The sequence below is a fragment of the Streptomyces sp. BI87 genome (assembly GCF_025957665.1).
GTDB lineage: Bacteria > Actinomycetota > Actinomycetes > Streptomycetales > Streptomycetaceae > Streptomyces > Streptomyces albidoflavus.
Genome location: NZ_CP110079.1, coordinates 6,100,526 through 6,155,037, shown reverse-complemented (window position 1 = coordinate 6,155,037; position 54,512 = coordinate 6,100,526). Strand labels below are relative to the sequence as shown.

Annotated in this window: 55 protein-coding genes and 1 pseudogene (2 of these 56 running past the window's edge); 25 read left to right on the top strand and 31 right to left on the bottom strand. The window is 75.0% G+C overall.

What is annotated here, in order from left to right; all coding sequences use genetic code 11:
• The 3 genes from OIM89_RS27550 to OIM89_RS27540 form a co-directional block, all read right to left on the bottom strand.
• Positions 1 to 2,005, bottom strand: partial view of an AAA family ATPase gene (locus OIM89_RS27550; RefSeq protein WP_264491696.1) — the 5' portion only. 998 nt of this gene lie to the left of the window's left edge; 2,005 of the gene's 3,003 nt are visible here — the first part of the coding sequence; the start codon lies at positions 2,003 to 2,005; its stop codon lies beyond the left edge, outside the window.
• Positions 2,002 to 3,168: an exonuclease SbcCD subunit D gene (locus OIM89_RS27545; RefSeq protein WP_264491695.1), complete on the bottom strand. Its 1,167-nt coding sequence runs from the start codon at positions 3,166 to 3,168 to the stop codon at positions 2,002 to 2,004. The genes OIM89_RS27550 and OIM89_RS27545 overlap by 4 nt, the downstream gene beginning before the upstream one ends.
• 172 nt (positions 3,169 to 3,340) lie before the next feature.
• Positions 3,341 to 4,150, bottom strand: a complete 810-nt coding sequence (locus tag OIM89_RS27540) for a TSUP family transporter (RefSeq protein WP_175458213.1) — start codon at positions 4,148 to 4,150, stop codon at positions 3,341 to 3,343.
• Positions 4,151 to 4,244: 94 nt separating this feature from the next.
• On the opposite strand from OIM89_RS27540, the gene OIM89_RS27535 reads away from it, so the two are divergent.
• The 5 genes from OIM89_RS27535 to OIM89_RS27515 all read left to right on the top strand — a co-directional run bounded on the left by OIM89_RS27535 (position 4,245) and on the right by OIM89_RS27515 (position 7,909).
• Positions 4,245 to 5,018 (top strand): AraC family transcriptional regulator, encoded by a 774-nt coding sequence (locus tag OIM89_RS27535; RefSeq protein WP_047467752.1) that lies wholly within the window; start codon positions 4,245 to 4,247, stop codon positions 5,016 to 5,018.
• Between the two features lie 76 nt (positions 5,019 to 5,094).
• Positions 5,095 to 5,622, top strand: coding sequence for a SigE family RNA polymerase sigma factor (locus OIM89_RS27530; RefSeq protein WP_175458212.1), 528 nt, complete (start codon positions 5,095 to 5,097; stop codon positions 5,620 to 5,622).
• Positions 5,615 to 6,022, top strand: coding sequence for a hypothetical protein (locus OIM89_RS27525; protein WP_264491694.1), 408 nt, complete (start codon positions 5,615 to 5,617; stop codon positions 6,020 to 6,022). Before OIM89_RS27530 ends, OIM89_RS27525 begins: the two co-directional genes overlap by 8 nt.
• Entirely contained in the window at positions 6,022 to 7,257 is a 1,236-nt protein-coding gene (locus OIM89_RS27520) for a mannosyltransferase family protein (RefSeq protein ID WP_030695233.1), read from the top strand. The genes OIM89_RS27525 and OIM89_RS27520 overlap by 1 nt, the downstream gene beginning before the upstream one ends.
• A 70-nt stretch (positions 7,258 to 7,327) precedes the next feature.
• The gene (locus OIM89_RS27515; protein WP_030695232.1) at positions 7,328 to 7,909 is read left to right on the top strand and encodes a DsbA family protein; all 582 of its coding nucleotides are present in this window, start codon (positions 7,328 to 7,330) and stop codon (positions 7,907 to 7,909) included.
• Positions 7,910 to 7,922: 13 nt separating this feature from the next.
• Here the strand turns inward: OIM89_RS27515 and OIM89_RS27510 are convergent, their stop codons facing one another.
• Positions 7,923 to 8,549, bottom strand: a complete 627-nt coding sequence (locus OIM89_RS27510) for a YigZ family protein (protein ID WP_030695231.1) — start codon at positions 8,547 to 8,549, stop codon at positions 7,923 to 7,925.
• 118 nt (positions 8,550 to 8,667) lie between these two features.
• On the opposite strand from OIM89_RS27510, the gene OIM89_RS27505 reads away from it, so the two are divergent.
• On the top strand, positions 8,668 to 9,084 hold the full coding sequence (locus tag OIM89_RS27505) for a CoA-binding protein (protein ID WP_151170144.1): 417 nt from the start codon (positions 8,668 to 8,670) through the stop codon (positions 9,082 to 9,084).
• A gap of 3 nt (positions 9,085 to 9,087) precedes the next feature.
• Here OIM89_RS27505 and OIM89_RS27500 read toward each other — a convergent pair whose 3' ends face one another.
• The 5 genes from OIM89_RS27500 to OIM89_RS27480 form a co-directional block, all read right to left on the bottom strand.
• The gene (locus tag OIM89_RS27500) at positions 9,088 to 9,660 is read right to left on the bottom strand and encodes a helix-turn-helix domain-containing protein (RefSeq protein ID WP_030695229.1); all 573 of its coding nucleotides are present in this window, start codon (positions 9,658 to 9,660) and stop codon (positions 9,088 to 9,090) included.
• An 89-nt stretch (positions 9,661 to 9,749) separates the two neighbouring features.
• Positions 9,750 to 10,502: an acyltransferase gene (locus OIM89_RS27495; RefSeq protein ID WP_047467757.1), complete on the bottom strand. Its 753-nt coding sequence runs from the start codon at positions 10,500 to 10,502 to the stop codon at positions 9,750 to 9,752.
• A gap of 91 nt (positions 10,503 to 10,593) precedes the next feature.
• Positions 10,594 to 11,127 (bottom strand): gamma carbonic anhydrase family protein, encoded by a 534-nt coding sequence (locus OIM89_RS27490; protein ID WP_047141905.1) that lies wholly within the window; start codon positions 11,125 to 11,127, stop codon positions 10,594 to 10,596.
• A gap of 67 nt (positions 11,128 to 11,194) precedes the next feature.
• Positions 11,195 to 11,836 (bottom strand): DedA family protein, encoded by a 642-nt coding sequence (locus OIM89_RS27485; protein ID WP_175458809.1) that lies wholly within the window; start codon positions 11,834 to 11,836, stop codon positions 11,195 to 11,197.
• Positions 11,837 to 12,007: 171 nt separating this feature from the next.
• Positions 12,008 to 12,445: a DUF4442 domain-containing protein gene (locus OIM89_RS27480; RefSeq protein ID WP_030695225.1), complete on the bottom strand. Its 438-nt coding sequence runs from the start codon at positions 12,443 to 12,445 to the stop codon at positions 12,008 to 12,010.
• A gap of 135 nt (positions 12,446 to 12,580) precedes the next feature.
• On the opposite strand from OIM89_RS27480, the gene OIM89_RS27475 reads away from it, so the two are divergent.
• Entirely contained in the window at positions 12,581 to 13,690 is a 1,110-nt protein-coding gene (locus OIM89_RS27475) for a hypothetical protein (RefSeq protein WP_175458810.1), read from the top strand.
• A gap of 103 nt (positions 13,691 to 13,793) precedes the next feature.
• Positions 13,794 to 15,236, top strand: coding sequence for an MFS transporter (locus OIM89_RS27470; RefSeq protein ID WP_264491693.1), 1,443 nt, complete (start codon positions 13,794 to 13,796; stop codon positions 15,234 to 15,236).
• On the opposite strand, the gene OIM89_RS27465 is transcribed toward OIM89_RS27470, so the two are convergent.
• Together OIM89_RS27465 and OIM89_RS27460 are read right to left on the bottom strand one after the other, a co-directional pair.
• On the bottom strand, positions 15,192 to 16,040 hold the full coding sequence (locus OIM89_RS27465; RefSeq protein ID WP_030695222.1) for a spermidine synthase: 849 nt from the start codon (positions 16,038 to 16,040) through the stop codon (positions 15,192 to 15,194). The genes OIM89_RS27470 and OIM89_RS27465 overlap by 45 nt on opposite strands.
• 143 nt (positions 16,041 to 16,183) lie before the next feature.
• Positions 16,184 to 17,095 (bottom strand): LysR family transcriptional regulator ArgP, encoded by a 912-nt coding sequence (locus OIM89_RS27460; protein ID WP_078858130.1) that lies wholly within the window; start codon positions 17,093 to 17,095, stop codon positions 16,184 to 16,186.
• An 88-nt stretch (positions 17,096 to 17,183) separates the two neighbouring features.
• Between OIM89_RS27460 and OIM89_RS27455 the strand changes: the two genes are divergently transcribed.
• The gene (locus OIM89_RS27455; protein ID WP_247861106.1) at positions 17,184 to 17,810 is read left to right on the top strand and encodes a LysE/ArgO family amino acid transporter; all 627 of its coding nucleotides are present in this window, start codon (positions 17,184 to 17,186) and stop codon (positions 17,808 to 17,810) included.
• Positions 17,811 to 17,850: 40 nt separating this feature from the next.
• Here the strand turns inward: OIM89_RS27455 and OIM89_RS27450 are convergent, their stop codons facing one another.
• From OIM89_RS27450 to tuf, 3 genes are all read right to left on the bottom strand, one after another.
• The gene (locus OIM89_RS27450; RefSeq protein WP_264491816.1) at positions 17,851 to 19,077 is read right to left on the bottom strand and encodes an MFS transporter; all 1,227 of its coding nucleotides are present in this window, start codon (positions 19,075 to 19,077) and stop codon (positions 17,851 to 17,853) included.
• Between the two features lie 11 nt (positions 19,078 to 19,088).
• Positions 19,089 to 19,727, bottom strand: a complete 639-nt coding sequence (locus OIM89_RS27445) for a helix-turn-helix domain-containing protein (RefSeq protein WP_264491692.1) — start codon at positions 19,725 to 19,727, stop codon at positions 19,089 to 19,091.
• 180 nt (positions 19,728 to 19,907) lie between these two features.
• Positions 19,908 to 21,080, bottom strand: a complete 1,173-nt coding sequence (gene tuf / locus OIM89_RS27440; protein ID WP_264491691.1) for an elongation factor Tu — start codon at positions 21,078 to 21,080, stop codon at positions 19,908 to 19,910.
• Between the two features lie 332 nt (positions 21,081 to 21,412).
• Between tuf and OIM89_RS27435 the strand changes: the two genes are divergently transcribed.
• From OIM89_RS27435 to OIM89_RS27415, 5 genes are all read left to right on the top strand, one after another.
• Positions 21,413 to 22,135, top strand: coding sequence for a TVP38/TMEM64 family protein (locus OIM89_RS27435; protein WP_264491690.1), 723 nt, complete (start codon positions 21,413 to 21,415; stop codon positions 22,133 to 22,135).
• 75 nt (positions 22,136 to 22,210) lie between these two features.
• Positions 22,211 to 23,104 carry a class I SAM-dependent methyltransferase gene (locus tag OIM89_RS27430; RefSeq protein WP_030695215.1) on the top strand — a complete coding sequence of 298 codons (894 nt, stop codon included), beginning with the start codon at positions 22,211 to 22,213 and terminating at the stop codon, positions 23,102 to 23,104.
• Between the two features lie 82 nt (positions 23,105 to 23,186).
• Entirely contained in the window at positions 23,187 to 23,939 is a 753-nt protein-coding gene (locus OIM89_RS27425) for a DUF4230 domain-containing protein (protein WP_030695214.1), read from the top strand.
• A gap of 279 nt (positions 23,940 to 24,218) precedes the next feature.
• Complete coding sequence (locus tag OIM89_RS27420) at positions 24,219 to 25,106, top strand: undecaprenyl-diphosphate phosphatase (protein WP_030695213.1); 888 nt, start codon at positions 24,219 to 24,221, stop codon at positions 25,104 to 25,106.
• Between the two features lie 189 nt (positions 25,107 to 25,295).
• Positions 25,296 to 26,090 carry a VOC family protein gene (locus tag OIM89_RS27415; RefSeq protein ID WP_047467768.1) on the top strand — a complete coding sequence of 265 codons (795 nt, stop codon included), beginning with the start codon at positions 25,296 to 25,298 and terminating at the stop codon, positions 26,088 to 26,090.
• Between the two features lie 10 nt (positions 26,091 to 26,100).
• Here the strand turns inward: OIM89_RS27415 and OIM89_RS27410 are convergent, their stop codons facing one another.
• The gene (locus OIM89_RS27410) at positions 26,101 to 27,564 is read right to left on the bottom strand and encodes an aminotransferase class I/II-fold pyridoxal phosphate-dependent enzyme (RefSeq protein WP_151170131.1); all 1,464 of its coding nucleotides are present in this window, start codon (positions 27,562 to 27,564) and stop codon (positions 26,101 to 26,103) included.
• Positions 27,565 to 27,762: 198 nt separating this feature from the next.
• On the opposite strand from OIM89_RS27410, the gene OIM89_RS27405 reads away from it, so the two are divergent.
• Positions 27,763 to 28,947 carry an alcohol dehydrogenase catalytic domain-containing protein gene (locus tag OIM89_RS27405; RefSeq protein WP_030695210.1) on the top strand — a complete coding sequence of 395 codons (1,185 nt, stop codon included), beginning with the start codon at positions 27,763 to 27,765 and terminating at the stop codon, positions 28,945 to 28,947.
• A gap of 87 nt (positions 28,948 to 29,034) precedes the next feature.
• Here the strand turns inward: OIM89_RS27405 and OIM89_RS27400 are convergent, their stop codons facing one another.
• On the bottom strand, positions 29,035 to 29,235 hold the full coding sequence (locus tag OIM89_RS27400) for a hypothetical protein (RefSeq protein ID WP_264491689.1): 201 nt from the start codon (positions 29,233 to 29,235) through the stop codon (positions 29,035 to 29,037).
• Positions 29,236 to 29,437: 202 nt separating this feature from the next.
• Between OIM89_RS27400 and OIM89_RS27395 the strand changes: the two genes are divergently transcribed.
• Together OIM89_RS27395 and lnt are read left to right on the top strand one after the other, a co-directional pair.
• Positions 29,438 to 29,893 carry a nuclear transport factor 2 family protein gene (locus tag OIM89_RS27395; RefSeq protein ID WP_030695208.1) on the top strand — a complete coding sequence of 152 codons (456 nt, stop codon included), beginning with the start codon at positions 29,438 to 29,440 and terminating at the stop codon, positions 29,891 to 29,893.
• Positions 29,894 to 30,022: 129 nt separating this feature from the next.
• A pseudogene (lnt, locus tag OIM89_RS27390) lies at positions 30,023 to 31,471 on the top strand (apolipoprotein N-acyltransferase); the annotation flags it as partial.
• Positions 31,472 to 31,490: 19 nt separating this feature from the next.
• On the opposite strand, the gene OIM89_RS27385 reads toward lnt, so the two are convergent.
• Positions 31,491 to 32,393 (bottom strand): Gfo/Idh/MocA family protein, encoded by a 903-nt coding sequence (locus tag OIM89_RS27385; protein WP_047467777.1) that lies wholly within the window; start codon positions 32,391 to 32,393, stop codon positions 31,491 to 31,493.
• Entirely contained in the window at positions 32,390 to 33,685 is a 1,296-nt protein-coding gene (locus tag OIM89_RS27380) for an FAD-dependent oxidoreductase (RefSeq protein ID WP_151170129.1), read from the bottom strand. Before OIM89_RS27380 ends, OIM89_RS27385 begins: the two co-directional genes overlap by 4 nt.
• Positions 33,686 to 33,781: 96 nt before the next feature.
• On the opposite strand from OIM89_RS27380, the gene OIM89_RS27375 reads away from it, so the two are divergent.
• Both OIM89_RS27375 and OIM89_RS27370 read left to right on the top strand, forming a co-directional pair.
• Complete coding sequence (locus OIM89_RS27375; protein WP_195731278.1) at positions 33,782 to 34,450, top strand: TetR/AcrR family transcriptional regulator; 669 nt, start codon at positions 33,782 to 33,784, stop codon at positions 34,448 to 34,450.
• A 219-nt stretch (positions 34,451 to 34,669) separates the two neighbouring features.
• A complete protein-coding gene (locus OIM89_RS27370) occupies positions 34,670 to 35,125 on the top strand; it encodes a hypothetical protein (RefSeq protein ID WP_226965001.1) in 456 nt (151 codons plus the stop codon).
• Between the two features lie 13 nt (positions 35,126 to 35,138).
• Here the strand turns inward: OIM89_RS27370 and OIM89_RS27365 are convergent, their stop codons facing one another.
• From OIM89_RS27365 to OIM89_RS27335, 7 genes are all read right to left on the bottom strand, one after another.
• Positions 35,139 to 35,684 (bottom strand): tetratricopeptide repeat protein, encoded by a 546-nt coding sequence (locus OIM89_RS27365; protein WP_030695204.1) that lies wholly within the window; start codon positions 35,682 to 35,684, stop codon positions 35,139 to 35,141.
• A 157-nt stretch (positions 35,685 to 35,841) separates the two neighbouring features.
• Positions 35,842 to 36,531, bottom strand: a complete 690-nt coding sequence (gene ung / locus OIM89_RS27360; protein WP_003946891.1) for a uracil-DNA glycosylase — start codon at positions 36,529 to 36,531, stop codon at positions 35,842 to 35,844.
• Positions 36,532 to 36,647: 116 nt separating this feature from the next.
• The gene (locus OIM89_RS27355; protein WP_030695203.1) at positions 36,648 to 38,228 is read right to left on the bottom strand and encodes an ABC transporter substrate-binding protein; all 1,581 of its coding nucleotides are present in this window, start codon (positions 38,226 to 38,228) and stop codon (positions 36,648 to 36,650) included.
• A 125-nt stretch (positions 38,229 to 38,353) separates the two neighbouring features.
• Positions 38,354 to 39,109, bottom strand: a complete 756-nt coding sequence (locus OIM89_RS27350) for an SDR family oxidoreductase (protein ID WP_003946893.1) — start codon at positions 39,107 to 39,109, stop codon at positions 38,354 to 38,356.
• A gap of 31 nt (positions 39,110 to 39,140) precedes the next feature.
• The gene (fabG, locus tag OIM89_RS27345; RefSeq protein WP_003946894.1) at positions 39,141 to 39,902 is read right to left on the bottom strand and encodes a 3-oxoacyl-ACP reductase FabG; all 762 of its coding nucleotides are present in this window, start codon (positions 39,900 to 39,902) and stop codon (positions 39,141 to 39,143) included.
• Positions 39,903 to 40,070: 168 nt separating this feature from the next.
• Complete coding sequence (locus OIM89_RS27340; RefSeq protein WP_030695202.1) at positions 40,071 to 40,457, bottom strand: DUF3037 domain-containing protein; 387 nt, start codon at positions 40,455 to 40,457, stop codon at positions 40,071 to 40,073.
• Complete coding sequence (locus tag OIM89_RS27335; protein ID WP_175457760.1) at positions 40,454 to 41,290, bottom strand: HipA family kinase; 837 nt, start codon at positions 41,288 to 41,290, stop codon at positions 40,454 to 40,456. The genes OIM89_RS27340 and OIM89_RS27335 overlap by 4 nt, the downstream gene beginning before the upstream one ends.
• Positions 41,291 to 41,441: 151 nt before the next feature.
• Here OIM89_RS27335 and OIM89_RS27330 point away from each other — a divergent pair, with 151 nt between their 5' ends.
• Both OIM89_RS27330 and OIM89_RS27325 read left to right on the top strand, forming a co-directional pair.
• Positions 41,442 to 41,864, top strand: a complete 423-nt coding sequence (locus OIM89_RS27330; protein ID WP_195731276.1) for a Rieske (2Fe-2S) protein — start codon at positions 41,442 to 41,444, stop codon at positions 41,862 to 41,864.
• Positions 41,865 to 41,948: 84 nt separating this feature from the next.
• The gene (locus OIM89_RS27325; RefSeq protein ID WP_264491688.1) at positions 41,949 to 43,280 is read left to right on the top strand and encodes a flavin monoamine oxidase family protein; all 1,332 of its coding nucleotides are present in this window, start codon (positions 41,949 to 41,951) and stop codon (positions 43,278 to 43,280) included.
• Between the two features lie 21 nt (positions 43,281 to 43,301).
• On the opposite strand, the gene OIM89_RS27320 is transcribed toward OIM89_RS27325, so the two are convergent.
• On the bottom strand, positions 43,302 to 44,780 hold the full coding sequence (locus tag OIM89_RS27320) for an amidase (protein WP_030695198.1): 1,479 nt from the start codon (positions 44,778 to 44,780) through the stop codon (positions 43,302 to 43,304).
• Positions 44,781 to 44,892: 112 nt separating this feature from the next.
• Here OIM89_RS27320 and OIM89_RS27315 point away from each other — a divergent pair, with 112 nt between their 5' ends.
• Positions 44,893 to 45,522: a TetR/AcrR family transcriptional regulator gene (locus tag OIM89_RS27315; RefSeq protein ID WP_264491687.1), complete on the top strand. Its 630-nt coding sequence runs from the start codon at positions 44,893 to 44,895 to the stop codon at positions 45,520 to 45,522.
• A gap of 56 nt (positions 45,523 to 45,578) precedes the next feature.
• Positions 45,579 to 47,915, top strand: a complete 2,337-nt coding sequence (locus tag OIM89_RS27310; RefSeq protein WP_030695196.1) for an ATP-binding protein — start codon at positions 45,579 to 45,581, stop codon at positions 47,913 to 47,915.
• Here the strand turns inward: OIM89_RS27310 and OIM89_RS27305 are convergent.
• From OIM89_RS27305 to OIM89_RS27295, 3 genes are all read right to left on the bottom strand, one after another.
• Positions 47,876 to 48,349 (bottom strand): response regulator, encoded by a 474-nt coding sequence (locus tag OIM89_RS27305; protein ID WP_030695195.1) that lies wholly within the window; start codon positions 48,347 to 48,349, stop codon positions 47,876 to 47,878. The two genes, OIM89_RS27310 and OIM89_RS27305, sit on opposite strands and share 40 nt — an antisense overlap.
• Positions 48,346 to 50,127: a PP2C family protein-serine/threonine phosphatase gene (locus OIM89_RS27300; RefSeq protein WP_217466361.1), complete on the bottom strand. Its 1,782-nt coding sequence runs from the start codon at positions 50,125 to 50,127 to the stop codon at positions 48,346 to 48,348. The genes OIM89_RS27305 and OIM89_RS27300 overlap by 4 nt, the downstream gene beginning before the upstream one ends.
• A 136-nt stretch (positions 50,128 to 50,263) precedes the next feature.
• Positions 50,264 to 51,169 (bottom strand): LysR family transcriptional regulator, encoded by a 906-nt coding sequence (locus OIM89_RS27295; RefSeq protein ID WP_030695193.1) that lies wholly within the window; start codon positions 51,167 to 51,169, stop codon positions 50,264 to 50,266.
• Between the two features lie 73 nt (positions 51,170 to 51,242).
• Here OIM89_RS27295 and OIM89_RS27290 point away from each other — a divergent pair, with 73 nt between their 5' ends.
• Positions 51,243 to 52,247, top strand: coding sequence for a DMT family transporter (locus OIM89_RS27290; protein ID WP_030695192.1), 1,005 nt, complete (start codon positions 51,243 to 51,245; stop codon positions 52,245 to 52,247).
• Here the strand turns inward: OIM89_RS27290 and OIM89_RS27285 are convergent.
• Complete coding sequence (locus tag OIM89_RS27285) at positions 52,238 to 53,569, bottom strand: aminotransferase class I/II-fold pyridoxal phosphate-dependent enzyme (RefSeq protein WP_175457756.1); 1,332 nt, start codon at positions 53,567 to 53,569, stop codon at positions 52,238 to 52,240. The genes OIM89_RS27290 and OIM89_RS27285 overlap by 10 nt on opposite strands.
• A 36-nt stretch (positions 53,570 to 53,605) precedes the next feature.
• Here OIM89_RS27285 and OIM89_RS27280 point away from each other — a divergent pair, with 36 nt between their 5' ends.
• On the top strand, positions 53,606 to 54,286 hold the full coding sequence (locus OIM89_RS27280; protein WP_030695190.1) for a pyridoxamine 5'-phosphate oxidase family protein: 681 nt from the start codon (positions 53,606 to 53,608) through the stop codon (positions 54,284 to 54,286).
• Positions 54,287 to 54,331: 45 nt separating this feature from the next.
• Here OIM89_RS27280 and OIM89_RS27275 read toward each other — a convergent pair whose 3' ends face one another.
• Positions 54,332 to 54,512, bottom strand: the 3' portion of a protein-coding gene (locus OIM89_RS27275) for a DMT family transporter (RefSeq protein ID WP_030695189.1). It continues 782 nt past the right edge of the window; 181 of the gene's 963 nt are visible here — the last part of the coding sequence; its start codon lies off the right edge, out of view — the gene reads right to left on this strand; it ends in the stop codon at positions 54,332 to 54,334.

The following is a 54,512-nucleotide window of genomic DNA, read 5'->3' as shown; positions in this document are numbered from 1 at the left end:
CGCGTTCGGCCACTCCGGCGGCGCCACCACGGGCCTGCGCCAACTCCTCTTCCAGGACGCCCTGTTCCCGTACCAGGCTGTCGCGGAGGGTGGCGCGGGCGGCGGCCCGGCGCTCGGCCGCGTGGCGCTCGGCGAGGCGGCGCTCGTGCTCCCGCCCGGCGGCGTCGAGCCGGTGCCGGACGGCGTGCAGCCCTTCGGCGGCCGCCCTCGCCCGCTCGTACTCCTCGGCGAGCTGCCTCGCCTCGGCCGCCAGCCCGGCGACCTCGGCGGTGGTGGCGGCGGCCGTCGCGGCGGCCAGCTCCTCCCGTACGACGCCCAGGGCGCGTTCGGCCTCGGCCCGTCCGGCGTCGCTCCGGCGGTAGGCGGCGTGCGCCGCGTCCTCGGCCCGCTGGTCGACATGGCCGGCGGCGCGGGTGGCCGGGCGCGGGTGGACGGTGGCGCCGCAGACCTCGCAGGGCTCGCCGTCGGTGAGGCGGTCGGCGAGTTCGGCGGCGATGTGGGCGAGCCGGGTCTCCTTCAGCTCCAGCCAGTGCCGTTGCGCGGCGGCCGCCTCCTCGCGGGCGGTGAGCGCGGCGGCGCGGGCCCGGTCGGCGTCGGCGGCCAGGGTGTCCCGGCGGCGGGCGGCGGCGAGCCGTTCGCGGGCGGGACCGAGGAGGGCGGCGAGCCGGTCGGCGTGGGCGGCGGCGTCGCGCGCCTCGGTCTCCTCGCGCTGGAGCGCGACGCGGGCGGTGTCCCAGCGCTCCAGCCAGTCGGCGGTCTCGGCCAGCAGCGTCTCGTCGGCCTGCTCCTCGCGGTCGACGCGGGCCAGTTCCCCGGTCAGCTCGGCGTGGCGCCGCTCGGCCCGGCGGGCGGAGGCGAGCGCGCCCAGCTCCTCGACGGCGGTGCGGGCGAGCGCGGCCAGCCGGGTGGCGGGGGCGGCGTGTTCGGCCGGGAGCGCGGCACGGGCCACCTCCTCGGCGCGGCGGGCCCGGGCGTGGGCCTGTTCGGCGGCGTTCCTGAGGTCGAGCGCTCCCTGCACGGCGGCGGCCTTGCGGGCGCGGGCGAGGCGGGTGAGTCGTTCCTCGTGGGCGTCGGCGGTGGCGGCCAGCCGCTCGCGGCGCGCGCGCAGTTGTCCGGCGCGCTGCTGGAGGCGGTGGAGTTCGCGGGCCTCGTCCAGGGCGCGGCGGGCGGCGGCCTGTTCCTGCTCGGCGGCGGTGAGGGCGAGGCGGGCGACGGTCCGGCGTTCGCGCAGGGTGGAGCGGGCGGTGGCGGCCCAGCCGAGCACCTCGGCGGCAAGGCCCGGCTCGCCCGGCTCCGCCTCGGGGACGGGTACGCCGGTGGCCTCCCCCGCGACCTGCCGCATCCGCTGGAGGGCGGCGAGCAGCACCCGGTCGCCCTCCTGGACGCGGTCGGCGGCGGCCCGGCGCAGCTCGGCGAGGTGCTGTTCGACGGCGGCGAACCGGCGGGTGTCGAAGAGCCGGCCCAGCAGCCGCCCCCGGGCCTCGGCGTCGGCGCGCAGGAACCGGGCGAAGTCCCCCTGCGGCAACAGGACGACCTGGCAGAACTGCTCCTTGCTCATGCCGAGCAGCTGGGTGATCTCCTCGCCGGTCTCCTGGTGGGAGCGGCTGAGGTCGCGCCAGGTGCCGGTCGCGGGGTCGTACTCGCGCAGCCAGGTCTGTGCCTTGTCGACCGTGGTGCCGGCGGCGCGCTTCTTGGGGCGCTCCCAGGCCGGCTGCCGGGTGACCTCCAGGCGGCGTCCGGCGACGGTGAGGTCGAGGACGACCTCGGCGCGGGCGTGGGGCGCGGCGTGGTCGCTGCGCAGCCCGGTGCCCTGGGCCCCGGTGGCGCGCTCGCCGGGCAGGGAGCCGTAGAGGGCGTAGCAGACGGCGTCCAGGACGGAGGTCTTGCCGGCGCCGGTCGGGCCGTGGAGGAGGAAGAGCCCGGCGGCGCTGAGCGCGTCGAAGTCGATCTCGTGGGCGCCGCCGAAGGGGCCGAAGGCGGTGATGCCCAGCCGGTGCAGCCTCATCGGTGGACCTCACCCAGGTGGTCGGCGGTGCGGACGGCGTCCAGGGCCTCGCGCAGCAGGGCGCGTTCGGCGGTGTCGGGGCCGACGCCGCCGCGTACGTGGCCGACGAAGTCCTCGGCGATCTGCCGGTCGTCGCGGCCGCTCAGCCGCCGGGCGTACGAATCGAGAGCCTCCTCCTCGCTCCGGTCGGGGGCGAAGACGAGGCTGAGGGTGTGCGGGAACCGCTCCTGGAGGCGGGCCATCGGGTCGGCGGGCCGCACGGCGTCGGTGAGCGTCACCTCCACCCAGGCGTCCGCGTGCCCGGCGAGGCTCTCGTCGGCGAGCAGTTCCTCCAGGGTGCCCCGCAGCCGGGCGAGCGGGCGCGGCACAGGGCAGTCCAGCCGCGCGGCGCTCACCTCTCCTTCGGCGTCCAGGTCGACGAGCCACATGCTCTTGCGGTGGTCCGCCTCGGAGAAGGAGTACGGCAGCGGGGAGCCGGCGTAGCGGATGCGCGGGGTGAGGGTCTGGCAGCCGTGGAGGTGGCCGAGGGCGGCGTAGTCGACGCCGTCGAAGACGTCCAGGGGGACGGCGGCGACCCCGCCGACGGTGATGTCCCGCTCGCTGTCGCTGACGGCGGCGCCGGTCACGAAGGCGTGGGCGAGGACGACGGAACGGGTGCCCGGCGCGCGCCCGGCGAGGTCGGCGCGGACCTGGTCCATGGCGGCGCGCAGCACGGCCTCGTGGCCGGCCCGCTCGACCCCGAGCACGTCCTTGACCAGGGCCGGTTCGAGGTACGGCAGTCCGTAGAAGGCGACGTCGCCGTGGCGGTCGGCCAGGACGACGGGCTCGCCGCAGGCGGCGGGCGAGGTCCGCAGGTGGATGCCGGCGCGGTCGATGAGCCCGGCGCCCACACCGAGGCGGCGGGCGGAGTCGTGGTTGCCGGAGATCATTACGGTGGGGATGCCGGCCTCGGCGAGCTGGTGGAGGGCGGAGTCGAAGAGTTCGACGGCGGCGAGCGGCGGGACCGCCCGGTCGTAGACGTCCCCCGCGACCGCCACCACGTCGGCCTCCCGCTCGCGGGCGGTCTCGACGAGGTGGCTGATGAAGCCGGCCTGCGCGCCGAGCATGCTCACCCGGTGGAAGGAGCGCCCGAGATGCCAGTCCGAGGTGTGCAGAATCCTCACCACACCCCACCGCCCCACATGGCCACCCGCACCCTGCCTCCCGACCCGTCCCGCCCACACCGGCCCGACACCGGCACGCACCACGCTAACGCCGGCCACCGACAACCCGGTCACGGGCCCGGGCGGAATGCCCGGTTCCGGTGAGTCTGGATCGACTGATCCGGCGGGGCGGCTACGGGCCCGAGAGGACCATCGCGGCCACGACCACTCCCAGCAGCCCCGCGTAGGCCCAGGCGTGGACGCGGTCCGGGACGCGGGGCGGGTGGCGGCGCAGCAGGGCGATGACGGGCAGGGCGCCGAGGAGCAGGGCCGTGGCGGCCCGGAGGTCGACGAGGCCGGCCAGGGCGCCGTCCGCGACGGCGGGGGCGGGAGTGGTGGCGGAGGCGAGGGCGAGGTGGAGGGCGGCGGCGGGGAGGGAGAGGGCCAGGGTGAGGGGGTTGGCGAGGGCGGCGGCGACGCGCATCGGGTGGCCGGCCCGTCGCATGGCGGGGACGGTCATGACGCTGCCGCCCACGCCGAGGAAGGCGGCGACCGCTCCCACGGGCGCGCCGACGAGGGCCGGGAGGGGGCGGGGCGGCACGGACGCGTCGGCCTGTCCGCGTGGGCGCAGGAAGCCAGGCCGCAGGAGGACGTCGGCGAGGGTGACGGCGGTGTAGGCGACGAACGCCCAGTGGGTGAGGGCGGCCGGGGCGAGGCGGGTCGCGAGGGCGCCGGCCGCGCCGCCGGCGGCCAGCAGGAGGAGGAGCGGGCCGCCGCCCCGGAGCGTGGCGAGGGTCCGGCGCGGGGTGACGGCGGTGGCGAAACCGGCGTTCACCACCATCACCACCACCGAGGTGGCCACCGCCACCCGCGTCGCGTCCCCGCCCAGCGCGGAGTCGGCCCACACCACGACCGGCACGGTGACGAACCCCCCGCCGAAGCCGAAGAGCACCGTGGTCGTTCCCGTCAGCAGCCCGACACCGAGCAGCACCAGCAGATCCATGGCCCCCACCTCACCAACCACCCGGGGGCGCCCGCATGCGATGCCCGGCACGATTCCTTCGCGACCCGGCCAGGGGCGCGGGTACGGTGACCCGGTGCGGAACATCCCCCTGGACGAGGTGGACCACGTCGAGCGGGCCGTCCTGCCGATCGGCACCGACTATCCGCCCGGGCACCTGCTGGACTGGCACGAGCACCGGCGGGCGCAGTTCCTCTACGGCGCCACCGGCGTCATGGTCGTCGACACCGCCGACGGCTCCTGGACCGTCCCGCCCGAACGGGCCGTCCTCATCCCGGCGGCCACCCGGCACCGGGTGCGGATGCTGGGGGTGAGCACCCGCAGCCTGTACGTCGAACCGGACGCCGTCCCCTGGTGGCCCGCCTCCTGCACGGTGGTCGAGGTCTCCCCGCTGCTGCGGGAACTCCTCGCGGTGGCGGTCGGTTTCGAGGCCGGCTACAGCCTGTCGGGGCGGGAGGGCGCCGTCGCCACCCTGATCCTGCACGAGATCGACGCCGGCTCGCCGCTCCCCTTCCACCTGCGGGTCCCCGCCTCCGCCGATCTCGCCCGGCTCTGCCACGCCTACCTCGCGGCTCCCGACGCCGGCGCCACCAACGCCGCCTGGGCGGCCCGGGTGGCGATGAGCGAACGCGCCTTCACCCGGCGGTTCCGCGCCGAGACCGGGGACAGCCCCGCCGTCTGGCGCCGGCGGGCCCGCCTGCTGGCGGCCGTACCGCTGCTGCGCCAACGGTCGGTCACCGAGGTGTCGGGCCGCGCGGGCTACGCCTCGCCCGCCGCGTTCACCGCGGCCTTCACCCGGAGCTTCGGCATGCCGCCGTCCCGGTTCGCGGGGCCCGCGAACCGCTCCTGACCCGCCATGTGATCACCGTCACGCGGGAGTAGCGGTCCGGCTGTCGCCCGAACGCCCCTCGGCGGGCGTATGCCCCGTGAAGCAAGAGACCCGGGAGAGCACGTTGACCGTCGAGGAGTTCGAGGATTTCTACGCCCAGAAGGCGGCCGCCCTCACCGGCCAGTTGTACGTCATGCTCGGTGACCTCCAGGAGGCGCAGGACGTCGTGCAGGAGGCCTTCGTCAAAGGCTGGTCCCGCCGCAGGCAACTGGACCGCGACGGCCACCCCGAGGCATGGATACGGACGGTCGCCTGGCGGCTGGCGGTCAGCCGCTGGCGCGGGCACCGCCGGACGGCCGACGCCTGGCGGCGCCGGGGCGCGCCGCCGGGCCAGGTGCCGGAGCCAGGACCGGAACAGGTGGTGCTGGTCGACGCCCTGCGGGAACTGCCCGCCCAGCAGCGGCGCACCCTGACGCTGCACTACCTCTGCGACCTGACCGTCGAGCAGATCGCCCACGAGGCGGGGCTCTCCCCCAGCACCGTCAAGACGCACCTGGCGCGCGGGCGGACCGCGCTCGCCCGCCACCTGCGCGACGTCCACTTCGAGGAGGGCCCCGTTGTCTGACACCCCGGACCCCTTGCGGTCCCTGTTCCATCAGGCCGGGCAGGACGGCGTGCGCCGGGCCCGGCCCGCTCCGGTGGCGTACGTCGCCGAGCGCGGCCGGCGGACGCACCGGCGCCGGCTCGCGGTGGCGGTGGCCGGCCTCTGCCTGGTGGCCGGCACCGGCGGCGCCGCCGCGCTCACCCTGCTGCCCCAGGCCCCGGCGCCCGCGCCGCCCGCCGTCGTCCCGTCCCCGGCCCCGCCCGTTCCCCTGCCGCAGGACCGGAGCCCGTCGCAGGGGCCCACGGAGGGGCCTTCGCCCGGGTGGACCTCTCCGCCCCCGACCACCGACGGCTCCACCCCTCCCGACGCTCCCACGACCCGGCCGCCGACGCCGACCCGTACCACTCCGGGCGCTGCCTGATGTCCCTGATGACCCTCGGCCCCGCCCCGGCGACACGCGAGCACGCACCCGCGCCCGAGCCCGCGTCCCCCGGGTGGGCCGCACGGTGCCGCCGGCGCGCCGCCCGTCTGCTGGACCGCGGCGACCGCGAGGCGCTCTGGCTCTACCTGCTGACCCGGATCTCGCTGTGGGGGACGGCCTACTGCACCCGCCTGCTCTTCCCGGACCGCCCCGGGGCGCGCGAACCGGCCCCGCTCCTGACCGCGTTCGAGCGGTGGGACTGGCACCACTACCTGCACATCGCCCGCGACGGCTACTTCCCCGGACCGATGGGGAGCGGCGCCACGTACGGGGACAACCGGGAGGCGTTCTTCCCCGGCTTCCCGATGCTGCTGCGCGCGGTGCACACCGTCGTTCCGCACTGGACCGCGGCGGGGCTGCTGATCTCGCTGGTGGCCGGGGCGGTGGCCGTGGTGGCGCTGGGGCGTACCGCGCGCTGGTACACCGCCCACGCGGAGGCCGGGCGGCGCACGGTGCTCTTCTTCCTGGTGTCGCCGTGCGCGGTCTTCCTGGTCGCGGGCTACACCGAGGCGCTCTTCCTCGCGCTCGCCCTCCCCGCCTGGCTGGCGGCCTTGCGGCACCACTGGGCGCTCGCCGCCCTGCTGACCGCGCTGGCGACCACCGTGCGCGTCAGCGGCCTCTTCCTGGCCGCCGCCCTCGCCGTCCACCTCGTGGCCGCCACCCGCGCCGGCGGGCGGCTGCGCGCCCTGCCCTGGCTGGCGCTGCCGGCCGCCCCCCTCCTGCTGTACGGCGGGTACCTGGCGGCGCACACCGGCGACTGGACGGCGTGGAAGCACGCCCAGGAACGCGGCTGGTACCGGACCTTCCACCTGCCCTGGGACGCCTGGTCGGCCACCTGGGAGGCGGCCTTCGGCGACCGCCACCCCACCGGGTACGCCCTCATGTTCCAGGCCGAACTGCTGGCCATGGTGGTGGGGATCGTCCTCCTCTGCGTCCTCGCGCGGCGGCGCCTGTGGCCCGAGGCCGCCTACCTCGGCCTCACCCTGGCGGCCCTCGGCACCTCGTACTGGTACATGTCCCTGCCCCGGTCCACCCTCCTGTGGTGGCCGCTGTGGGTCGGGCTGGCCGCCCTGAGCCTGCGCAGACCCCGGGTGAAGGCGGTCTACCTCTGCCTGGCCGGGCCGCTGACGACGATCCTCGCGGTCACCTTCCTCTCCGGGCGGTGGGCGGGGTAGCGGCGCGCCCTCACCCGATCGGCCGCTCCCCCGCGTTGCGCCGCCCGCCCCGGCTGCCCAGCCTGAAGCCATGGCTCCTTCGCACACCACCGGTCCCGGCAGCACCGTCGTCGTCTACGGGGAACCGGACCACCGGCACCGGCTCACGGTCCACCTCGACCTGCGCTGCCCGTTCTGCAAGCGGATGGAGAACGGGCTGGGCACGGTCATGACCGACGCCGCCGACCAGGGGCGGTTCACCCTGCACTACCGGTTCGCGACGGTCATCGACGACGGGGTGGGCGGCAGCGGCTCGCTCACCGGGCTGAGCGCGCTCGGCGCGGCCGCCGACGAGGGGCAGCGGCAGTTCGCCCAGTACCTGCACGTGCTCTTCGCCGAGCAGCCGGCCGAGGAGGTGGACGCCTTCGCCGACACCGGCACCCTGCTCACCCTGGCCGGGGAGGTGGACGGGCTGCGCGGCGGGGAGTTCGACCGCAAGGTCCGCGAGGGCACGTACCTGCCGTGGGCCCGGGAGGTCTCGGCGGCGTTCGAGGCCAGCGGTGTGCAGGGCACCCCGACGGTCCTGCTCGACGGCACGCCGCTGCCGGTCATCAACCCGATGGGGTACGCCGTCAGCCCGGAGGCGTTCCTCGCCGAGCTGCCCCGGGTGTGAGGGCCGGGCGCGCTCAGGCGTCGCCGTACGCCTCGCCGCCGGCCCGGAACTCCGCCTCACCCGCGGTGGCGTCCGCGAGCCAGCCGCGGAAGGCCTCGACCTCGGCGTCGGGCAGTCCGATGTCGAGGGTGACGCGTTCGCCGTAGTGGACGTCCCGGATGGTGCGTCCGGCGGCCCGCAGGTCGTTCTGGAGGCGTCCGGCGCGCTCGTGGCCGACGGTGACCGAGGCGAGCCGGAACCGGCGCCGGGTCCGGGTGCCGAGCGCGTCCAGGGCCTCGCCGACGCTGCCGCCGTAGGCGCGGATGAGGCCGCCGGCGCCGAGCTTGACCCCGCCGTAGTAGCGGGTGACGACGGCGACGGCGTACCGGATGTCGCGCCGCAGCAGCATCTGGAGCATGGGGACGCCGGCCGTGCCGCCCGGTTCGCCGTCGTCGGCGGCCTTCTGCACGGAGGCGTCGGCGCCGATGACGTAGGCGTAGCAGTTGTGGGTGGCGTCGGCGTGGGCGCGGCGGACGCGGGCGATCACCGCCTGGGCCTCCTCCTCGGTGGCCGCCGGGGCCAGGGTGCACAGGAAACGCGAACGGTTGATCTCGGTCTCGTGCACGCCCTCACGGGCCACGGTGCGGTACTCGTCCTGCATCGGGCCAGCCTATGCGGCACCCTGGACGGGCCGCAGGGCGGGGAATGGCACCGCCGCGCGCGGGGTTGCCCGGACAGGCCGCGTGCCGGCGGCCGTCGTACGAACCGAGGAGAGCCTCATGCCGGAGCCTTACGGAGACAGCGAGACCGTCCGCCGCGTCCTGCGGGAGAGCGGCGACACCTGGGCGGTCGTCGGCCTCTCCGCCAACGAGGAGCGCGCCGCGTACGGCGTGGCCCGGGTGCTCCAGCGGTACGGCAAGCGGATCGTGCCGGTGCACCCGAAGGCCGAGACGGTCCACGGTGAGCGGGGGTACCCGTCGCTGGACGCGGTGCCCTTCCCGGTCGACGTGGTGGACGTCTTCGTCAACTCCGCCCTCGCCGGGGAGGTCGCCGACCAGGCGGTGGCGGCCGGCGCGAAGGCGGTCTGGTTCCAGCTCGGCGTCGTCGACGAGGCCGCCTACGAGCGCACCCGGGCGGCGGGCCTGGACATGGTCATGGACCGGTGCCCGGCTATCGAGATCCCGGCGCTGGGCTGAGGCTCAGCGCACCCCCGGCACCGACACCGCCATGGTGAACTCCGCCGCCTCCCCGTCCTCGTTGCGGTAGGCGTGCGGGGCGTCGGCGGCGAAGGCGACGCTGGAGCCGGCCGGGACCCGGTGGGAGGCGCCGTCGACGGTCAGGGTGAGGGTGCCGGCGGTGACGTGCAGGATCTCCCAGGTGCCCTGGGGGTGCGGGTCGGAGCTGTTGCCCTCGCCGGGCATGAGCCGCCACTCCCAGAGTTCGAGCGGGCCGGGTGCCTCGGCGCCGGCGAGGAGGCGGCCGTGGCTGCCGCCGGTGGTGTCCCAGACGGTCGCGGTCGCCTCGGGCGCGACGACCCGTACGCGCGGCCCGCGTTCGTAGTCGAGGAGGCTGGTGACGCTGACGCCGAGGGCGTCGCCGATCTTGACGACGGTGGCGATGCTCGGGTTGGTGCGGGCCTGCTCGATCTGGATCAGCATGCCCCGGCTCACCCCGGAGCGGGTGGCCAGCGCGTCGAGGGTGAAGCCGCGCTCGGCGCGCCAGTGTCTGACGTTGCGGGCGAGCGACCGGGTCAGCAGATCGAGATCCGACACATTCCGTCCAGGCAGGGAGAGGCGAGGCGGTCAATCTACTGCACCAGGTGGCGCCGGCCCGGGGTGCGCGGACGGCTCGGGCGGCGCCCTCAGCCGCTGCTCTCCGCCTCCCAGGCGGCCAGCGCCCGCAGCTGACCAGGGGTCACGTCCTCGGGGAGCGGCACGGGAGGCGGGGTGCGCAGCGGCGGCTGCCAGCCCTCCTCCTCGGTCCAGCGGCGGACCACCCGGGCCGGGGCGCCGGCGACCACCGCGTGGTCGGGGACGGTGCCGCGCACCACGGAGCCCGCGCCCACCACGACGTTCCGGCCGATCCGGGCGCCCGGCAGGATCACGGCGCCGGTCCCTATCCAGCAGCCGGGGCCTATCGACACCGGGTCGGTGCGGGGCCACTGGCGGCCGATGGGCTCGTGCGGGTCGTCGTAGCTGTGGTTGGTGGAGGTCACGTAGACGTACGGGCCGAAGTAGCAGTTGTCGCCGATGGTGACGGTGGTGTCGGCGATGACGTGGCTGCCCCGGCCGAGGACGACGCCGTCGCCGATGTGCAGGATCGGGTCGGGGCCGAGGTCGAGGTCGGGCATGAGTCCGGCGGTGAGGGTGACCTGTTCGGCGATGATGCAGAAGGCGCCGACGCGTATCCAGGGCTCGCCGAAGATGGTGCCCTGCGGGTAGGCGATGCGGGTGCCGTCGCCGAGCGCGCCGAACCGCAGCCGCCCCGGGTGCTCGGCGGTGACGGTGCCCGCCTGGCGCACCCAGCGGCGGCCGGTCTGCACGGCGGCGTGCGCGAGGCGGGCGCCGCCGCGCGCGAGGCCGCGGGTGAGCGGGGTCAGGGGGTTCTTCGGCACCCGGCCACCGTACTCACCGGTAGGGCCGCCGGTACCCGCCCGGACCTGTGATCTTCACCCCAGCCCCGCCCCGCCCGGCCCGGCCCGCCGTTCACTCCCCGGCGACGGCCTTCCCGTGGGCCTCGGCGAGGGCGCGGTAGCCGTCGGCGTTGAAGCGGATGCCCTCGCGCTCCTCCTCGGTCAGTTCGCGGCGGACCTTGGCGGGCACCCCGGCGACCAGCGAGCCGGGCGGCACCCGCATCCCCTGCGGGACGAGGGCTTGGGCCGCGATGAGCGAACCGGCGCCGATGTGGGCGCCGTTGAGGACGGTGGCGCCCATGCCCACGAGGACGTCGTCCTCGATGACGCAGCCGTGCAGCACGGCGTTGTGGCCCACGGAGACGCCGGTGCCGATGGTGACGGTGAAGCCGGGGTCGACGTGGACGGTGGCGTTGTCCTGGATGTTGCTGCCGGCGCCCAGCCTGACGGGCCCGCAGTCGGCGCGCAGCACGGCGTTGTACCAGAGGCTGGAGCCCTCGGCCATGACGACGTCCCCGATCACGACGGAGCCCGGTGCCGTGAAGGCCCCCGGGTCGATCTCCGGTTCCTTGCCGCCGATCGCGAGGACCGTGGTCCCGTCCGCCATGCCGCCTCCATCACTTGGTACGCCGTGACGCGCCTCGCGCCGGGAGCACCGTACGCGACCGCCCTGCTCACTCCGTGGCCAGGGCCGGGGAGCCGGGCAGGGCCGCGGCGGCCTTCTGCGCGCGGCGCTTGAGGACGAGGGTGGTGGTGACGCCGATGACCACGGCGAGGACCAGGCCCAGCCAGGAGAACCGCTTGAGCCACGCCTCGGCGACGATCCCCAGCGAGTAGATGACGGCGGTGGTGCCGCCCGCCCAGACGATGCCGCCGGTGACGTTGGCGATCAGGAACTTCCAGTACGGCATGCGCAGGACGCCGGCGAGGGGGCCCGCGAAGATCCGCAGCAGGGCGACGAAGCGGCCGAAGAAGACGGCCCACATGCCCCACTTCTGGAAGGAGCGTTCGGCCAGGGCGATGTTGGCCTCGCCGAAGTGGCGGGGGAACCTGCGGCCGAGCCGGGCCAGCAGCGGGCGGCCGCCCTTGCGGCCGATGGCGTACCCGATCGAGTCGCCGATGATCGCGCCGGCCGAGGCGCAGGCGCCCAGGACGTAGGGGTTGATGTCGCCGTGCTGGGAGGCGAGCAGGGCGGAGGAGACGAGGACGATCTCGCCGGGCAGCGGGATGCCGAGGCTCTCCAGGCCGATGACCACGCCGACGAGGGCGTAGACGCTGACGGCCGGGACGGTCTCCAGCCACTCCTGCACGTGCACAGTCGGTTCCTCCCGCATCGCGCCGGACCCGCGGATTCCGGGCACGAACGCGCGCAGCCTACTGGACCGCGAGGGGCCGGACGCCGCGGCCGCCGGGGTGTCCGGGCCGGTGGGAGGGGGTGGGGCGGGCTCCCCGGCGCCACTGCCGGGGAGCCGGGGGTGCCGGGCCGGTCAGCTGTTGGGGCGAAGGGTCCAGACCACGGTCATCTCGCCGGTGACGGCGCCGTCCTCGCGGGTGATCTCGACGTGGACCGGGAACTCCGGGCGGGTGCCCGCGTCGAGTTCGGCGACCACCTCGGGGGCCGGGCGGCCGAGGACGGCGGTGGCGGTGACCGGGCCGAGGGCGAGCTTGCGGTAGCGGATGTCGGCGCTGGCGGCGAGGGGCACGGCGCGGGTCAGCTGGTCGCCGAAGGCGGCGAGGACGATGGCCCCGCTGGCCGACTCGGCGAGCGTGAACATGGCTCCGGCGTGCGGACCGCCGACGTGGTTGTGGTACGCGGCCTGGTCGGGGAGGTGGGCCACGGCCCGCTCGGCGGTGACCTCGCCGAAAGTGAGGTCGAGGGTCCGCACCATGGGGACCGTGGCGGCGAGCATCTCGCCGATGGACATCCGTTCTGCGCTCATGGGCCGGATGTTACCCACGGGTAGCGAGAGTTGGCCATGGTTTCCCGGCGGCGGTCGTGACGGAGTCGGGACAGCACGGGCGTGGCAGCGACCCTCCCGCGGCCTCTATGGTTACTGGCCATGTGGCCAGGACAGCAGCCGCCCGGGGGCGAGCAGAACCCGCAGGACCAGAACCAGAATCCGAACGCGGGAGGAACTCCGCAGCAGGGTCAGAATCCACCCGTTCCGGGCGGCACGCCCGCGCCGGGGCCCAACCCGTACCAGCAGCCGGGGTACCAGCAGCCGAACCCCTATCAGCAGCCGGGGTACCAGCAGACGCCGTATCAGACGCAGCCGGGCCAGCCCGGTCAGCCCGGCCAGTGGGGCGCGCAGACCGTGCCCATGGGGGCCTCCAAGCCGCCCGGGGACGACCGGAAGAAGACCACGATCGTGGCCATCGTCGCGGCGACCGCGGTCGTGGTGGCGACGGCGGTCACCGGCTTCCTGGTGTTCGGCGGGGACGACGGCAAGAAGGACGAGGCCGACGGCAAGCCCACCCCGGCCGCCTCCGCCGGGAAGTCGGGTGAGCCGGCCGAGAAGGAGCCGAGCGAGAAGCCCGAGAACCCGCGTGACGGCAGCAACGGCGAGCAGCCCACCATCGCCGGGTGGACGGCGGTGGTCAATCCGCGCTTCGGCACCGTCTTCGACGTGCCCGAGGGCTGGGAGCTGCGCTCCACCGACACCAGCATCGGCTTCGAGTGGGAGAACGAGGACGGCGAGTGGGACCGCACCACGGTCACCGCCCCCGCCGAGCTGAAGCCCAAGTGGTGCACCGACGACCCGGACAAGGACGGCTCCACCAGCGACACCTCGCTGGCGACCGCCGGCACCCGCGGGGAGAACGGCGCCAAGGACACCGACGAGGCCGCCGTGACCCGGGTCCCGTGGTGGATCTTCGGCGGCTACACCGAGCCCGACAAGAAGAGCGTCAAGCAGGGCAAGCCCAAGCCGTACACCACCAAGTCCGGGCTCAAGGGCAGCGTCATCACCGCGCACTCCGAGAACACGCCGCAGAAGGGGAAGTGCGCGAGCGACGGCAAGGCCATCACCTTCGCCTTCCAGAACGGCGCCGGCGACTTCGTCACCTGGAACCTCTACGGTGCCAAGGGCGTCAAGGACGAACTCGCCGAGGACACCATCCAGAAGATCCTGAGCACCGTGCGGCTCACCAAGGAGGAGCCGACGGGCTGAGCCACGCCCTCGGGGCCCCCGGGTGGCCGGCACCGGCCCCGCCACCCGGGCACGCTCCGATAACCGTTTGGCCACATCGGGGCCCGGCAGGCAGAGTCGAGCGGTGAGCACCGCATCCCCCACCCCGCCGCGCCCCTCGGCAGCGCGCCTGCTGCCCCGGATGCCCGACTGGGCGAGCCGCAACTTCACGCTGCTGACCTCGGCCGCCTTCATCACCTCGCTGGGCAGCCACGGCGCGCTGATCGCCGCCGCCTTCGCCGTCCTGGAGCACGGCGGTGACGCGGGCGACGTCGGTCTGGTGGCCGCCGCCAGGACCGTCCCGCTGATCCTGTTCCTGCTGATCGGCGGCGCGGTCGCGGACCGGCTGCCGCGCCACCGGGTGATGGTCACCGCCAACCTCCTCAACTGTCTCTCCCAGGCCGCCTTCGCCGTGCTGGTCCTGGCGGGCTCGCCGCTCCTGTGGCAGATGATGCTGCTCGCCGCGCTCGGCGGCACCGGGCAGGCGTTCTTCTCCCCCGCCGCCGAGGGCATGCTGCTGGCCACCGTCGACCGGAAGCACGCCTCGAAGGGGTTCGCGGTCTTCCGGCTGACCATGAACGGCGCCACCATCGGCGGGGCCGCGCTCGGCGGCGCGATGGTCGCCGTGATCGGCCCCGGCTGGGTGCTCGCGGTGGACGCCGCCGCCTTCGCCGTCTCGGCCGGGCTGCGGGCCCTGCTCGACCTCAGCGGCATGCCGCGCCGGGCGCAGGGCGGCAGCCTCCTCGCCGACCTGCGGGACGGATGGCACGAGGCGCTGGCCCGGCCGTGGTTCTGGAGCATCGTCGCCCAGTTCTCCGTGGTGGTCGCCGTGGTCGGCGCCGCCGAGTCGGTCTACGGACCGCTGGTCGCCCGGGACCATCTCGGCGGGCCCGCGCCCTGGGGGTTCGCCCTCGCGGCCTTCGGGGTGGGCACCGTGGTGGGCGCGGTCCTCATGATGCGCTGGCAGCCCAGACGGCTGCTGCTGGCCGGCACCCTGAGCGTCTTCGCCCTCGCCCTGCCCTCGGCGGCGCTCGCCGTCCCCCTCCCGGCTCTCGGCCTGGCGGGGGTGATGTTCGTCAGCGGCGTGGCCATCGAACTCTTCGGCGTCGCCTGGATCACCACGATGCACCAGGAGATCCCGGAGGAGAAGTTCTCCCGGATGTCCGCCTACGACTGGCTGGGCTCGATCGGCATGGTGCCGCTGGCGACCGCGCTGGCGGGCCCCGCCGAGTCGGCCTTCGGCCGGAGCAACGCGCTCTGGGGCGGGGCGGTCCTCATCGTGCTGGTCACCGCCGCCGTGCTCTTCGTCCCGGAGGTACGGACCATGACGCGCCGACCGCCGGAGGCGGAGCACAACGCCGGGGAGGGCGAGGCTGCCCCCGAGGCCGTACCGGTGCCGGGCGTCGACACCGTTTCCGGTCCCGGGGCCGGCGCGGTCGTGGCGGCCGCCACCTCCGTGCCGGCTCCGGCGCCCGAGTCCGCCTCAGACGCCGCCGACGCGGAAGGTGCCGCCCGGCGGGACGGGTGAGCCCACCGCCTCGTCCTCCCCGACCGGACGGGCGGAACCGGTGAACCCGCGGAGCTCGTCCCCCTCGACCACCCGCGCGGGGAAGGGGTCGGCCGCCGTCCTGCGGGCCAGTTCCGCGGTGTCCAGCGGCCGTCCTGAGGCGACCAGGACGGCGTTGCCGAACCGCCGCCCGCGCAGCACGCCCGGTTCGGCGACCAGTGCCACATGGGCGAAGGCGGCGCCGAACGTCGCCAGTTGGGAGCGCAGGAAGGCGAAGGGCGCGCCGTCGGCCAGGTTGGCGACGAACACGCCGCCCGGCCGCAGCAGCCGGGCCACGTCCCGGGCACAGCCCAGCGTCGTCAGCCCGGCGGGCACCCGGGAACCGCCGAAGACGTCGCCGACCACGGCGTCCGCGCTCTCCCCGGGCGCCTCGGCGAGCCACTGCCGGGCGTCGGCCCCGTGCACCGTGATCCCCGAGGCGTCGCCGCCGTAGGGCAGATGTTCGCGGACCAGGCCGCTCAGCGCCCGGTCGTACTCCACCACCCGCTGGCGGACGCCGGGGCGGACGGCGGCCATCCGGCGGGGCAGGGTGAGGGCGCCGCCGCCCAGGTGGACGAGGTCGCGGGCACCCGCCGCCAGCGTGTCGAGGACGTGGGCGATCCGGCACTGGTACTCGAACTCCAGGTGCGCGGGGTCGTCGAGGTCCACGTAGGACTGCGGTGCGTCGTCCACCGTCAGCAGCCAGGCGCGGGGGCGGTCGACGTCGGGCAGCAGGCGGGCGGTGCCGCCGTCGACGGCGCGGATCACGGGGAGGGAGTCGGTCACTGCGGCATTGTGCCCCGGGGGGCGGGGCCGGTGTCACTCCCGCCGCCGGCGGGACGGGGTCGCCCGAGGAAGGCCCGGGGCAACGCGTGGCGCCGGGCCGGCACGGAACCGTCGTCCCCGCCGACCGTCGGTGGACGGCGGCCTCACCCCGGTGCGTGCAAGGCCCGAGCCGCAGCCGTGGCGACCGCCTCGGCGACCAGGGCCAGGGCCGGCACGTCCAGCTTCCACTGCTGCCAGTGGAGGGGGACGTCGAGCGGCCGCTCCGGGGCGAATCCGACGAGGGCGCCCGAGCGGTGATGGGGCAGCGCCTGCTGTTCCGGCAGGAGCCCCCAGCCGAGTCCGGCGGCCACCGCGTCGCAGAAACCCTCCGAGGTGGGGACGTAGTGCCGGACGCGGCTCGCTCCCCGTGCCCCGCCGGTCAGTTCCCGGACGAAGGTGTCCTGGAGCTCGTCCCTGCGGTCGAAGACGACCACCGGGGCCTCGGGCAGGCACTCCGCGAGCGGGCCCGCGGAGAGATGGCGCTCGACGAACTCCGGCCGGGCCGAGGGCAGGTACCGGGCCAGGCCGAGCGGACGCGCCGTGCACCCCGCCACCGGCTCCGCGGAGGAGGTCACCGCCGCCATCACCCGCCCCTCCCGCAGCAGCGTCGCGGTGTACGCCTCGTCCTCGCAGTGCAGTTCGAAGCAGACGGGCAGATGCTGTGGCACCCGCGTCAGCGCGGGCAGGAACCAGGTGGCCAGCGAGTCGGCGTTCACCGCGATGGGCAGCCGGGCCGGCGAGCCGTCCTCGGCCGCGCCCAGACCGGCGCGCACCTCCCGCTCCAGCGTCGCCAGCTGACGCGCGTACCGGACGACCGTCTGCCCGGACTCGGTGGGCCGGGCCGGTTTGGTCCGCATCAGGAGCACCCGCCCGGTGGACTGCTCCAGCGCCTTGATGCGCTGGCTGACCGCGGAGGGGGTCACGTGCAGCACCTTCGCGGCGGCGTCGAAGGTGCCCTCGTCCACCACGGCGAGCAGCGTGCGCACCTGCTCGAACGGCAGGTCGGTCATGGCCATCCGGTTCACCCTCCCTCTTCAGCTGCGCTCATGGTACGTAAGAAACTTTAGCTGGACTGAAGGTGGCCGGATTCCTAGCGTTACCGGCATGACCAGCAGCTTCGTCCCCGCGGCCGCCGCCGGATTCGGCACCGGCCTCTCCCTGATCGTCGCGATCGGCGCCCAGAACGCCTTCGTCCTGCGCCAGGGCCTCCGCCGCCAGGCCGTCCTCGCGGTGGTCGTCATCTGCGCCCTCTCCGACGCGGTCCTGATCGCCCTCGGCGTCGCGGGGCTGGGAGCCGTGGTCACCGCCTGGCCCGCCGCCCTGACCGTCGTCGGCCTGGCCGGCGGCTGCTTCCTCCTCTGCTACGGCGCCCTGGCCGCCGTCCGCGCCCTGCGGCCCGGCGACGGACAGGGGTTGTCCACCCGGGGAACCACCACGGGTTCCGTCCGGGCGGCGGTCCTCACCTGCCTCGCCCTGACCTGGCTCAACCCCCACGTCTACCTGGACACCGTGCTGATGCTGGGCTCGATCGCCGCCGACCGGGGCTCGCTGCGCTGGGTCTTCGGCGCCGGGGCGATGCTGGCCAGCCTGGCGTGGTTCGCCGGGCTCGGCTACGGCGCCCGCCTGCTCAGCGGGGTGCTGGCCCGCCCGGCGGCCTGGCGGGTGCTCGACTCCCTGGTGGCCGTCACGATGCTCGCCATGGGGGCGATGCTGCTGCTCCGCACGCTCTGAGCCGCGAGAAGACGCCCCACGCAAGGCCCCTGTCCGCCGGCTACGCGGGTCTGAGCGACGGGAGTTCGGCGCGGCGCAGCACCGGGACGGTGAGACCGAGCCCCGCGGCGAGCAGGCAGATCGCGCCGCACCCGGCGAAGAACGTGGCCGCTCCCCAGAGCTCCACGGTGACGCCCACGGCGGGGAAGAGCACCGGGGCCAGGCCGAGGGTGCACAGGGTGGTGACCGAGGTGACGCGGCCGAGGTAGCGGGGGTCGGTCGCCGTCTGGACCAGCGCCCCCGTCAAGGTGGTGGCGAATCCGCTGGTCAGGCCGGTCAGAGCGCCGAAGACGACAGCCGTGGTCAGCGAGGGAGCCTGTCCCAGGCCCACGGCCCCCGCGGCCGTGACGAGCAGGGCCGCCGCCATCGCCGCCCCCGCCCTCGGCACGCGTGGTGCCACGGTGAGCAGCAGGGCGGAGGCCGTGGCGCCGACGCTGAACGCGCTCGCCACCCACCCCACGCCCACCGCGCCCCAGCCGCGCTCGTCGGCCAGGAGCACCAGGCCGGTGGCCACGGGCCCGCTGAAGCACATCTCGCTCAGCCCGATCACCACGACCAGCGGCGCCAGCAGCCGATGGCGGCGGACGTAGCGCAGGCCGTCCCTCAACTCCCCTCGTGCGGAGTCACGGCGGGGCGGGCCGGCCACCGGGGTGACGCGCACGGTGAGCAGCGCGGCGAGGGAGAGGGCGAAGAGCACCCCCGCCACGGTGAACGCGCCCTCCGCTCCCCCGGCTGCCAGCACGGCCCCCGCCACGAGCGGCCCCACGGCGTTGCTCACCCGGATCGACAGCCCGCGCATCCCCTGGACCCGGGCGAGCTGGTCGGCTGTCGTGATGCGCGGCGGCAGCGCTCCCACCGCCGGCATGAACACCGCGTCCACCACACCGAAGATCAGCGCGACGAGGGCCAGCAGCCACAGGTGCGCGGGCGCCAGCGCCAGGGCCGCGGCGGCGAGGAGGATCACCGCGCAGCGGACCCCGTCACTGAGGACGGCGACCCGGCGCGGCCCGAACCGGTCGGCCACCACACCACCGCCGAGCATGAGAACCGCACGGGGAACGGCCCCCGCCGCGACCACCAGCCCCACCTGCGAGGGCCCGCCGGCACGCGTGGCGGCCCAGGACAGGGCGAGGAAGAAGACGACATCGCCCGCGACGGACGCGGTGTACGCGGTCAGCCAGCGCAGGACGTTGGCGTCGCGGTAGGCGGGCCGCTCGGCCACCGCCATGTCCTGGGCAGTCACGTGTCACCGGCCGGCGGCAGGGCCGTACCCGGCACCGGAAACGCCTGCACCTGGAGGGTCACCGGCACGGCGCCCTCGCTCCCGCCGCTGCCGCTGGTGCTGGTGCTGGTGCTGCCGTCGGCACGATATCGCTCGATCACCTCGAAGATCTCTGCCCGCATCCGGCCCACCTCGGCCGGGGTCAGCCGGAGGAGGAAGTCGCTGTAGGTGACGACATCAGCCCACTCTCCGGGCATCCCGGGCAGTTCCTGCGCCGACCTGCGCAGCCGGTCCGCCGCGGCGAGGGCCACCGCGTGCGTGTACCCGAGCCCGGCCTCGCGCTCCTCGCCAAAGGCGGCAGCGGGGTCGTGGACCGACTGGCGGTGCGCGGACCGCCACCACCGTTCGCGTCCGGTGCCGCGCTCCGCCTCCTCGACGATGAGTCCCCCGGCGGCGAGACGGCGCAGGTGGTAGCTGGCCGCACCCGGATGGATGCCGAGTTCCCCGGCGATCCGGCCGGCGGTGGACGGGCCACGCTCGCGCAGCAGGGAGAGCACGTTCAGCCGCAGCGGGTGGGCGAGCACGCGCAGTGCGGCCGTGTCGAGTGCGATGTCCCGCGCGGAGGAGTCGGCGGACACGGCGGAGGGATCGGTCATGCGCCGAGAGTAGAGTCACAACAGTTGTTGCGAAAGAGTCGCCGGGAGAATCGCCCGGAACCCAACTCCCCTACCCGCATGGCCAGTTCGGAGCATTCCCGGCGACTGCGCCGGAACCTCTTCCGGCCCACGCGTGCGCGGACCGGAAGAGGCGGGGAGGGGGCCGGCCTCCCGGCTGAGCTAGCCCAGCACCTCCTGCACCGTGCCCGCCCCCACGGTCCTGCCGCCCTCACGGACGGCGAAGCCGAGGCCGGGCTCCAGCGGTACCTCGCGGCCCAGCTCGACCGTCATGGTGACGGTCTCCCCGGGCCGGGCGACGGCCACCTCGCCGAGGTCGATGTTTCCGACCACGTCGGCCGTACGCAGGTAGAACTGCGGGCGGTAGCCGGTGGCCACCGGGGTGCCCCGGCCGCCCTCACGGCCGGAGAGCAGGTAGACCCGGGCGGTGAAGCGGCGGCGCGGGGTGACGCTGCCGGGCGCCGCGACGACATGACCCCGGCGTACCGCGTCGCGGGCGACGCCGCGCAGCAGCAGCGCCACGTTGTCGCCGGCCTGGGCCGACTCCATGGGCTTGCCGAAGGTCTCGACGCCGGTGACGACGGTCTCCACACCGGCGCCGAGCACCTCCACGCGGTCGCCTACGCGCACGGTGCCGCGCTCGACGGCGCCGGTGACCACGGTGCCCCGGCCGGTGATGGTCAGGACGTTCTCCACCGGCAGCAGGAAGGGCGCGTCGACGTACCGCTCGGGCATCGGCACATAGGTGTCGACGGCGTCGAGCAGCCCCTGGACGGCCTCCGTCCACCGCGGGTCCCCCTCCAGCGCCCGGAGTCCGGAGACCCGGACCACCGGCACGTCGGAGCCGGGGTAGCCGTGCTGGTCGAGCAGGTCGCGGACCTCCAGTTCGACCAGGTCGGTCAGCTCCTCGTCCCCGGCGTCGGCCTTGTTGAGGGCGACGACGATGTGGTCGACGCCGACCTGCCGGGCGAGCAGGACGTGCTCAGCGGTCTGCGGCATGACCCCGTCGAGGGCGGAGACCACAAGGATCGCGCCGTCGAGCTGGGCCGCGCCCGTGACCATGTTCTTCACGTAGTCGGCGTGGCCCGGCATGTCGACGTGGGCGTAGTGGCGCGTGTCGGTCTCGTACTCGACGTGGGCGATGTTGATGGTGATGCCGCGCTGCGCCTCCTCGGGCGCCCGGTCGATGCGGTCGAAGGGCACGAAGGTGCCGGTGCCCCGCTCGCTGAGGACCTTGGTGATGGCGGCGGTGAGGGTGGTCTTGCCGTGGTCGACGTGGCCCATGGTGCCGATGTTCAGGTGGGGCTTGGTGCGCACGTATGCCGTCTTGGGCATGGTGATGTCCTTCTCCGGAAGGCGGGACGATCCGGGACCCCGGGCTCTGGCCGACCCTCCCCCTGCGGGGTCCGCCGGACGTTCCGGAGAGGGTCAGCTTCGTGCGCCGTCGAAGCCGTCGAAGGGGAAACCGGCACCCTTCGCAGCGTCCGCGACTGCGGACGTGGCTGCGGGAAAGGCGTACCGGGACATGGCCCACATCCTGGCCGAAGGGAGCGGGCGCGTCGAGCGATTTACCCGCGGCCCGCCCACCTTGCAAGCCGGGCAGCCCCCGTACCCCGCTGACGCGGCCCGCAGGGCGATCACCCCGTTCTGTCGGTTACGCTCCCCGAATGTCGTCCCCCACCACCGCACCGGTGGCTCCAGTCCGCCCCGCGCGGTCCGCGGCGGTGCGCTGCGCACGGCTGCTGATGTCGCCGTGGTCGCGGCTCTCCCTGCTGGTCCTGGTGCTGGTCTCGGCCGGGACGGCGGTGCTGGTCCTGGAGCCGCAACAGCTGCTCACCACGGGCATCCCCGCGGCTCTCGGCACGGGTCTGGCGGCGCTGCTCTTCGCCGCCGGGTACGGAATCTGCACGGCCGCGTTCGTGCCCCGGCCGCTGCTGAACCTGGCGGCGGGCGCCCTGTTCGGCTCGGCCACCGGTCTGGTCGCGGCGGTCGCGGGGACCGTGGTCGGCGCGGGCATCGCCTTCGGGCTGGGGCGGCTGCTCGGCCAGGAGGCGCTGCGTCCGCTGCTGCGCGGCGGGTGGCTCAAGGCGGCCGACGGGCAGCTGAGCCGGCACGGGTTCCGCTCGATGCTGGCGGTGCGGCTCTTCCCCGGCGTGCCGTTCGCCGCCGCCAACTACTGCGCCGCCGTCTCCCGGATCGGCTGGACGCCGTTCCTGCTGGCCACGGCGGTGGGCTCGGTGCCGAACACCGCGGCGTACGTGCTGGCCGGGTCGACGGCGGCCTCGCCGACCTCCCCTGTCTTCCTCGCCTCGGCCGGGTTCATCGCCCTCTCCGCGGTGGCCGCCTCGGTCTTCGCCTGGCGCAGGCGGCACCGGCTCGGCTCGGGCTGACCGTCGCACAGCGGGCTGGCTCGATCTTCCCGGCGGGGCGGGACGCGAGGGCCGCGGCCGGGTTGGATGGGCCGTATGGATGACCTGGTGACGGACGACAAGCGGCGGCCCGACTCCGCCGACCGGCGGCTGATGGCGGTCAACGAGGCGAACTGGGACGCCCGGACCCCCGTCCACACGGCGAGCGACTTCTACGGCCTCGCCGACGACGCCCAGGCGCTCGACCCGGCGCGCTGGTTCGCCCCGTACGAGTGGGAGGACCTCGGGGAGCTGGCCGGGCGGGAGCTGGTCCACCTCCAGTGCCACCTGGGGACCGAGACGCTGGTGCTGGCCGGGAAGGGAGCGCGGGCGACCGGGCTCGACCTCTCCGGGGCCTCGGTGGCGGCCGCGCGGGAGCTGGCGGCGCGGCAGGAGTCCGGGCCGATGGCCGGGACCCGTTATGTTCAGGCCAATGTCTACGACGCCGTGGAGACGCTCGGAGAGGCCCGCTTCGACGTCGTGTACACGGGCAAGGGCGCCCTGTGCTACCTGCCCGACCTGGACCGCTGGGCCGCGGTGGTGGCCGGTCTGCTGCGCCCGGGCGGGATGCTCTACCTCGCCGAGTTCCACCCGCTGCTCAACTCCTTCGGCCCGACACCGACCGCCGAGGCCGGGACCCCGCTGGTGCTCCGCCACGACTACCTGGCCGGGCGCGGGGCGATCCGCCGGGACGCCACGTACACGTACACCGACGGGCCGCCGGTGGAGGGGGCGACGGAGAGCGTCGAGTGGATGCACGGGCTCGGCGAGGTGGTGACCGCGCTGACCGGGGCGGGGCTGGTGATCGAGCTGCTGCGGGAGGACGAGGAGCTGCCCTTCCCGCGCTGGCCCGAGATGGTGCGCACGGAGTCCGGGCGGTGGCGGCTGCCGGACTCCGCGCCGCGGATTCCGCTGCTCTTCGCGCTGCGGGCGCGCCGCCCGGCGGCGTAGTCCGGGTACGTCCGCCCCCGCCGGGGCCACGGCGGGGGCGAACTGCCGGATTCAAAGGGGCCGTTCGGGTCACACGGCAGCTATGTCGCCCAAGGACGCAAGACCCCGCAAGGGCGCCGCCGACCAGGTGGCGCCGGAGTACGACGCGGACCGCCGGGACCCGCCGCGCGCGGGGGCCGGCGGTGTCCGGGAGCACCGGCGCGCCCCGTGGTGGGTGAAGATGCTGGCGTTCTTCACCGGACTCCTCCTGCTGTTCTTCGCCGTCACCCGGCTGGACCTGGTGCCCGGGCTCGACGACGTGTTCGGCAGCGAGACGAAGGACCGCACCGGTCCGGCGGTGCTCAAGTCGATCCGCGACATGAGCAGCTACCAGGCGGCCTCCGGCAACTTCCAGGTCGTGGTCGACCTGGAGAAGGACACCAAGTACGTCCCCGACGCCATCCAGGGCACCCGGACCCTCTTCGTCGGCGCGGGCACCGTCGGCGCCTCCGTCGACCTCGGCGGGATCGGCGACGACGCGGTCACGGTCAACGAGGAGCGGACCCGCGCCGAGATCCGGCTGCCGCACGCGACACTCGGCAAGCCGGCGCTCGACGCGGACCGCAGCTACACCGTCTCCAAGCAGCGTGGCCTGCTCGACCGGCTGGGCGACTTCATCTCGGACAACCCGGGCAGCGAACAGGCCGTCAACAAGCTGGCCGTACGGCACATCGGCGACGCCGCCAAGGAGAGCGGACTGGCCGCCCGCGCCGAACGGAACACCACCGGCATGCTGGAAGGGCTGCTGACCTCCCTGGGCTTCGAGGAGGTCACCGTCGTCTACGGCGACAAGTGAGGCCCGTCGCCGCGCGCCGGCGGGCCGGGGACCACCCCCGGCCTGGCGGCGCGTCACTTTGCGTACATCTTCTGGCCCACGACCCGCCTGTGCGGGCGTCGCCCCCCGGCCACCTGACGGCGTTACGCTGCCCGGGCCGGGGGCGCGATCCGGGGCATACCGCACCTTTCGCACCCGTCGGCGACGCCTGACGCCACGTCGGGCGGTCCTGCCCGCACCGCGACGGCGCCCCGGAACACCGGCCGCCGCGCACGACGCTCCCCGGACGGCCTGCCTTCCATGTCCTGGTTCGAATCCTTCATCCTCGGGCTGGTCCAGGGACTCACCGAGTTCCTGCCGATCTCCTCCAGCGCCCACCTGCGGCTGACCGCGGCCTTCGCGGGCTGGCACGACCCGGGCGCGGCGTTCACCGCGATCACCCAGATCGGCACCGAGACGGCCGTCCTCATCTACTTCCGCAAGGACATCGCCACCATCGTCGGTGCCTGGTGCCGTTCGGTGGTCGCGCTGGTCCGCCGGGACGACTCGATGCGGGGCAACCACGACGCGCAGCTCGGCTGGCTGGTCATCATCGGCTCGATCCCGATCGGCGTGCTCGGCTTGACGCTCAAGGACCAGATCGAGGGTCCGTTCCGGGATCTGAGGCTGATCGCGACCACCCTCATCGTGATGGGCCTGGTGCTGGGCCTCGCCGACCGGCTGGCGGCCCGCGCCGAGACCGGCGGCGGCCGGCACCGGGCGAACGGCGGCAAGACCCTGCGCGACCTGGGCGTCCGCGACGGCCTGATCTACGGCTGCTGCCAGGCCCTGGCCCTGGTCCCCGGTGTCTCCCGCTCCGGCGCCACCATCAGCGGCGGTCTGCTGATGGGCTACACCCGCGAGGCGGCCGCCCGCTACTCCTTCCTGCTGGCCGTGCCGGCCGTCCTCGCCTCCGGCTTCTACGAGCTGCGCGACGCGGGCGAGGGACACGTCGCGTGGGGCCAGACCGTCTTCGCCACCCTGGTCGCCTTCGTGGTCGGGTACGCGGTGATCGCCTGGTTCATGCGGTTCATCACCACCCGCAGCTTCATGCCGTTCGTCTACTACCGGGTGGCCCTGGGCATCCTGATCTTCGTCCTGGTGGCGGCCGGGGTCCTGAGTCCGCACGCGGGCGAGTCGGCGGCCTGAGGCCCTTTTGGGCTGTTTCGTTCGCCTATCGGATGGTCTGCTGTCACACTCGCAGACGGGAGTGGGCACCTCCGGCACGTCCGGACCGCCCGCGTGGAGTGCCCGCCCCGCCCGGCGGCGGGCCCCTCCCGTCCGCACACGGTGAGGCAGTGAGTACGACATGATCCAGACACCGCACGGGGGAATCCGATGACCACCGCCGGCACCTCGCGCATGGAGATCACCGGCAACGCCCTGACCGGCGCGCCCTGCTGGGCCACCCTGCTGACCCACGACATCGCCGCCGCCCGCGACTTCTACGGGCAGGTGCTGGGCTGGGAGTTCGCGCCCTCACCGATGGGTGAGGAGTGGTCCACCGCGACCGCCGAGGGCATCCCGGTGGCCAGCCTCGGCGCGGTCGCCCCCTCGCTGCCGGTCGCCGTGGACTGGCTGGCGTATTTCGCGGTCGCCGACTCCAACGAGGCGGCCGGGCGGGTACGGGAGCGCGGCGGGACGGTGGCGATCGGCCCGGTCGACACCCCTTCCGGCCGCGCCACCCTGGCCGCCGACCCGACGGGCCCGACGTTCGGCCTGTGGGAGGGCCGGATGGTGGACGACTGGCAGCACTGGCGGCTGCACCGCCCGTGGTGGCTGGTCCTCGAGAGCGCGGACCCGTTCGCCGCCGCCCTCTTCTACGGCGCGGTCCTGGACTGGGAGTACCGCGAGGGCGAGGACGCCGTGGGATACGAGGACGACGAGATCGTGCTGCGCGACCACGGCCACGTCGCGGCCCGGCTCCGCCCCCGCGACCCGCGGAACCCGGCGCTCCACCCGCGCTGGAACCTGATCTTCCCGGTCCCCGATGTCGCCGAGGCGGCCCATCGCGCCGTGGCACTGGGCGCGGTACGGCTGGCGGAGACCACCTCGGTCGCCGACGAGGGCGCGGTCCTGCGCGACCCGGACGGCGCGGTCTTCTCCCTGGCGCCGGCTTCGGCCGGGCACTGAGACCCGCCCCTCACCCCTCGGCGACCACCCTTACGGTGTCCAGCCCCGGGTCCGCGGCGTCCGGCACCACCATGCCTGCCTCGACCCCCGACCGCAGGTAGCGCAGCACCTCGCGGGTCAGCCGCTCCCCGGGGAGCGCCGCCGGGATGCCGGGCGGGTACGGCGTGAGCATCTCGGCGGCCACCCGGCCCTCGGCCTCCTGCCAGGGGATGTCCGCCACGGCCCCGAAGAAGGCGTCCCTCGGCAGCATGACCTGCTCCGTCCGCAGCCCGTCGGGGCCGGGCACCTCCACCGGGCGGTCGCGTGGCAGCCCGCGGGCCTCGGCGGCGAGCCGGTGCAGCCCGGCCAGGAGCGCGTCGGCGCTCTCCGCGTCGTCGGCGTGGGTGAGCTGGGCGTTGATCCGGCGGTGGTCCCCGAAGTGCAGGGAGAGGCCCTGGGTCCGCAGGGCGTCGACGGCGCGGTAGCCGCTGACGCCGAGCCCGCTCACGTCGATGATCAGCTGGAGCGGGTCGAGGTCCCGGGCCCGCCCCGGTCCGCAGAAGTCCTCCCGGCCGTGGACGTGGAGGCCGTCGATCTCCTCGATCCGCGCCCGCACCGAGGCGGCCAGCGCCAGCGCGTCGTCGTAGAGGGCCCGCCCGTGCTGGACCATCTGGCGGCGCCAGCCGTCGAGCGCGGCGTACATCAGCACGGAGGAGCTGGTGGTGCCGAGCAGGTCCTCGCGGCTGCGCAGAGCGGCCGGGTCGACCAGGTCGCCCTGGAGGTGGAAGACGGAGCCCTGTTCCAGCCCGGAGCCCATCTTGTGGACCGAGGTGACGCAGACGTCGGCGCCGGCGTCCATCGCCCAGGTGGGCAGGTCGGGGTGGAAGGGCAGATGGGCGCCCCACGCCTCGTCCACCACCAGGGGCACCCCGTGGCGGTGGCAGACCTCGGCGATGGCGGCGAGGTCGGAACAGGTGCCGTAGGGGGTGGGGGTGGTGACGAGGGCGCCCCGGGCGTCGGGGTGGCGGGCGAAGGCTTCCGCGTACGTCTCGGCGGACGGCGGGTGGGCGAGGTGCAGCTCCGTGTCCCACTGCGGGTCGACCCAGACGGGGCGGATGCCGGCGAGGACGAGGCCGGAGACGACCGACTTGTGGGCGTCGCGGCCGATCAGCAGCTCCTCGTGCGGCCCGGCGACGGAGAGCATCGCGGCCTTGACGGAGAGGGAGCTGCCGCAGGTGGAGAAGAAGGTGCGCTCGGCCCCGACCGCGTCGGCCATCAGCTCCTGGGCGCGCTGGAGGACCTGCCGGGAGGAGGTGCGGTCGTCCAGGCCGTTCATGGCGAGCAGGTCGCCATGGAAGACGGCGTCGCCGAGGGCGGCGCGGACCCGGGGGTCGGCGCCCCGGCCCTGTTTGTGGCCGGGCGGGGCGAAGGGGAGCTGCCGCTCGGCGTGGTAGGCGGCGAGGGCGTCGAGTACGGGTACCTGCTTGTGGTCCATGGAGCGCGGATTCCCGGTTCCGGCTCCACGGAAAACGGCCGGGTTCCCGTAGGGCCCGGACGGGTCAACAGGCGTCGGGCCGGGCGGAGCGAGAGGCAGAACCTATCGCCCCATCCGTTTCCCCTCCCCGTCCCCGGGCACCCCGGCCAGTAGCGGCACCGTGCCGAAAGGTGCCCCCGGCGAGCGGAAGGAGCGGCGATGCGTGCGGTGACCTGGCAGGGCAGGCGGGACGTCCGGGTGGAGACGGTGCCCGACCCACGGATCGAGGAGCCCACCGACGTGATCGTCCGCGTCACCTCCACCGGGCTCTGCGGCTCCGACCTCCACCTCTACGAGCCGCTCGGCCCCTTCCTGGACCCCGGCGACATCCTCGGCCACGAGCCGATGGGCATCGTCGAGGAGATCGGCGGCGCGGTGACGGCGCTGAAGCCCGGGGACCGGGTGGTGGTGCCGTTCAACGTCTCGTGCGGCGACTGCTTCATGTGCGACCAGGGCCTCCAGTCCCAGTGCGAGACCACACAGGTCACCGAGTACGGCACGGGCGCCGCCCTCTTCGGCTACACGAAGCTGTACGGCCAGGTGCCCGGCGGTCAGGCCGAGTACCTGCGCGTGCCCTTCGGCAACACCCTGCCGGTGAAGGTCGAGCACGGGCCGCCCGACGACCGCTACGTCTACCTCTCCGACGTGCTGCCCACCGCCTGGCAGGCGGTGGAGTACGCCTCGGTGCCCCCGGACGGCACCGTGGTCGTGCTCGGGCTGGGGCCGATCGGCGACATGGCGGCGCGGATCGCGCTGCACCGGGGAGCGGGCCGGGTGATCGGCGTGGACCTGGTGCCGGAGCGGCTCAACCGGGCGGCCGCGCACGGGGTGATCCCGCTGGACTGGCGCCGGTACGGCAAGGACCTGCCCGAGGCGGTGGCGGAGTACACCGGGGGCCGGGGCGCCGACGCGGTGATCGACGCGGTCGGCATGGAGGCGCACGGCTCGCCCGTGGCCAAGGGCGCCCAGCGGGCGGTGGGGCTGCTGCCCGACGCGGTGGCGCAGCCGCTGATGGAGCACGCGGGGGTGGACCGGCTCGCGGCGCTGCACATGGCGATGCGGCTGGTGCGCAGGGGCGGCACGGTCTCGGTCTCGGGGGTGTACGGGGGCGCGCTCGACCCGATGCCGCTGCTGACCATGTTCGACCGGCAGATCCAGCTGCGGATGGGCCAGGCCAACGTCCTGCGGTGGGTGCCGGAGATCCTGCCGCTCCTCGACGACGAGGACGTGCTCGGCGTCGACCACTTCGCCACCCACGCCATGCCGCTGGAGGAGGCGCCGAAGGCGTACGCGATGTTCCAGGAGAAGGCCGACGGCATGGTGAAGACCCTGCTCAAGCCCTGAGCGGTGCCCGGCGGACTGACACGCACCGGTGCCCCGGCCACGAGGTGGCCGGGGCACCGGTGCGGGGTGACGTCGACGCGCGGGAGGTCAGTGGCGGGTGAACTCGGCCTCGGCCTCGAAGCCGCCGGCCTTGAAGTCCTTGACGACGATGTCGCCGACCTTGACCACGGTGCCGTGGGCCTTCCAGCCCTCGACCTCGAACTCGGCCTTGTCGGCGGCGGCGGGGGCGGCGGCGAGGAGGGCGGCGGCACCGGTGCCGGCCAGGGTGATCGCGAGACGACGGATCATGGAACGCTCCACTTCTGCGTAAGGGATGTACCGAGCGTCACGTACGCTAATCGGCCCGTCACCGTGGGGCGGGGAGCGCGCGGTGCGGCGCGCTCCGGTTCCCTCGCTCGGGCGAAGCCGCCGCTCCGGCCGTGGGGGCGGGCGGTGCACGCGTCTTGGCCCCGGCGCTCGGGTGCCCAACACTGAGGTGATGACGCAGCGTGTGGAGCTCGCGACCGTTCTGGACCGTCTCGCCGTCGACACCCTGGTGACCGAGTACGCCCGCGCCGTCGCGGGCGGGGACCCGGAGGCGTGCCGTCCGCTCTGCGTGCCGGGGGCGGTCCTCGACGACCCGGTGCTCGACGTACGGCAGGAGAACCGGGGGCGTGGCGTCCCCCGTCAGCAGGGCCGGGGCGAGGGCCCCCGGCCGTACCAGCACCTGATCGTGAACCGCCGGGTGGCCTTCGAGCGCCGCGACGGAGAGGTGGGCGACCTCGCCGTGGTGGACGCCGACTTCGTGACCCCCATGCGGAGCAACGGGCCCGGCCGGATCGCGGACACCGTGCGCGGCGGCCGGTACCGCATGCGGGGTGTGCGCACCGCCGAGGGCTGGCGGCTGAGCGAGGTGGTCGCGGAGGAGGTCTGGCAGGGCGGGGCGTCCGCGGCGGGCCCGAACTGACCTGGCGGTCGCGGGCCCGGGCCGCAGACTGGAACTCCCCGCTCCGAGCCGCGGCCTCAAGGGGTGAGCCAGGTGGTCCAGAGAGCGATGTCCGGCCCCCCTCCGTCCTGGTGACGCGCGCTCGCCGCGCTGTTCGCCGGCGGACTGCCCGCACCGGTCTTCCCGGCGCCCGGCTGGTGGTGGTGGGCGCCGTTCTGCCTCGTCCCCTGGCTGCTGCTGCTCCGCACCGCACCGACCGCACGGCGGGCCGCGCTGGAGGGCTGGCTGGGCGGGCTCGGTTTCATGCTGGCGGTGCACCACTGGCTGATGCCGAGCCTGCACGTCTTCACCCTGGTCCTGGCGGCGCTCCTCGGGCTGGCCTGGGCGCCCTGGGCAATGCTGGTCCGTGTCCTGCTCGCCGGTCCTGGCACGGCCTGGCGCGCGGTGACGGCGCCGGCGGGGGTGGCCTCGGGGTGGCTGGTGATCGAGCTGGTGCGGTCCTGGCAGGGGCTGGGCGGACCGTGGGGGCTGCTGGGCGCCAGCCAGTGGCAGGTCGGTCCGGGGCTGCGGCTCTTCCCGGTCGGCGGGGTGTGGCTGGTGAGCCTGCTGCTGGTGGCGGTCAACACGGCCCTGGTCGTGGTGGCGGCCTCCCCGCGCGCCCGGTGGGCCACCCTCGCGGCCGGGGCGGCGGTGGCCGCGCTCGCCACCGGGGTCGCGGCGGCCGCCCCACGCCCCGTACCCGCCGACCGGCCGGCCCGGATCGCGGTGGTGCAGCCGGGCGTGATCTCGGGCGCGGCCCAGCGGTTCGACCGGCAGGAGCGGCTGACGGCCGGGCTGGCGGGGCGCGGGGCGGAGCTGGTGGTGTGGGGCGAGAGCTCGGTCGGCTTCGACCTCGCCGCCCGGCCGGACCTGGCGGGCCGGCTGGCCGCCCTGTCCCGGCGCACCGGCGCGGAACTGCTGGTCAACGTCGACGCCCGCCGCCAGGGCCGCCCCGGGATCTCCAAGACCTCGGTGCTGGTGGGAGCGTCGGGGCCGGTCGGGCCCCGGTACGACAAGATGCGGCTGGTGCCCTTCGGCGAGTACGTCCCGGCGCGGTCGCTCCTGGGCTGGGCGACCTCGGTGGGCCGGGCGGCCGGCGAGGACCGGCACCCCGGGACCCGGCAGGTGGTGATGGAGACCTCGGGCGGGCTGCGGGCAGGGCCGCTGGTCTGCTTCGAGACGGCTTTCCCGGACCTGAGCCGCCGGCTGGCGCGAGCCGGGGCCGGGCTGATCGTGGCCCAGTCCTCGACCTCGACCTTCCAGCAGAGCTGGGCACCGGCGCAGCACGCCTCCCTGGCGGCGGTGCGCGCGGCCGAGTCGGGCCGCCCCGTCGTCCACGCGACGCTCACCGGGGTGAGCGCCGTCTTCGACGCCTCGGGCCGACCGGCCGGCCCCCGGCTCGGCACCGACCGCAGCGCCGCCGCGCTGTACGAGCTCCGTCCCGCCGCCGGTGCCACCCTCTACGTGCGGTTCGGGGACTGGGCGGTCTACGCGGCGGTGGCGTGGCTGGTGGTGGCGGGCGGCGTGGTCGCCGTCCGCCGGGTCAGGGGGCGCGGGGACGGGTAGTACGGCGGCGGGTCTACCCCGCCGCCTCCGCCTCGCGCACCACGCGTTCGCACAGTTCGTGGGTCTCCAGCGCGTCCCGGGCATCCAGCCTCTCCCCGGCCCGGACCGCGTCGAGGAAGGCGAGGACGGCCTGCTCGATGCCGCGCTGGCGCGGGACCGGGACCCAGTCGCCCCGGCGGCGGACGCTGGGCTGACCCTTGTGGTCGACGATGTCGGAGAGATTGAGGACCTGGCGCTTGGCGTCCTGGCCCGAGACCTCCAGGATCTCCTCGGTGGAGCCGCTGAGCCGGTTCATCACACCGAGCGCGGTGAAGCCGTCGCCGCCGAGCTGGAGCACCGCGTGGTGCAGGAGCCCGCCCTCGGCCCGGACCCGGATGCCGACGTGGTCGACCGGGCCCGGCGCCAGGAAGCGCAGGGTGTCGATCACGTGGATGAAGTCGTCGAAGACGAAGCCGCGCGGGCGTTCGGGAAGGCCGACCCGGTTCTTCTGGAGGACGATCAGGTCACGCGGGTGCTCCAGGCACTGGCGGTAGGCGGGCGCGTACCGCCGGTTGAAGCCGACGGCCAGCGGGACGCCGCGCTCCTCGGCCAGGGCGACGAGTCGCTCGGAGGCGGCGTAGTCGTAGGCGAGCGGTTTGTCGACATAGGTGGGAATCCCGGCCTCGGTCAGGCGGCCGACCAGCTCCTCGTGCACCTCGGTCGGCGCGTGCACGAAGGCGGCGTCCGGGCGGGCCGCGAGCAGGGAGTCGAGTTCCTGGTGGCACTGCTCCCCGGGCAGGTGGTACGCGGCCGCCGTACGGGCCAGCGTGGCGGGGGTGCGGGTCTGGAGGTGGAGTTCGACGCCGGGCTGGGCGGTCAGCACCGGCAGGTACGCCTTCTGCGCGATGTCCCCGAGTCCGATGCAGCCGACCCTCATGTACCGCTCCCCGTGTCCTGGCCGCGGCGGCCCTCCGGACGGGCGCCGCGCGCGGGGGCAGCATACGTGCGCTCCGGCGGCTGCCAGTCGGTGATCCCGGCGAAGGAACGCAGGACGAGGTCGGGCCCGAGCCTGCTGACCGTGGCGACCAGCGCGTCGCGGGCCCGGACCGCGAGGGCGGGGCGCAGCAGGGTGAGCGCCCCGGCCTTGGCGGCCCGCGCGACGACGGCGCTGGTGCGCGGCAGCCGGTCGGCGCTGTACGCGGCGAGGCCGGGCCCCGGCGGGGTGCCCGGGGCGAGGTGGTGGGCGAGGACCACGCCGTCCTCGATCGCCTGGTTGCCGCCCTGGCCGAGGCTGGGCGCCATGGCGTGGGCGGCGTCCCCGAGGAGGGCGACGCGGCCGCGGTGGCAGGCGGGGAGCGGCCGGCGCATGTGGCGGACGTCGTGGCGCAGGACGCCCTCCGGCGCGGCCGCCGCGAGGAGGGCGGGCACGGGGTGGTGCCAGTCGCCGAAGCGGCGCAGCAGTTCGGCGCGTTCGTCCTCGGCGTGGCCGCCTTCGGGGACGGCGGCGGCCGCGTAGGCGTAGACGGTGCCGTCGTGGAGCGGGTGGCTGCCCCAGAGGGCGCCGCGCCCCCAGGTCTCGTGGGGTGCGAAGGGTTCGGCGGGGGCGGGGACCATGATGCGCCAGGTGGTGAACCCGGCGTACTCGGGGCCCGGGTGGTCCGGGAAGAGGAGGCGGCGGGTGGCGGAGCCGATGCCGTCGGCGGCGACCACGAGGTCGGCGGTCAGCTCGCCGGTGGCGGTCCGCACCCGGGCCGGGCGGCGGGGGTCGTCGGCGGCGCCGGGGTCGACCACCTCGGCGGCGGCGTCGACGCGTACCGCGTCCTCGGGGAGCCGGGCGCGGAGCAGGTCGATCAGGGTGGCCCGGTGGAGCAGGACCAGGTTGTCGCCGTACCGCTCGCCGGCCTCCTCGCTGCTGGTGCGGGCCAGCCAGCGTCCGTCGGGGGCGCGCAGGCCGCCCGACCCCTGCCAGGCGGCCAGGGAGCGGACGGCGTCGCCGACGCCGACCCGGTCGAGGGCGCGCTGGCCGTTGGGGGCCAGGGAGATGGCGGCGCCGACCGGTTCGAGGGTGGCCGACCGCTCCAGGACGGTGACCTGCCAGCCTCGGTCGGCCAGGCCGGCCGCCGCGGTGAGGCCGCCGATCCCGGCGCCGATCACGAGGGCGCGGCGGCCCGGCTCGCCTCCCGAGGTGCCCTGGTCCTGGGCGGGTGTGGTTCCGGTGCCGTTCTCCATGGCGCTCGCCTTTCGCGCGGGATGGCGCCACTACGCCTGTAGTGGACTCACGTCCCGACCGTACTACATCCGTAGTGGACTGGGTAGGATGCGGCCATGTCCTCTCGCTCCACCGGCGCCCCGACGCCCGGCAGACAGCCCCCCGACGGCGGGCGGGCCGACCGGATCGCCGACGCCGCGCTGGCCCTCCTCGCCGAGCGCGGGCTGCGCGGTCTGACCCACCGGGCGGTGGACGAGGCGGCCGGGCTCCCCCAGGGGTCGACCTCCAACCACGCGCGCACCCGGCTGGCCCTGCTGCGGACCGTGGTGCGGCGCCAGGCGGAGCGCGAGTCCGTCCTGCTCGCCCCGCCGGGCGGGCCGGGCGGGGCGACCGCCGCGGGCACCCCCGAGGAGCTGACCGAGGCCCTGGCCCACGCCCTCCACCAGTACCTGACCGCCCACCGCCCGCTCCTGGTGGCCCGTTACGAACTGGCCCTGGAGGCCACCCGGCGCCCGGAGCTGCGGGAGATCTACGACGAGGCAGGGCGCGGCTTCCGGGACCCCCTGGTGGCGCTGATGCGGGCGCTCGGCTCCCCCGAGCCGGAGCGCCACGCGCTGTCGCTGGTCGCCTGGTGCGACGGGCTGATGTTCTCCTGCATCGCCGGCTCCTACCACGCCTCGGTCCCGTCGCCGGCGGAACTCCGGTGCGGCTTCGCGGAGTTGTTCACGGGGATGGGGCTGGCGGGGTTCGCGGCGCCGGGGTGCGAGGAAGACGAGGGGCGCTGAGCCTCCTGCCCGGCAGCAGCAGGCCGAGGGAGATCGCGGATCGCGGCGGCGACGAGGGCGACGGCCCACCGGATGGCGACCGAACAGCCGCCGGCCGGCGCGGCAGGGGTTCGGCCTCCTGTCGCCGCACGGCACCCCCACGCCCCGGAGATCACCCGTGCGGGCCATCCTGCGGCCGGACGGAGTGCGGGCCCCTCGCGATGGGCCAGAGTGGCGCGCGTGCACCGAACCAGAACCGCCGCCGCGCTCCTGGCCACCGTCGCGGTGACCGCCCTCGCCGGCTGCGTCACCGTGGACCGGCCCCCCGGGCCGGACTCGCCCACCGGCCACTCCCCCACCACCGCCGCCGGGGAACACGCCGAGCCGCAGATCGAACGGTCCCCGGCCCGCGAAAGCCTGCGCCGCGTGGGCGAGGAGCCCAGGGGCACGGCTACGCGGCCACCGCGCCCCCGGCCCACGAAGGCGGCTCCCCCACCCCGGCCGCCGGCGCCTGCCCTTCCGGCTCCGGCGCGGCCGGACCCTGCTCCGGCACCCGCCGCCCCGCCCGCTCCCCGGGCCAAGCCGCCGGCGGCTCCCCCGGCCAACCCGAGTGTCTGCGCCCTGGGACGCCAGTACGGCAAGTGGCCGCCGGGCAGCCCCCAGTCGCGGATCTGCGAGGACACCTACGGGCACTGAGCCGCCAGGCCGCTCAGCCTCCGCCCGCCTCCCCCTCGGCCCGGGGGCGTCCCACGGACCCCGGGGCCCCTTCGGCGGGGCCGTCGGCGGCCGCCAGTTCGCGCTCCAGCCGCTCGATGCCGCCGAGCACCTGGTGCCCGTGCCCGTCGTCCGCCAAGGCGTCGATGTGGGCGCGGGCCGCGCGGAGGTGGTCCCGGGCGGTGTCGGGGCGTCCGAGCCTCGCGTAGTCGGCGGCGAGGTTGAGGTGGAGGGAGGGGTAGAAGCCGCGGACCGCGGGCGAGGTGCGCGGGGTGGCGGCGGAACCGGCGGTGAGCCCGTCGGCGGCCTCCAGCGCCAGCAGGTCCCAGCGGAGTTCCTCGGCCGGGTCCTGCTGGGTGTCGGCCATGTAGTGGGCGAGGGTGCAACGGTGGAGGGCGTCCGCGTCGGGGCCGATCTCCTCCCAGAGGGCGGCGAACCGCTGCTGGGCCTCTTCCCGGTCCCCCGCGTGCTGCAACATGGCGATCTGCCCGATCCGGGTCATCACCGGGTCGTCGGCCGCCTGCCCCTGCTGTTCCGCCACCGTTCCTCCGTCGTCTCGTCGGGCGGCCGCCCGGCACCGGGCGGCCGTCTCCGACGCTAGGGGGTGCCACCGGCATTCCCGGCGCGCCACCGGGCGGGCTCGTCCGCACAGCGGTGTCGGGCGCACCGCCCGGGTGGACGGCGGCGGGGAGGTCCGGCTACTTCAGCCCGAGGTCGGGGATGCGCCAGTCGATCGGCTCGTGCCCCTGCTCGGCGACGGCCTTGTCGATCTGGGTGAAGGGCTGCGAGCCGAAGAACTTCTTCGCCGAGAGCGGGGAGGGATGGGCGCCCTTGACCACGGCGTGCCGCTCGGCGTCGATCAGCGGCAGCTTCTTCTGGGCGTAGTTCCCCCAGAGGACGAAGACGGCCGGGTCGGGGCGGTCGGAGACGGCGCGGATCACCGCGTCGGTGAACTTCTCCCACCCCTTGCCCTTGTGGGAGTTGGCCTCACCGGCGCGGACGGTGAGGACCGCGTTGAGCAGGAGGACGCCCTGGCGGGCCCAGGGCATCAGGTAACCGTTGTCCGGGACGGGGTGGCCCAGCTCGGCGTGCATCTCCTTGTAGATGTTGCGCAGGGAGGGCGGGGTCTTCACGCCCGGGCGCACCGAGAAGCACAGGCCGTGGCCCTGGCCCTCGCCGTGGTACGGGTCCTGGCCGAGGACGAGGACCTTCACCTGGTCGAAGGGGGTGGCCTCCAGAGCGGCGAAGACCTGGTCGCGCGGCGGGTAGACGGGCCCGCGGGCGCGCTCCTCCTCCACGAACTCCATCAGCTGCGGGAAGTAGGGCTTCTGCGGTTCCTCGCCGAGGACCTCGCGCCAGGACTCGGGCAGCTGGGCGGTGTCGGTCACGTGGACAACCCTCCGGTGGTGCGGTCACGTATCGCTGGAGAACCTACCGGCGCCCACCGACAGCCGTACCCGCCGCCCCGGCCCCTCCCCGGCCGACGGGGAGGGGCGGCCCGCCGCTACCAGCTCTGCTTGCGGCTCAGCTCCCACATCATCATGATCGCCGAGGGGTCGAGAGCGCGTTCGGCGCCGGCGATCTCCTCGCTGGCGGCGATGTACTGCTTGCCCTGCCACAGCGGCAGCAGCCGGGTGTCCTCCAGCATGATCGACTGCGCCTTCTCGAACTGCGCGGCGACCGCGCCCCGGTCGCTCTCCCGGCGCGACTGCGGCAGCAGGTCGTCGGTGATCTCCTTGGCGAGGTACGGCGTGCTCAGCGCGTTGTTCTCCCCGACGAACGGGGCGATGAAGTTGTCCGCGTCGGGGAAGTCGGGGAACCAGCCGCGCCCGAAGACGGGGTACTCGCCCTTGCGGTAGCCGGGCTCGAAGGTCTTCCACGGGCGGCCCTTGATGGTCACGTCGAAGAGCCCGGAGCCGTCGAGCTGCCGCTTCAGTTCCTTGAACTCCTTCTCGGTGGCCGAGCCGTACCGGTCGGTGGTGTACCAGAGCGTCAGCGGGACCGGCTCGTTGATCCCGGCCTCGGAGAGGATCTGCGCGGCCTTGTTCTCGTCCGGCTTGCCGAAGCGGTCGAAGTAGCTGGTGGCGTGGCCGGTGAGGCCCCGGGGGACCATCGAGTAGAGCGGCTCCACGGTGTCCCGGTAGACCTTGTGGGCTATCGCGCCGCGGTCCACGGTCTGGGCGACGGCCTTGCGGACGGCCGGGTTCTTGGCCCAGGGGTCCTTCGGGTTGAAGACGAGGTAGCGGATCTCGGTGCCGGCCGCCTCGACCAGCTGGATGCCCGCCTTGCGGTTCTCCCCGTTGAGGGCGACGACGTCCTCGGCGGCGAGGCCACGGAAGGTGACGTCGATCTCCTCCTTCTTCAGCGCCTCCACCATCGTGCCGGAGTCCTTGAAGTACTGGATGGAGACCGCGCTGTTGCCGACCTTCGCGGGACCCTTGTAGGTGGCGTTCTTGGCCAGGTCCGCGTGGCCCTCGGGCTTGTAGTCCTCCAGCGTGTACGGCCCGGAGCCGACCGCGCTGTCGCCCTCGCGGAGCTTGTCGGCCGGATAGGACTTCGGGGAGACGATCGAGAAGGCGGGCGCGGAGAGCACGAACGGGAAGGTCGCGTCCGGCTTGTTCAGGTAGAACGTCACCGTCCGCTCGTCCTTCGCCTCGACCCGGTCGAGGCTGCCGAGCAGGCCGGCGGGGCCGCGCTTGTCGTTGATGGTGACGATGCGGTCCACCGAGTGCTTGACGGCGTCGGCGTCGAGCTTGGCGCCGTCGGAGAAGGTGAGGCCCTCGCGCAGCGTGCACTCGTACGCCTTGTTGCGGGTGTCGACGAAGCGGCAGCTCTCGGCGGCGTCCGGTTCCGGCTCGGTGGCGCCCGGCGGGAAGGCCACCAGGGTCTGGAAGATGTTCCGGTACAGCTCCCAGGAGCCGTCCCACGCGGCGGCCGGGTCAAGGGTGGTGGGGGCACTCATGGTGCCGACCACGATCTCCTGCTCCTCTTCCTCGCCGTCGGACGACACCAGGCCGCAACCCGCCAGCAGGGATGTGGACGCCACGGCCGCCACCACACGCAGACATCGATTCCGGTTGAACACGCGCTCGCTCCTCGATCGGCCATGCCAAGGGGGGGTTGGCGCACCTTACCGCAGGTCCCCGCCGGTCCAAGTGCCAGGACCGGCGGGGAACTTGATGCGTCGAACGTCCCGTGCGCGGGGCTTCGTCAGCCGACGCCCGCATTCAGGAAGATGCCTCCGTCGACCACGAGTGTCTGCCCGGTGACCCAGGCGGACTGCTCGGAGGTGAGGAAGGCGGCGGCTCCACCGATGTCCGAGGGGACCCCGAGCCGGCCCAGCGGGTAGGCGGCCGCGGCCTCCTCCTCGCGCCCCTCGTAGAGGGCCTGGGCGAACTTGGTCTTCACCACGGCCGGGGCGATGGAGTTGACCCGCACCTTGGGCGCGAACTCGTGGGCGAGCTGGAGGCCGAGGTTGACCATGGCGGCCTTGCTCATGCCGTACGCGCCGATGAAGGGGGAGGCCGAGACGCCGGCGACCGAGGCGATGTTGACGATGGCCCCACCGTTCTCCGCCTGCCAGGCCCTGAAGGTCTGCTGGGCGAAGCCGAGCGCCGAGATCACGTTGGTCTCGAAGACCTTCCGCGCCACGTTCAGGTCGAGCTCGGCGATGGGGCCGAAGACCGGGTTGGTACCGGCGTTGTTGACCAGGAAGTCGACGCGGCCGAACGCCTCCATGGTCCGGGCCACCGCCTCGGCCTGGTGGTCGGTGTCGTGGGCCTTGCCCGCCACCCCGATGACCCGGTCGGCGCCGAGCCGCTCCACGGCCTCCTTGAGGGTCTCCTCGGTACGGCCGGTGATGCAGACCCGGTCCCCGCGGGCGACCAGCGCCTCGGCGACGCCGTAGCCGATGCCCCGGCTGGCGCCGGTGATGAGTGCGACCTTGCCGCTGTCCTGCACAGTCATGATGGTGTCGTCCCTGTTCTCTGCGGCGGGGTCAGTTGAGCGGGCCGCCGGCCACGTACAGGACCTGGCCGGAGACGAAGCCGGCCGCGTCGCCGGTGAAGAAGGCGATGGCGTTGGCGATGTCGTCGGGGGTGCCGACGCGCTGGACGGGGATCTGGGTGGCGGCGGCCGCCTGGAAGTCGTCGAAGCCCATGCCGACGCGCTCGGCGGTGGCGGCGGTCATGTCGGTGGCGATGAAGCCGGGGGCCACCGAGTTGGCGGTGACGCCGAACTTGCCCAGCTCCTTGGCGAGGGTCTTGGTCAGGCCCTGGAGGCCGGCCTTGGCGGCGGCGTAGTTGACCTGGCCGCGGTTGCCGAGGGCGGAGGAGCTGGAGAGGTTGACGATCCGGCCGAACTTGGCGTCGACCATGTGCTTCTGCACGGCGCGGCTCATCAGGAAGGCGCCCCGCAGGTGCACGTTCATGACGGTGTCCCAGTCGGACGCGCTCATCTTGAAGAGGAGGTTGTCGCGGAGGACGCCGGCGTTGTTGACCAGGATGGTCGGCGCGCCGAGCTCGGCGGCGATGCGGTCGATCGCCGCCTGTACCTGGGCCTCGTCGGAGACGTCGCAGCCGACGGCCAGCGCGCGGCCCCCGGCGGCGGTGATCTGCTCGACGGTGTCCTTGCAGGCCGCCTCGTCGAGGTCGATGACGGCGACGGCACGGCCCTCGGCGGCCAGCCGCACGGCGGTGGCGGCGCCGATGCCGCGGGCGGCCCCGGTCACGACGGCGACGCGCTGCTCGGTGGTGGACATGCTGGTTCTCCTCGTCCTGGAAATCCTGGAACTCCTGCGAAGCCGTGGGTTGCGGCCCCGGGCGACGGCCGTCCCCCACAGGTGAGCGACCGCTTAGTACCTTCTCCCGTCGTGACGCTAGAAGCCCTGGCACCCGGTGTCAACGGCACACGGAGAGCCGGACGAGGATCACAGCACGAGCTGGTGCAGCAGCCGGTCCGCCTCCGCCTCGGGGTCGTCGGTGAGGCCGGTGTGCACCGGCCCCGGCTGCACCACGGTCGAGCGCGGGGCGATGAGCCACCGGAAGCGCCGCCCGGCGTCGTCACCCGCCGCCTGGCCGGCCGCGTCGCCGCCCGCGCAGACCCGCTCGACAGCGGCGAGGGCGGCCCGTACGCCGGTGGTGTCGGCGGCGGGGTCGAGGGCGGCGAGCCGGGTCTCGTCGAGGTGGGTGCGGGCGGCGACCACGCCCCGGGCGCGGCAGTAGACGACCACCCCGGCGTTGATCAGCTCACCGCGCTCGACGCGGGGGACGACGCGGAGCGTGGCGTACTCGAAGACGTCCAGGCCGTCGGTCACGGGCGGGGCTCCTCACCGGTGGCGGGGAGCCGCCAGCCGTAGGGCGGTCCGGCCGGGGCGAGGCCGGAGGGGAGGGTCAGCCGGCCGAGGAGGCCCTCGGCACGGGTCAGCAAGGTCTCGGCGTACGCGCGGCGGACCTCGTCCGGGGTCGCGAAGCCGGGCTCGCCGTCGAGCCAGACCTCGGGGATGTCGGCGGTGACCTCGGCGAGCAGTTCCTGGGTGATCCGCGGGCGCAGCTCGGCGTCGGCGGCGGCGACCTCGGGGGCGGAGGTGAAGGGGGCCAGCACGTGGCCGCCGCCGTCGTAGGGGCGCAGCGCGGACTTGGGGGCGGTGGGCCAGTTGTGGTGCCAGATCATCGTGGCGCCGTGGTCGACGAGCCAGAGGTCGCCGTGCCAGACCAGGAGGTTGGGGTTGCGCCAGGAGCGGTCGACGTTGCCCACCAGGGCGTCGAACCACAGGACGCGGGCCGCCTCGTCGGGCCGCACGGTGTAGGCGAGCGGGTCGTGGCCGAGGGCACCGCTGAGGTAGGCCATGCCGAGGTTGAGGCCGCCGCTGGACTTGAGCAGGGCCTGCACCTCCTCGTCGGGCTCGCCGAGGCCGAGGACGGGATCGAGCCGGACCGCCGCCAGTTCGGGGACGCGCAGGCCGAGGGCGCGGGCCAGTTGCCCGCAGACGACCTCGGCGACCAGGGTCTTGCGGCCCTGTCCTGCGCCGCTGAACTTGAGGACGTAGGGGGCGCGGTGGCCGTCCCGTTCCGCCTCGACCAGACCGGGGAGGGACCCGCCCTCACGCAGCGGCGTGATGTAGCGGGTCACGGAGACTTCGGTGAGCATGCGCCCACACTACGTGCGGCCCGGGCGGCCCCCGCCGGGCCGCCGGCCCGGGCGGCGCACCGCCGAATTCCCCCGCGCGGGCGCCCGGGTCCGGGACAATGGCCGCTCCGCCGGAGCCGGTCCGGCGGCCGGGCCGAGGCGACGGAGTGTCATGGATACGACGAGTGGATCGGGCGGCGGGGCGACGCGGCGGTGTTTCGTGGCCGCGGTCTCGGGGGCGGGGCTGGCGGGGGCGCTGGCCGCCTGCGGGGGCGGGGAGTCGGGCGGGGGCGAGGAGCCGTCGGCCGGGAAGGAGCTGGGGCCGGCCGGGGAGATCCCGGTGGGCGGCGGCAAGGTCTTCGCCGACGACAAGGTGGTGGTGACCCAGCCGGAGAAGGGCGAGTTCAAGGCGTTCAGCGCGGTCTGCACCCATGCGGGCTGCCTGGTCTCGGGGGTGAAGGACTCGGTCATCACCTGCGACTGCCACGGCAGCCGCTTCTCGGCGGCCGACGGCTCGGTGCAGGCGCCGCCCGCCACCAAGGCGCTGCCCCCGGTCGGCGTCGAGGTCGACGGCGACCGCCTCCGGCTGACCTGACCGGTCCGCCCGCCGGGATGCGGGCCGCTCCCTGCCGGGTGAGGCTGGCGTCGGACACGGTCGGCGGCAGGGGAAGGCGGCGGGATGGCGCGGTACGGCGAGTGCGACGTGGTGGTGGTCGGCGCCGGGTTCGCGGGCCTGAGCACCGCCGACGCGCTGGTACGCGACGGGCTCTCGGTACGGCTGCTGGAGGCCCGCCCCCGCGTCGGCGGCCGCGCCCTGACCCGCTTCCTGGCCGACGGCACCCAGCTGGACCTCGGCGGCCAGTGGATCGGCCCCACCCAGCGCCACATGGCCGACCTGGTCCACCGCCATGCCGTGCGGACCTACCCGACGCCGGGCGAGGGCGCGGCGGTGGTCGAGTACGGCGGGCAGCGCCTGGACGCGCTCCCCGCCGAGGCCGCCGAGGTGCTGGCCACACTCGACCTCCTGGCCCGCGAGGTCCCGCCGGCCCGGCCCTGGACCGCCCCCGACGCGGCCGGCCAGGACGGCCGCACCTTCGCCACCTGGCTGGCGGAGACCGGCGCCCCGCCCGCCGCCCGCGACCTGGTGGGACGGCTGGTCTCCGGCGGCCTCCTCTCCGGCGGGTCGGCGGAGAACTCCCTCCTGGAGACCCTCTTCTACGTGGCGAGCGCGGGCGGCACCGGGCCGCTGCTCGGCTACGAGGGCGGGGCCCAGGAGACCCGGTTCGTGGGCGGCGCGCAGCAACTCGCGGACCGCATGGCCTCGGCGCTGCCCGAGGGCACCCTGCGGCTGGGCGAGCCGGTGCACACCGTCGAGTACGCCCCGGACGCGGCCCGGGTCCACACACCGCGCGGGGTGGTGGACGCCGCCCGCGTGGTGCTCGCCGTCCCGCCGGTGCTGGCCGGCCGCCTCCACTACTCCCCCGCCCTGCCCCCGCTCCGTGCCGGCCTGCTCCAGCGCATGCCGGCGGGGACGGCGCTGAAGATCCACGCCGTCTACGCCCGGCCCTTCTGGCGGGCCGCCGGCCTCTCCGGGGTCGCGCAGTCGGCCGAGGGCGTGCTGACGGAGACGGTGGACAACACGCCGCCCGGCGCGCCCCGGGCCGTGCTGACCGGCTTCGCCTACGGCGCGGACGCCGCCCTGCTGCGCCGCCAGGCACCCGGTGCCCGCCGCCGCGCCGCCCTCGACCACCTCACCGCCCTGTTCGGGCCCGAGGCGGGCGAGCCGGAGGAGTTCGTCGAGTTCGACTGGCTCGCCGAGGAATGGACCCGGGGCTGCTTCTCGGGCCACCTCGTACCGGGCGCGTGGACCACCTTCGGCCCCGTCCTGCGCGAGGCGGTCGGCCCGCTGCACTGGGCCGGGACCGAGACCGCCGTCCACTGGAACGGGTACTTCGACGGGGCCGTGGAGTCCGGGTACCGGGCGGCCGAGCAGGTACGCCGGTCGCTGTGAGCTCTGTTCCCGCGCCCGGGATCAGAGGGTCGGTTCCAGCTGGGCCCACGGCTGCTCGGCCTCGATCTGCGCGGCGAGGGCGAGCAGCGTCCCCTCCCCGCCCAGCGGCCCGACGAACTGGGTGCCGAGCGGCAGCCCTTCGGGGGTGCGGTAGGTGGGCACGCTCATCGCGGGCCGCCCGGTGATGTTGGCGAGCTGGGTGTACGGGGTCGCCGCCAGGTTGGCCATGACCGCGCGCTCCCACGCCTTGGTCCCGGCCAGCGTGCCGAGCAGTCCCACCTTCATCAGCCCGCGGGCGAGGGCGCGGACCGGCGCGGGGGTGTCCAGCTCGCCGAGGCGCACCGGCGGGCGGGCCAGGGTGGGAGTGAGCAGCAGGTCGTAACGGTCGTGGAAGGCGGCGAGCTGCCGGCTGTAGGTGTTCCAGCGGTGGTGGGCGGCGTAGTAGCGGGGCGCGGGCAGGGAGCGTCCGGCGGCGGCCAGCAGGTGGGTGTCGAGTTCGAAGTCGCCGGGGCCGGCGCCGGTCGTGCGGCGGATCTCGTCGACGGTCTGGGCGAGCTGGGTGGTCCACATGGCGAGGAAGTCGAGGGCGAGCTGACGGTGGTCGGTCTCCGGTTCGGCCGGCTCGACCTCGTGTCCCAGGTGGGCGAGGAGCCCCGCCGTCTCCTCCACGGCGGCGACCGCGTGCGGGTCGACCTCGGTGCCGATCGGCGAGCGGGTGGTGAACCCGATCCGCAACGGGCGCGTACGACGGGCGAGTTCGGCGTACGGCAGCTCGGGGCGGGCGGCCAGGTAGGGGCCGCCGGGGTCGGGGCGCGCGGTGAGGACGTCGAGGAGGGCGGCGCTGTCGCGGACGGTGCGCGAGACGGCCCCGTTGGTGGCGGCGCCGTGCAGGTCCTCGGCGGTGGCGGGGCCGGCCGGGACCAGGCCGCGCCCCGGCTTCAGCCCGAAGAGGCCGCAGCAGGCGGCGGGGATGCGGATGGAGCCGCCGCCGTCGTTGGCCCCGGCCATCGGCACGACCCCGGCGGCCACGGCGGCCGCCGATCCGCCGGAGGAGCCGCCCGGGGTACGGGTGAGGTCCCAGGGATTGCGGGTGGGCCCGTTCACCTCCGGTTCGGTGATGCCCTTCGCCCCGAACTCGGGGGTGTTGGTCTTGCCGAAGATCACCAGCCCCGCCTCCAGCCAGCGTTCGACCACCGCGCTGTGCCGTTCGGCGGGCTGGTGGGCGAGCGAGCGGCTCCCGCTCCCGGTGGGCAGTCCGGCGTAGTCCTGCGAGAGGTCCTTGATGAGGAAGGGGACTCCGGCGAAAGGCCCGGTCAGCGGGGTCCTGGCGCGCTCGCGGGCGAGGTCGCGCATCGGGCGGACGATCGCGTTGAGCTTGCCGTCGACCGCCTCCGCGCGGGCCATTGCCACCTCCAGCAGCTCCGCCGCCGTGACCTCCCCGCCCGCCACCAGCGCGGCCAGCCCCACCGCGTCGTGCGCCCGGTACTCCGCGTACTCCATGCCCGGCCTCCGTAAAACTATGTATCGTAGTTTTATACGCCCGGAACGTACACTGCTGCCCGGTCACCGACAAGAGGCCGTCGGACGCCGTGGGAGCACGAGGAGTACCGGAATGGGCAGACCGCCGCGGCGGCTGGTGAGCCGTGAGGGCATCATGCGGGCCGCCCTCGCGCTGGTCGACGAGGAGGGGCCGGACGCCCTGTCCACGACCCGCGTGGCCCAGCGGCTCGGCGTCAAGGGGCCCTCCCTCTACGCCTACGTGTCGGGGCGCGACGAGATCGTGGACGGCCTCCACGCGCTGATCGTCGCCGAGATGGACCTGGCCGACGCCACCGGCCCCTGGACCGAGGTCATCGACCGCTGGGCGCGCTCCTACCGCGCCGCCTTCGCCGCCCACCCCCGCGCGGTCCCGCTGATCGCCGCCCGTCCGGTCCGCGTCCCGGCCGCCCTGGAGGCGTACGCCAGGGCGTTCGACGCGCTGCGCGCGGCGGGCTGGCCCGAGGAGCGGCTGCTGCCCGTGGTCCGCTCGGTCGAGTACTTCCTGACCGGCTCCGCCCTGGACCTCGACGCCCCCCCCGAGGCCGGGCTGACGGCACAGAACCTGCCGCCGGGCCTGGACCCGCTCCGCACGGCCCCGCCCCACCACCGCGAGCTCGCCTTCGAGACGGGGCTCGCCGCGCTGATCGAGGGGTTGCGGGCGATGCTCGCGGGAGTCTCGCGGGGCGGCGGCGCGACACGCTGAGCCACGGCGGGCCCTCGGCGCGACGTACGCCCACCGCGCCGGGTGAGGATGTGCGGATGAACGCAGACCCGGATGACGACCCCACCACCGCAGCGGACGACTGGCTCTCGCGGCGGTTCCACGAGGCCGAACAGGCGACGGACGAGGGCTTCGACCTCTCCGCCTGCGTCCGCGAACCCATCCACCTGCTGGGCGGCATCCAGTCGCACGGGACCCTGCTCGCCGCCGAGGTGGCGAGCGGCACGGTCGTCACGGCCGCCGACAACACGGCCCGGCTGCTCGGTGTCGAGGCGCGGGAGCTGGTGGGCGGCTCGGTGCTGCGGGTGCTGGGCGCCTCCGACTGGGAGGAGGCCGTCGCGCTGTCGGCCGAGGGCGAGGGCGCGGTCCTCTCGCTGCCGGTGACGGCGGGCGCGGGCCCCTCGCCCCAGGCGTTCGACCTGTCGGTGCACCGGCGCGACGGCCTGCTGGTCCTGGAGTTCGAACCGGGCGAGGGCGACCCCGCCGCCTCCCGCGACTTCTACCAGGGCGTCCGGCGTGCGCTGGGCCGGCTGCGCTCGGCCACCTCCGTCGCCGGGTGCTGCGCCACCGCCGTCCGGGAGATGCGCGCGCTGACCGGCTTCGAGCGGGTGGTGGCGTACCGCTTCGACGGGGCCGACGGACCGGGCGAGGTGGTGGCCGAGTCCGTGACCAACGGGTGGGAGCCCTGGCTCGGCCTGTGGTTCCCGGCGACGGACGTCCCGCCGCAGGCGCGCCGGCTCTACGAGGAGAACTGGATCCGGGTCATCGGCGACGTCGACGACGCCACCTCCCGGCTGGTGCCGGAACGGCGCGCGGACACGGGTGACATCCTCGACCTCTCCCGGGCGGGGCTGCGCACGGTCTCCGGTTTCCACCTGGAGTATCTACGCAACATCGGGGTCCGCTCCTCGATGTCGGTCTCCGTGCTGCGCGACGGGCGCCTGTGGGGGCTGATCGCCTGCCACGGGGCGGACCCCAGGCGGCTGGGCCCGGAGGTCCGCTCGGCCTGCGAGCTGTTCGGCACCGCGTTCGCACTGCAACTGACGGCGTTGGAGGAACGGGACCGGGCCGACTCGCTGGTCGGCGTCAGCGGCCGGGCGGCGGCCGTGGCCCGGCTGCTCGGCACCGACGTGTACGACTCTCTGCTGCGGCACGAGGCCGAGGTGCGCGAACTGACCGGCGCGGACGGCCTGGTCGTGGCGCGGGACGGCCGGGTGCGCACCACCGGGCCGGCCGTCGGTGCGCGGCTCGCGGACGAACTGAGGCGGCTGGCGGCCGGACTGGCGCCGGGCCAGGTGTGGGCGACCGACCGGCTGGCCGAGACGCTGGAGGCCGGCGGGGCCGACGCCTCGGCGGCCGAGGGCGGCCCGTCCGGTGTCCTGCTGATCGCGCTGGAGCGGGGCCGTTCGTACCTGGCCTGGACGCGGGTCGAGCGGCCCGAGCCGCGCCGGTGGGCCGCCGACCCCGACCGCCCGGTGCGGGTCGGCCCGCGCGGAGAGCGGCTTACCCCGCGCGGTTCGGGCGCGGTCTTCCGCTCGGTGACGCGGGGCCGCAGCCTGCCCTGGCAGGCGCGCGAGGAGCACACCGCCGTGGAGCTGTGGCGGCTGCTGACCGGGATGGTGCTGCGGCACGCCGACGAGCTGAGCGCGCTCAACGAGGAACTCCGCGTCATCAACGAGGACCTGGACTCGTTCGCGCACGCCGCCGCGCACGACCTGAAGGAGCCGCTGCGCGGCATCTCCCACGCGGCGGAGTTCCTGGCGGAGGATGCCGGGGCCGGGCTGGACGCCACCAGCGTGCGCCGGCTCTCCACCATGCGGCGGCTGGCCGGCCGCATGGACGACCTGCTCAACTCCCTGCTGCACTACTCCCGCGCGGGCCGCGGCGGGCTGCGCCGGACCAGGGTGGAGCTGGACCGGGCCCTGGACCACGCCCTGGAGGTGGCCGGGCCCCGGCTCGCCGAAGCGGGGGTACGGGTGCTGCGGCCCGACCGGCTCCCCGAGGTGGACGCAGACCCGGACCGGCTCGACGACGTCCTGGTCAACCTCCTGGTCAACGCCGCCAAGTACGCCGCGGACCGCCCGGACAGGACCGTCGAGGTCGGGGTGGAGGAAGTCGGGCCCGGTCCCGGCGGGCGGGCGGTCGTGGTCCGGGACAACGGCATCGGCATCCCGCCGGAGCGGCAGGACGATGTCTTCGGGCTCTTCCAACGGCTGCACGGCCCTGCCGAGTACAGCGGCGGCACCGGCGTCGGCCTCGCCGTCGTACGGCGGATCGTGGAGCGGCACGGCGGACGCGTCTGGCTCACCAGCACCCCGGGCGAGGGGACGGCCTTCTACTTCACCCTCGGGGAGCCGGGCGCGGCCGGCGGCTGACCCTTCGCCTGCAGCCAGTAGTCGACGGCGCCCTTGAGCACGGTACGGAAGAGGTCGAAGTTGAGCGGTTTGTAGATGTAGCTGTCGGCGCCCGCGGCGTAGCAGGCGTCGACATCGGCGGGGGCCGTCGAGGAGGTGAAGACCACCACGGTGAGGTCGGCGAGTTCCGGGCGGGCGCGCAGGGCCGCGAGGCCCTCGAGTCCGTCCTCGCCGCGCGTGTTGAGGTCGAGCAGGATCATGCCGGGCAGCTCCTCGCGGCGCGCGAGCAGGCGCTCGGCGAGGCCGTCGCCGTGCGCGGTGAACTCCAGGCGCAGCGCCGGATGGCTTTGGTTCAGCGCCCGCTCGATCGCCTCGACGTCCTCCTCGACGTCCTCCACCACCAGGACCCGCGTCAGGTCCACCCGTCGTGCCGCCGGCCGACCGTCGTCCGTCACCGTTCTCCCTCCACCTGGACGATCACCACGGCGGTGTCGTCGTCGCCGGACACCCGGAAGCGGGCGGCCTGGCCGATGAGCCCGTCCGCACCGCCGCCGTTCTCACCCACGCATCGCGCGACCGCCTCGGGCAGCCGGTCCTCGAAGAAGGAGCCGTCGGCGGCCCGGGCCTCGGAGAGCCCGTCGGTGTGGAGCACGAGGGCGTCCCCGGGCCCCAGCGTCAAGGAGACGGCCCGGTACGCGACCTGCTCCACGACGCCGAGCAGCATCCCCTGCGCCGGAACCGCGGACACCTCCCCTCCCGCCCGCGCGACGTGCGGCAGCGGGTGCCCGGCGTTGGCGACGCGCACCCGCCACGCCCCCTCGCCCCGCGGGGTGAGGACCGCGACCAGGGCCGTCACGAAGCGCGAGGCCCGCTGGGCGATCAGGGCGCCGTTGAGCCGGGCCAGCGCCGCCGTCGGCGAGGTGCCGTTCTCCAGCAGGGTGCGCAGAGTGTGCCGGGCCAGCCCGGTGTAGGCGGCGGCCTCCGCGCCCCGGCCGCAGACGTCGCCGATGAAGACGGCGAGCCGGTCTCCGACCCGCACGGCGTCGTAGAAGTCCCCGCCCACGTCGAGACTGTCGTCGGCGACCTGGTACGCGGCGCTCAGCTCCAGCCCCGGGCAGTCGGGCAGGCCCGGCGGCAGCAGGTGGCGCTGGAGCTCTTCGACGTGGCGACGGCGCTGCTCGTACAGCGTGCTGGTGTCGATGGCCAGGGCGGCCCGGCCGGCCAGGTCGGTGAGGAGCCAGCGGTCGGCGTCGGCGCTGTCGCGGCTGTAGAGGAAGGTGAGGGTGCCGAGCGCCCGGTTCCGCGCGGCCAGCGGGCTGACGCTCATCGCGCGGACGGGGGGTCCGGGCGCGCCGGGACCGAAGGGGCCGCCCTCCAGGTCCTCGCCGGTCAGGACGAGACCATGGCGCCGTTCGGCGCCCCGCAGCAGCTCCTTGGCGAGCCAGGGGTCGTCCTCGGCGACCTCGCGGAGCCGGGCCTGCGCGTCGGAGGCCATGTGCGCGACGGCGACTGCGGAGAGGGTGCCCCGGGAGTCCGCGAGGTGGACCATGCAGCCCTCCGCGACGGCGGGTACGGCCATCCGGGCCACCCGGCGCAGCGTCTCCTCCACGTCGAGGCTCTCGGCCATCTGCAAGGAGGCTTCGGCGAGGAAGGCGTCCATGGCCTGGCGCCGCTCGTGCTGCCGGGACTCCAGGATGCGCTGGTTGCTCACCGTCAGCACGTCCGCGATCTGGCGCAGCCGCTCCCCGGTCCGCGCGACCCACGGCGCTCCCGGCTCCCGCCCGGCCCCGACCCACAGGGCGGCCCGGTCGCCGTCGCCCAGGTCGAAGACGCAGCGCACCACGACGGCCGCCCCGGCGTCCCGCAGGGCCCTCCCGCCGGGGCAGGGCAGCAGCATCTCCGGGTCGTCCGGGCGGATCAGCAGCAGCGTGGGGCCGTCGTCGAGCGGGGGCGGGGCGCAGGGTCCCTCGGTGTGGTCGCAGCCCGGCAGGGTGGTGACCTCCGTGCCGCCCCGGCCGCGATGGCGTACGTAGCTGGACCGGCCGCGTTCCCAGCGGGCCCCGGCGACGACGGTGACTCCGGGGTCGTCGAGCAGCGCCTCGTAGACCAGCGAGGCCAGGGCGGTGATGTCATCCGCGTCGGTGCCCACCCGCCACAGCCGGTGCAGCCAGGCGGCCCACCCGTCGAAAGGTGCTTCGGCCCGCGCCGGTACGTCCGTACCCGGTTCCACCATGACACCTTCCACCCGTCGGCATGAGACCTACCTACCCTGCGACGGGCATGCTACGGCTGCCACGCGGGACGCTCCTCCGGTGAAGGGGGGAGCGCCGGACCAAGATCACTGGTGGGTAGCCCCGGCGGGCCCTCACTCAGCTCCGCACGCCAGCCGCCGCCTCCTCCAGGGCGGCGACGGCGGCCCGGATCGAGGGGCGCCGGTCGGCGTCGGCGCGCCAGAGGGCGTAGACGTGGCGGCGGATGCCGTTGCGGACGGCCAGGGTGCGGATGCCCTCGGGGACCGGGTCGCGGCCGAGCCGGGGGACGACGCAGACGCCCAGTCCGGCGGCGACCAGGGCGAGTTGGGTGTGGCCTTCCTCCGCGCGGTGGGGGGTGTGCGGTTCGATGCCCTGAGCACGGAGCGTGACCATCAGCCATTCGTGGCAGAACTCGCCCTCCCCCCAGGTGATCCAGTGGTCCTCGGCCAGCTCCGCCAGCTCGACCGACTCCCGCCCGGCCAGCGGATGGTCCACCGGCACGGCCACGTCGGCCGGGTCGTCCAGCAGCGGGGCCTTGACCAGCCCGGCGGGGAGCGGGAGCGGCTTGTTGTACCAGTCGAGGACCACCGCCAGGTCGAGGTCCCCGCGCAGCACCGCGCGTACGCCTTCCCCGGCCTCCAGTTCGCGGGAGCGGACGCGCAGGGCCGGGTGGGCGGCGGCCAGGACGGCGAGGGTGGCGGGCACCAGGCCGCGCGCGGCGGTCGGGAAGGCGCTGAGCCGCAACTCGCCGACGACGGCGCCGCGCTGTGCCTCCAGGTCCACCTCGGCCTGCTCCACCTGGGAGAGGATGCGGGCCGCGTGACCGGCCAGCAGCTGCCCGGCGTCGGTGAGCCGCACCCCGCGTCCCTGCCGGGCGATGAGCTGCCGGCCCGTCTCGCGCTCCAGCTTGCCGAGTTGCTGGGAGACGGCGGAGGTGGTGACGTGCAGTGCCGCGGAGGCCGCGACCACCGAGCCGTGACGGGCGAGGGCGTCGAGGGTGCGCAGGCGCTCCAGGTTCAACATGTAAGCGATCCTACGCGGTTCCTCGCACTAATCGTCGCTTGTCCTTAAAGGTGAAGCGGCGCAGAGTAGCGGCATGACCACCGCTCCCCCGGCCCCCGGGGTTCCCGCCGCGCGGATACCGGAGCTGACTCCGGCCGCCTCCCCCACCCCACCGACCACCCCCGCCCCGCCCCGCGTCCGCCGGGTCGGCTGGCGGGTCCGGTTCGCCGTGCTGTCGCTGATCTGGGGTTTCAGCTTCCTGCTCATCAAGGTCGGCACGGAGGCGTACGCGCCGCTCCAGGTGACCCTGGGCCGCCTGGTCTTCGGCACGCTGCTGCTGGCCGGGGCCCTCGCCGTCCGCCGCGACCGGCTGCCGCGCGGCGCCCGCGTCTGGGGCCATCTGACGGTGGCGGCGTTCCTGCTCAACGCGGTGCCCTTCACCCTCTTCGCCTACGCCGAGCTGACCATCCCCTCCACCCTGGCCGGGATCTGCAACGCGACCTCGCCGCTCTGGGGGATGGCCCTCTCCCTGGTCGCCCTCTCCGAGGACCGGCCGACCCGGCGCCGGGTCGCCGGACTCGGCCTCGGCTTCCTCGGCGTGCTGACGGTGCTGGGCGTCTGGGAGGGGTTCAGCGGCCTGGACGTCCGGGGCACGGCCCTCGCCCTGCTCGCCTCGCTCTGCTACCCGGTCGGCTGGATCTACGTACGCCGGACGCTGGCCGGGGTGGACGCCTCGCACCTCTCCGTGATGACCGGCCAGTTGCTGCTGGCCACCGTCCAACTGGCCCTGGTGACCCCGCTCTTCACCTCCGTGCCGAGCGCGTTCCCGCTCGGCCCGCTGCTGGCCGTCGTCGCCCTCGGCGCCCTCGGCACCGGCCTCGCCCTGCTCCTCCAGTACGGGCTGGTGGCCGAGGTCGGCCCGACCATCGCCCAGATGGTCACCTACCTGATCCCGGTCATCGCCACCGCCGCCGGTGTCGCCCTGCTCGGTGAGCCCCTGGCCTGGTCGACCCCGGTCGGCGCGGTGGTGGTGCTGGTCGGCGCGGCCCTGGCCCAGAGCCGCGCCAGGCCGGCACGCGCCCCGGAGCCTCAGTCGTAACGCACCCCGCGCGAGGGCCGCACCGCCTCCGCCACGGCGTCCGCCAGGGGCTCGACGTCGTCCGGGGACAGAGGGGACACGGTGATCCGGACACCGGGCGGCGCGCCGAGCCGGAAGCGGGCGCCCGGCGCCGTGCCCCAGCCGGCCTGGAGCAGCGCGGAGACCGCGCGGGTCTCGTCCGGGACCGGGACCCAGACGTTGAGCCCGCCCGCCCCCCGGGCCTCGGCCCCGCGGACCGCCAGCTCCCGGATCAGCGCCTCGCGCCGCTCGTCGTAGGCGCGGGCGACCTCCGCGAGGTCGGGGGTGCCGGCCCGCCACAGCGAGGCGACGGCCCGCTGGAGGAGCAGACTCACCCAGCCGGGCCCGAGCCGCTGGCGGCCCCGGAGCCGGTCGAGGGTGACGGCGTCCCCCGTCACGGCGGCGACCCGCAGGTCGGGGCCGTACGCCTTGGCGACCGAGCGGACGAAGGCCCAGTGCGTGGTGGTGCCGGCCAGCGGATGCGGGGGCGGCGCGACGATGCCGTGGCCGTGGTCGTCCTCGACGAGCAGCACCTCGGGGTGGGCGGCGAGCACCTCGCGCAGCTCCCGGGCGCGCGCGGCGGAGACGGCCGCGCCCGTCGGGTTCTGGGCCCGGCAGGTGAGCACCACGGCCCGGGCGCCTTCCCCCAGCGCCCGCCGGATCTCCCCAGGCAGCGGCCCCTCGTCGTCGACGGCGACCGGCAGCGGCCGCAGCCCGAGCGCCGGGACGAGGTCGAGGAGACTCCCCCAGCCGGGGTCCTCGACCGCGAGGGCGTCACCGGGCCGCAGGTGGGCGGCGAGGACGCGCTCGATGGCGTCCAGGGAGCCGGAGGTCGCGGCGAGCGGGCCCGTGGGGACGCCGTCGGCCGCGAAGGCGGCGCGCGCGAGCCGGGCGAACCCGGCGTCCAGCGGCTCCTGCCCGTAGAGGACCGGCCGGGCGTCGGCGGCAGCGGCGGCCTCCGCGAAGGCGGGCGCGAGGGCGGGCAGCAGCCGCGGGTCGGGGTCGCCGGTGGACAGATCGCGGGCGCCCGACGGCACCTCGACCCGGATCTGGTCGCGTGGCGTGGAGACCGGCCGGGCCCGGACGCGGCTGCCGCGCCGCCCGGCCGTCTCGATCACCCCGCGCTCCCGGAGCAGGCGGTAGGCGGCCGCGACGGTGTTCGGGTTGACCCCGAGCCGGTCGGCCAGCTCCCGCAGCGGCGGCAGGGCGTGGCCCGGCGGGAGCGCGCCGGTGGCCACGCCCCGTTCCACGCTGGCGGAAATCTCTGCGGCGCGCCGCCCGGTGATCCGATACTCTCCTAGCACAAACCACATTATGCACTAGTGCAATTGGAGTTCGCCATGGCCGCGCCGCAAGAATCCCCGGACCAGGGCGCGTACGTCCCCACCCCGCGCACCGTCCCCACCCGCTCACGCGACCGCGCCTCCTACGACCGGGAGACCGTGCACGCGATCCTCGACGAGGGCACCGTCTGCCACCTCGGCTTCGTGCGCGACGGCGCCCCGGTCGTCCTGCCGACCTTGTACGCCCGGATCGGTGAGCACCTCTACGTCCACGGCTCGACGGGGTCCCGCCCCCTGCGCTCCGCCCGGGGCGAGGCCGGACTGCCGGTCTGCGTGACCGTCACCCACGTCGACGCCCTGGTGCTGGCCCGGTCCGCCTTCCACCACTCCCTCAACTACCGCTCGGTGGTGGCCCACGGCACCGCCCACCAGGTGACCGACCCGGCCGAGAAGGCCGCCGCCCTGGACGCGCTGGTCGACCAGGTGGTGCCGGGCCGCTCGGCCGACTGCCGTCCCGCCGACGCCAAGGAACTGGCCGCCACGGCGGTGCTCCGCCTCGAACTGGCCGAGGTCTCCGCCAAGTCCCGCACCGGCGAGCCCAACGACGACCCGGAGGATCTGGCGCTGCCGTACTGGGCCGGGCTGGTCCCCGTCGAGAACCGGTACGGCACCCCGGCGCCCGCCGCCGGCCTTTCCACCGGCGTCGTGCTGCCCGGGTACCTCACCCCCGCGAGCTGACGGGGGCCGGGGGCGGATGCCCGGGCGGGCACCGCCCCGGCCACGTCAGCCGGCTGTCCCGGCGGCCAGGCGCCGGGCGGCGGAGGCGCCGCGCGTCTCGGCCACCGCGAGGCCGACCACGGCGACCAGCATGAGGAGCGTCCCGAGCACCGTCGGCACCGTCAGCTCCTCGCCGAGCAGGAGCACCGCGATGGCGGCGGCGCTGACCGGCTCCAGCAGCATGATC

Excerpts from the sequence above, each read along its gene's own strand:
- OIM89_RS27430 (WP_030695215.1), top strand. The coding sequence starts at position 22,211 with ATGGATGACCTGGTGACGGACGACAAGCGGCGGCCCGACTCCGCCGAC.
- OIM89_RS27330 (WP_195731276.1), top strand. The coding sequence starts at position 41,442 with ATGGATACGACGAGTGGATCGGGCGGCGGGGCGACGCGGCGGTGTTTC.
- OIM89_RS27420 (WP_030695213.1), top strand. The coding sequence starts at position 24,219 with ATGTCCTGGTTCGAATCCTTCATCCTCGGGCTGGTCCAGGGACTCACC.
- OIM89_RS27450 (WP_264491816.1), bottom strand. The coding sequence starts at position 19,077 with ATGGCGGTGGCCGAGCGGCCCGCCTACCGCGACGCCAACGTCCTGCGC.
- OIM89_RS27385 (WP_047467777.1), bottom strand. The coding sequence starts at position 32,393 with ATGAGGGTCGGCTGCATCGGACTCGGGGACATCGCGCAGAAGGCGTAC.
- OIM89_RS27445 (WP_264491692.1), bottom strand. The coding sequence starts at position 19,727 with ATGACCGATCCCTCCGCCGTGTCCGCCGACTCCTCCGCGCGGGACATC.
- fabG (WP_003946894.1), bottom strand. The coding sequence starts at position 39,902 with ATGTCCACCACCGAGCAGCGCGTCGCCGTCGTGACCGGGGCCGCCCGC.
- OIM89_RS27335 (WP_175457760.1), bottom strand. The coding sequence starts at position 41,290 with ATGCTCACCGAAGTCTCCGTGACCCGCTACATCACGCCGCTGCGTGAG.
- OIM89_RS27410 (WP_151170131.1), bottom strand. The coding sequence starts at position 27,564 with ATGGACCACAAGCAGGTACCCGTACTCGACGCCCTCGCCGCCTACCAC.
- OIM89_RS27490 (WP_047141905.1), bottom strand. The coding sequence starts at position 11,127 with ATGGCGGACGGGACCACGGTCCTCGCGATCGGCGGCAAGGAACCGGAG.
- OIM89_RS27320 (WP_030695198.1), bottom strand. The coding sequence starts at position 44,780 with ATGGAGTACGCGGAGTACCGGGCGCACGACGCGGTGGGGCTGGCCGCG.
- OIM89_RS27455 (WP_247861106.1), top strand. The coding sequence starts at position 17,184 with ATGACCAGCAGCTTCGTCCCCGCGGCCGCCGCCGGATTCGGCACCGGC.
- OIM89_RS27425 (WP_030695214.1), top strand. The coding sequence starts at position 23,187 with ATGTCGCCCAAGGACGCAAGACCCCGCAAGGGCGCCGCCGACCAGGTG.
- OIM89_RS27380 (WP_151170129.1), bottom strand. The coding sequence starts at position 33,685 with ATGGAGAACGGCACCGGAACCACACCCGCCCAGGACCAGGGCACCTCG.
- OIM89_RS27460 (WP_078858130.1), bottom strand. The coding sequence starts at position 17,095 with ATGGCCATGACCGACCTGCCGTTCGAGCAGGTGCGCACGCTGCTCGCC.
- OIM89_RS27540 (WP_175458213.1), bottom strand. The coding sequence starts at position 4,150 with ATGGATCTGCTGGTGCTGCTCGGTGTCGGGCTGCTGACGGGAACGACC.
- OIM89_RS27405 (WP_030695210.1), top strand. The coding sequence starts at position 27,763 with ATGCGTGCGGTGACCTGGCAGGGCAGGCGGGACGTCCGGGTGGAGACG.
- OIM89_RS27310 (WP_030695196.1), top strand. The coding sequence starts at position 45,579 with ATGAACGCAGACCCGGATGACGACCCCACCACCGCAGCGGACGACTGG.
- tuf (WP_264491691.1), bottom strand. The coding sequence starts at position 21,080 with ATGCCCAAGACGGCATACGTGCGCACCAAGCCCCACCTGAACATCGGC.
- OIM89_RS27375 (WP_195731278.1), top strand. The coding sequence starts at position 33,782 with ATGTCCTCTCGCTCCACCGGCGCCCCGACGCCCGGCAGACAGCCCCCC.
- OIM89_RS27280 (WP_030695190.1), top strand. The coding sequence starts at position 53,606 with ATGGCCGCGCCGCAAGAATCCCCGGACCAGGGCGCGTACGTCCCCACC.
- OIM89_RS27315 (WP_264491687.1), top strand. The coding sequence starts at position 44,893 with ATGGGCAGACCGCCGCGGCGGCTGGTGAGCCGTGAGGGCATCATGCGG.
- OIM89_RS27475 (WP_175458810.1), top strand. The coding sequence starts at position 12,581 with ATGTGGCCAGGACAGCAGCCGCCCGGGGGCGAGCAGAACCCGCAGGAC.
- OIM89_RS27435 (WP_264491690.1), top strand. The coding sequence starts at position 21,413 with ATGTCGTCCCCCACCACCGCACCGGTGGCTCCAGTCCGCCCCGCGCGG.
- OIM89_RS27505 (WP_151170144.1), top strand. The coding sequence starts at position 8,668 with ATGCCGGAGCCTTACGGAGACAGCGAGACCGTCCGCCGCGTCCTGCGG.
- OIM89_RS27300 (WP_217466361.1), bottom strand. The coding sequence starts at position 50,127 with ATGGTGGAACCGGGTACGGACGTACCGGCGCGGGCCGAAGCACCTTTC.
- OIM89_RS27415 (WP_047467768.1), top strand. The coding sequence starts at position 25,296 with ATGACCACCGCCGGCACCTCGCGCATGGAGATCACCGGCAACGCCCTG.
- OIM89_RS27295 (WP_030695193.1), bottom strand. The coding sequence starts at position 51,169 with ATGTTGAACCTGGAGCGCCTGCGCACCCTCGACGCCCTCGCCCGTCAC.
- OIM89_RS27515 (WP_030695232.1), top strand. The coding sequence starts at position 7,328 with ATGGCTCCTTCGCACACCACCGGTCCCGGCAGCACCGTCGTCGTCTAC.
- OIM89_RS27400 (WP_264491689.1), bottom strand. The coding sequence starts at position 29,235 with ATGATCCGTCGTCTCGCGATCACCCTGGCCGGCACCGGTGCCGCCGCC.
- OIM89_RS27325 (WP_264491688.1), top strand. The coding sequence starts at position 41,949 with ATGGCGCGGTACGGCGAGTGCGACGTGGTGGTGGTCGGCGCCGGGTTC.
- OIM89_RS27350 (WP_003946893.1), bottom strand. The coding sequence starts at position 39,109 with ATGACTGTGCAGGACAGCGGCAAGGTCGCACTCATCACCGGCGCCAGC.
- OIM89_RS27520 (WP_030695233.1), top strand. The coding sequence starts at position 6,022 with ATGTCCCTGATGACCCTCGGCCCCGCCCCGGCGACACGCGAGCACGCA.
- OIM89_RS27480 (WP_030695225.1), bottom strand. The coding sequence starts at position 12,445 with ATGTCCATCGGCGAGATGCTCGCCGCCACGGTCCCCATGGTGCGGACC.
- OIM89_RS27510 (WP_030695231.1), bottom strand. The coding sequence starts at position 8,549 with ATGCAGGACGAGTACCGCACCGTGGCCCGTGAGGGCGTGCACGAGACC.
- OIM89_RS27290 (WP_030695192.1), top strand. The coding sequence starts at position 51,243 with ATGACCACCGCTCCCCCGGCCCCCGGGGTTCCCGCCGCGCGGATACCG.